Here is a 42,756-nt window from a genome sequence, read left to right on the forward strand (position 1 = left end):
TTCGGCCATTGCAGATCCAGCCGCAAGCACTGTTGCTGCCAGAATAGTTGTTGAAAGCTTCATGTTTCCTCCCATGGCTACCATGTTTTTTGCTGCGATAGCTCTGTATACAGTAGGCTACCAGCCATGTCTTTCGCAACAACAAATTCAGGTTTGTGAATTATTTCCAGACAAGCCCCTGATTTTTACTGATCTTGCCGGGCGCGCCATTCTTGAATGCGGCGCGCGTGATCACGTTGAAACGCCTCGGCGGCTTGTTGCGCCGTTTTCCCGTTTGGCACCTATTTGGCCAAGACTATCACGGACGGGGGAAACAAAACCTCCCATTTCCGCAGGACATCCTTTTCCGGCATAGTTACGCCATCGCATCCGATGGTTTTAACGATCATCATCCAGGGTCCGTTATGCGACACAAAAGGTCTCTGAGATGTAGCCGGCGGTTTTGGGCTGCGGATAGACCGGCTCATGCATTTGCTGACAGTCACCCCTCCCCCCTGCGCAATCACCAGCGCCACCGGCTTGCCTGTCGCACCGTTCTTGGTCCGATTCTCAGGAAGGTCCACAAACGTGTCACGCATACACCCCCGTAATATGCAGGCCGCCCTCGCCCAGCTCTGCGACCATCGCGGGCGCGAACAGGTCGATCAATCCAAAGCCGACGTCACCCGATAGACTGGAACGACGGGAACCACCGCAGCATCATATTCGCGATCAGGTTCACCGCATCCGTTGCGATCAGAACGGCGAAGACGATCAACATAGCGCCCATCGCCTTTTCCACGTAGCCCAAGTAGCGCCGCTTGGATTGAATCCAGTTCAAAAACGGGCGCGCGAACAAGGCCGCCACGATGAACGGCGCAGTCATTGCCAGCCCATACACCATCAAAAGCAAAGCCCCTTCGGCGACGCTGCCCATGCCACTGGCCACCATCAAAATCGCCGCCAGCGCCGGGCCGACACAGGGCGTCCAGCCAAATCCAAAGGCAAGCCCCATGACATAAGCGCCGATGATCGTCGTCGGCGCGGCGGTGCTTTCCACCCGCGCTTCGCGATACAACAGCGGTATACGGATCATCCCAAGAAAATGCAGGCCAAACAGCAATAGCACCCCGGCCGCCACATAGCTGAGTGGTTGCCGCCACTGCGCAAACGCCTGTCCCAGCGCCGTGGCCCCCATACCCAGCAATACGAAGATCGTCGTGACCCCCAAGGCAAAGAAAGCCGCCGAAATCACAAGCCGCTTTTGCGCCCCGGGTGCAATTGCGCCATCGCCGCGCAACTGGTTCATCGACAGGCCCGCCATGTAGCACAGATAAAACGGCACCATCGGAAGAATACATGGCGTAAAAAACGACAAAAGCCCCGCAAGCGCAGCCCCGGCATAGGAAATGTCCAGCATTCGCGAAGCTCCTTGTTAAATCAACATATTCAAATTAGGTTGTATGATCATCAAAGGTCAAACGGTTCCACCATGCCCCTACGCGCACTTACTGCATTATCCGCACTACTCTGGCTGACAGTCGCCCCCGCTGTTCACGCCGTCGAATTGATCATGGTAGAGCAGAAGGGCTGCCACTATTGCATTGAGTGGAAAACCGATCTTGGTCCGATATACCCCAAAACTTCGGAAGGGCAATATGCGCCCCTGCGCACGGTCCAGATCAAGGATGCGCCACCCGAAGGCGTCGATTTTGCCCGCCCCGTGACCTTTACACCGACATTCGTTTTGGTTGACAACGGCCAAGAATTGGGCCGTGTAGAAGGCTACCCCGGCGAGGATTTCTTTTGGGGGCTTCTGACCATGCTGCTTGAAACACACACTGACTATCCGAACCAACCGCAAACCAATTAGATCAATCGATCCTGAACGCGCCCGTATCAGGAGCCCATAAAACGGAACCAACCGATGGCACTGCCAGTATTTGACAGCTCCCTCAGCGACGCTGAAATGGACAGCATGCTGGAGAACGCGACCAATGCATCAAACTTCCTGAAGGCCATCAGCCACGAAGGCCGTCTGATGATTCTGTGTCATCTCGTCTCGGGCGAAAAATCAGTTACGGAACTGGAAGACCTGCTGTCGGCGCGGCAGGCCGCCGTGTCGCAGCAGCTTTCTCGTCTGCGGCTGGAAGGTCTGGTCATCCCTAGACGCGACGGCAAAACGATTTACTATCGCCTAGCAGATGAACGTCCGCGCCGTGTGCTTGAACTGATCTATGAGCTATTCTGCGCCGACGACTCCGAAGGTTTGCCAGCCTAGCGGCCCAAACCTCCGAGGAGCGGGGGACACGCGCCATGCTTGATTATATCAACGACAACACACTTGTGGCCCTGATCGGGCTTGTCTCGGGAATTATGCTGGGGCTCGCCGCACGTCTGGGGCGGTTCTGCACCATGGGCGCGATCGAAGACATGCTATATGGCGGGTCTCTGACACGCATGCGCATGTGGGGTCTGGCCATCGGTATCGCGGTGATGGGCACATTCGCCCTGACCGGCGCAGGCCTAATGGCGCCCGAACAATCTTTCTACCTGTCAATCCGCTGGATGCCGCTGGCCTCGATCCTAGGAGGGCTGATGTTCGGTTACGGCATGGCGCTGGCTGGCAACTGCGGCTACGGCTGCATCGCCCGACTGGGTGGCGGCGATTTCCGGGCCTTCGTGATCGTGATCGTCATGGGTGTGTCTGCCTATGTGATGCTGCATGGCCCACTGTCCTACCTGCGCAACTGGGCCTTTTTTCAGGAAGAGGTGACAACTGGCTTGCCGCCGGGTCTGGTCCATCTGGTTGTCCAACAAACAGGCTGGTCTTTGGCCGCAACCGGGATCGTTGCGGGTGCGTTGATCACGCTGGCCGCGCTATGGTCGCGGGCCTTTGTCAAAGACGTGAAATCCATGTTCTGGGCCGCGATCGTGGGGCTTGCCATCGTCGCCGGATGGGCGGGCAGCTATTGGGTGGCCACCACAGGTTTTACCGCAATGCCGGTGGTGTCGCACAGCTTTGCCGCGCCGGTGGGTGAATCGCTGCAATATCTGATGACGGCCTCGGCCAGACCGGTGACGTTCGCGGTCGGATCGGTCACTGGCGTGGCCGTTGGTGCCTTCATCGGATCGCTGATCAAGGGCCATTTCCGCTGGGAGGCCTGCGAAGATCCGCGCGAATTGCGCCGCCAGATCACCGGGGCCGTCCTGATGGGCGGGGGGGCCGTGATGGCCATGGGCTGCACGGTCGGCCAAGGCCTGTCTGCCTTTTCGGTGCTTAGCTTTTCGGCCCCGGTCACGTTCTTGGCGATCATCGCCGGCGCTGCCCTTGGGCTGCGCCAACTGATCGAAGGCTTTCAGCCCGCCGAGTGACCCCGGTTATTCGGTCGCAAAGGCGTGTCAAACCCGCTGCTGCGTATACTGCCTCAGCTCAGCCCGCGCCACTTGTCGGCGATGCACGGCGTCCGGGCCGTCGGCCAATCGCAAGGTGCGTAGATGCGTCCACATCCCGGCCAAGGCAACGTCTTGGCTGATGCCTTGCGCGCCAAACATCTGCACCGCCTCATCGACGACTTTCAACGCCATGCGCGGGGCGACCACCTTGATCTGGTGAATCCACGGCGCAGCGGCGCGCGCATCGCCTTGGTCCATCATCCAAGCGGCCTTGAGGCATAGCAAACGCGCCTGCTCAATCTCCATCCGGCAGTCGGCGATGATGTCATAGTTGGCCCCAAGCTGCGCCAAAGGTTTGCCGAACGCGTCGCGGTCCAGCGCGCGGCGGCACATCATCTCCAACGCGGCTTCGGCCTGTCCGATGGCGCGCATGCAGTGGTGAATACGCCCCGGCCCCAGCCGCCCTTGGGCGATCTCGAACCCACGCCCCACGCCCAGCAACAGGTTTTCCGCGGGCACCCGCACATCGGTAAAGCGGATATGCATATGCCCGTGCGGCGCGTCGTCGTGGCCATAAACCTGCATCGGGCGCAGCTTTTCGATACCCGGCGCATCAGCAGGCACCACGATCATCGAATGGCGCTGATGCTTGGGCAGGTCATCGCCGCCGGTGCGCACCATGACAATATAAACCGCACAGCGCGGATCACCGGCCCCGGTCGCCCACCATTTTTCACCGTTCAACACATAGCTGTCACCGTCGCGCACGCAAGACATCGCGATATTGGTCGCGTCCGAGCTGGCCACATCCGGCTCGGTCATCAAATAGGCGCTGCGAATCTCGCCCTCCAGAAGCGGCGTCAGCCAGCGGTCTTTCATGTCCTGCGTTCCATAACGCTCGAACACTTCCATGTTGCCGGTGTCTGGTGCGTTGCAGTTGAACACCTCGGCGCCCATCGGCGTGCGGCCCATTTCCTCGGCCAGATAGGCATAGTCCACCGTGCTCAGCCCATGGCCCTTGTCGCTATCGGTCAGCCAGAAGTTCCACAATCCCGCCGCCTTGGCGCGCGCCTTCAACCCTTCAAGGATTTCGGCCTGACGGGTCGTATACTGCCAGCGGTCCCCCTTCGGGATTTCGGCGGCATAGTCAGCCTCTAGCGGCATGATCTCGTCCCGGATCATGGCACGCACGCGATCACGCAAGGCACTGGTTTCTCGACTCATTCCAAGATTCATTTGTAGTTCACCCTTTTCTGCCCGGCCTGCTGACCGCCCTATCGACCTGTGCTTGCATTCGCGACGCTCAAAACCCTATTGGGGCCTGAACACGACCAAAATCGCGAAATCGTCTTAACCATTCCCGGAAATTTCCGCACGGCTGCCTCAAACGAACGAGACATTTGCCACGGCGTCAAGATGAACCCGCCGAAAGGTGTGGTTTTTAAACTGTTTCGCGCCACCCCACCTGTACCAGTAAACGAGAGTTGTATTTTCAATGTCGATACAGACACGAACCAACCACCCAGACAGCGGGCCACAAGTGGCCAAAGCCGTCACCTGCTTTACACCCGGCACCCTAATCACCACCAAAGGAGGCCGCCGTGCTGTGGAGTCGCTGCGCCCCGGTGATCGCGCCTTGACCCGCGACAACGGATTTCAACCGGTGATTTGGACGGGGCAACATGTTTGCAACAACCTAAATCAAAACTGCGGAAGGCTGGCGACACCGGTGTTGATCCGCGCGGATGCACTTGCCCCCGGCCTGCCCGAGCGTGACATGCTCGTGTCACCCCAGCATCGCTTCTTGACGACTGATCCCGCCCGCCTGTCGGGCACCGGCGAGTCCGAGGCATTGATCGAGGCAATCGCCCTGATTGGCGCGCCTGGCATTGAACGGGCGACCTGTGAGAGCGTCACCTATATTCACATCCTGTTCGAGCAGCACGAAATCATCCTGTCTGAAAACGCGTGGTCCGAAAGTTTTCAACTGACCCAAGCAAACGCGCGGGCGCTGGCGCAAGACTGCCAAATCAAGGCCTCACCCTGCTTTTCCGACGCGGATCATACCGGCGTGACTCTGCAATGTCCTGCGCGCACCTGCCTGCCCAATACCGCAAGCGCGGCCTGATTGCGCGGCATTGTCCTTTCCGGCCCGGCGCAGCGCGCTAGACTACGAGCCATGGATAGGCCCATTTTCATCGGTTCCGAAATATATCGCGGCTCAAGCTATGGGCCGCGACACCCGCTGGCCATTCCGCGTGTCCCTACGGTGATTGATCTGTCGCGCGCCATCGGCTGGCTACCGCGCGACAGCTATCGCACCAGCCCCCGCGCGCGCCCTGCCGCGCTGACGGCCTTTCACACCCCGCGTTACGTGGCAGCCCTGCAACAGGCCGAAGCCACGGGCCAAGTCTGCGAGGGCACACGCGCCGACCATGGCCTTGGCACGCTGTCCAACCCGGTATTCTCCGAGATGTTTCGCCGCCCGGCCACCGCTGCGGGCGGTTCGCTTTTGGCTACGGAACTGCTGGCCAATGGTGGCGCTGTCTATAACCCCGGCGGTGGCACGCATCATGGGCAGGCCGATCGCGCCAGCGGGTTTTGCTACCTCAACGATCCGGTGCTGGCCCTCAAGGCGCTGTTTGCCCAAGGGCTGACGCGGGTGGCCTATGTCGATATCGACGCCCATCACAGCGACGGGGTGGAACAAGCAATGGCAGGCACGGACGGTCTGTTGATGATCTCCACCCACGAGGAAAACCGCTGGCCCTTTACCGGCGGGCTGGACGATCATGCACAGGGCACCGCACTGAACCTGCCGCTGCCGCTTGGCGCGCAGGACGATGATTTTGCCTTGGCCCTGCACGAGATGATCTTGCCCACCGTGGCCGCGCACCGGCCACAGGCCATCGTTTTCCAATGCGGGGCCGATGCCGTGCTGGAAGACCCGCTGTCGCGGCTGGCCTTTTCAAACACCGCGCATATCGCCGCACTGCGCCATCTGCGCCCCCTTAGCCCACGGTTCCTGATGCTGGGCGGCGGCGGTTATAACCCGTGGAGCGTGGGCCGCCTGTGGACGGCGCTTTGGGCCACGCTGAGCGGCTATGACATCCCCGATCATCTGCCCACCCCGGCCCGACAGGTGCTGGAAGGGCTGAGTTGGACCCGCAAAGCCCACCTGCCCCGACCCGACCATTGGACCACCACGATTCTTGATGCGCCGCGCAATGGCCCGATCTTGGCCGAGGTAAGGCAGCGCGTGCGCCACCTTCAGGCGCGGCAAGTTGCGTGGGTCTGACCCCTTGCAATTCCCTGCGCAACCGGCAAAGCCTTGCGCAAAGCAAGGACCACACGCATGACCGATCAGCCAAACCAACCCGATCCTTTCGCCATTCCGCCCGACACATTGGGCATGAGCGCCGACGATATGCGCCGCCTTGGGCATCGGGTGGTCGATATGGTGGTCGACCGGTTTGAACGCCGCAATACCGAGGCGGTGATCACCACCGGCGATGCCTCTGATCTGACCACGCAGCTTGGCGGACCTTTGCCCGACGCACCGATTGACCCCGACACAACATTGGACCTGATGGCACAGGTGGCCCTGCAAAACATGCAACACGGCGATCATCCGCGCTATTTTGCACGTGTGCCCGGCCCGGCGTCTTTCGCGGCGATTCTGGGCGAGTGGATGGGCACCGGATTTAACACGATCTGCGCCAGTTGGGGCGGCGGATCGGGCCCGGCGGTGGTGGAAACCACTGTCTGCACATGGGTGGCGGAAATGTTGGGCCTGCCTGCCCAAACCGAGGGCGTGTTGTTGTCGGGCGGATCGCTGGCCAATCTCACCGGCTTTTGCGTGGCGCGGTCGGAAATCGGGTCGGGCGTGGCCTATCTAACCGACCAAACCCACGCGTCCCTGCCGCGCAACCTGCGCCAAATGGGCCTGCCCGAGGATCACATTCACATTCTCCCCTCGGATGACGCGCTGCGCCTGTCGGCCGACACCCTGCAAAGCGCCATTGCCGAGGATATCGCCGCAAGCCGTCGCCCGATGATGGTGATCGCCACCGCCGGCAGCACCAATACCGGCGCGACCGACCCGCTGGACGCCATCGCCGATATTTGCGCCCGGCACGATATCTGGCTGCATGTCGATGGGGCCTATGGCGCGCCCGCCGCCATCACCGATCAGGGCCGCGCCACGCTGCGCGGGCTAGAGCGCGCGGATTCGGTCGTGCTGGACCCGCATAAATGGTTCTTTCAGCCCTATGATCTGGGCATGTGCCTTGTCACCCGGCCCGGTGCGCTGGACCGGTGCTTTTCGATGAACCCCGAATATCTGCGCGATGTGCAGGCCACTGACGGGGCCGTAAACTATGGCAACCGGTCGCTGGAATTGTCGCGCCGATCACGCGCGCTGAAACTTTGGATGTCCCTGCGAAGCTACGGCGCACAGGCCTTCCGCGGTGCGGTGGCCGACGGGATCGCCTTGGCCGAGTTCACAGAAAGCCATCTGCGCAGTCAGCCTGAAACGTGGGAGGTGATCACCCCCGCACAGCTGGGAATCGTGTGCTTTGCCCATCGAGAATCGGACGCGGCCGATCATGCGGCGCGGGCTGCGCGTTTGGCGGCGTCGGGCTTTGCCACCCTGTCCACCACAACGCTCAAAGACCGCTCGGCGCTTAGGTTGTGTACCATCAACCCGCTGACCACCAAGGCCGACATCATCGAAACGCTAGACCGGTTGGCCGCTCCGCTTTAGGGCTTTGGCTGGTGTTGCGTTCCGCCCACACCAGCCTGAAACCCGACAAAAAGTGTCATAAAAACAATTGCGAGACGCTCGCAGCACCCTAAATCCCTGCAAAACGCACGAAAATGCTTGTTTCACCCCCAAGATGTCGGGTTTAACGGCGCGTGGTGACAAACGGAACGGGACAGACATGAGCGACGGCAGCACCCTATTACCCCTGATCGCAAGCCTTCCATTTCTTGGCGCTTTGGTGCCCGGCATCATGATACGGGCGGGGCGCAATGCCTGTGCCACGTTCACCGCCGTGCCGACCATTCTGGCCCTTGTTCTGTTGGGCCTTATGGCGCCGGCGGTGCTGCGCGGCGAAACGCTACAGGCCGAAATCATGTGGCTGCCGCAACTGGGGCTGTCGGTGTCGTTCTTCCTTGACGGTCTGGGCCTACTGTTTGCGGGCATGATCCTTGGTGTCGGGCTGCTGATCACGCTGTATGCTCGGTTCTACCTGTCCGGCGACGACCCGATGGGCCAGTTCTATACCTATCTGCTGCTGTTCCAAGGCGCGATGCTGGGTATCGTCATTTCAGACAACATCCTGCTTTTGCTCATTTTCTGGGAGCTGACCAGCCTATCCTCCTTCCTGTTGATCGGCTATTGGAAACACCTGCCCGAAGGTCGGCAAGGCGCGCGTATGGCGCTGGCTGTCACCGGGGCGGGCGGTCTGGCGATGATCGGCGGGATGCTGATTCTGGGCAATATCGTGGGCAGCTACAACCTGACCGATATTCTGGCGCAGGGCGACGCGATCCGCGCGTCGGAGTGGTATATGCCCGCGCTGATCTTGATCCTGCTGGGCGCGTTTACCAAATCGGCGCAATTCCCGTTCCATTTCTGGTTGCCGCACGCGATGGCCGCGCCGACGCCGGTATCGGCCTATCTGCATTCGGCCACCATGGTGAAGGCCGGGGTGTTCCTGCTGGCGCGCATGTGGCCTGTGCTTTCAGGCACGCCGGAATGGTTTTACATCGTGGCCACGGTCGGTCTGATCACGATGGTGCTTGGCGCGGTGATCGCCCTGTTCAAGGATGACCTGAAGGCGCTCTTGGCGTTTTCTACCGTGTCGCATCTGGGCCTTTTGACCATGCTGCTGGGGTTTGGCACCGAAAAGGCCGCCATTGCGGCGGTGTTTCACATCATCAACCACCTGACCTTCAAGGCGGCGCTGTTCATGACGGCGGGGATTGTTGATCATGAAACCCACACCCGCGACATCAAACGCCTTGGCGGGTTGGCCAAGCTGATGCCGATCACCGCAGTGATCGGGACCATCACCGCATTGTCGATGGCGGGCATTGCGCCCTTCAACGGCTTTATTTCCAAGGAAAAAATGCTGGAAGAGGCCGTGCATACCGTCTGGTGGGAAAACCCGTGGCTGGTTCCGGCAGTGGCGACTTTGGGCGCAGTGTTCTCGGTGGCCTATTCCTTGCGCTTCATTTTCCACGTGTTCGGCGGCCCGGTCCGGGATGATTACCCATCCAAACCGCATGACCCGCCGTTTGGCCTATGGGCAGCCCCGGCGCTGCTGACGGTTCTGGTTGTCGGTATCGGCGTCATGCCATTTCTGGCCGAGCCGATCGTCAACATCGCCGCAACGGCCGTGACGGGTCAGGAAACAAACGCCTACCTCAAGCTGTGGCACGGGCTGACACCGGCGCTGTACCTGTCGATTGTGGCAGTTGTCGGCGGCATCGTGCTGCTGTTGTTGCACCGCCCGCTGGACCGGGCATGGCTGGCCGCCCCCCGCCCCGAGGCCAAGGCCATTTTTGATGCGCTTTATGCGGCACTGGCGCGGCTATCGCATGGCCTCACCGATGGTCTGCACAACGGCGCGATCAGCCGCTATCTGGCGATCTTCGTAACCGCGACCGTTGTGATGGGATATTTCGCCTTCACCTCTGGCACGCTTAGCCCGCCGTCGCGTGACTTGCTGCCGATCCCGGCTGTGGCCGCTGTCGGCTGGCTGTTGCTGATCGTCGCGACGGGGCTGGTTGTCATCAACCACCGCAACCGGTTCCGCGCTTTGATCCTGATCGGGATCATCGGGCTGATGGTGTCAGGCGGGTTTGTCTACCTGTCGGCCCCCGATCTGGCGCTGACCCAGATCTCGGTGGAAACCGTCACCATCATGCTGTTGCTGCTGGCGCTATATTTCCTGCCCAAGGACACGCCCAAAGAAAGCAGCACCGGCTTGCGCCTGCGCGACGGGGCGATTGCGGTGACGGCGGGTGCCGGTGTGGCCGGGCTGGCGATGACGTTCCTGATGCGTGATTTCAGCTCGATCTCGGACTTCCACCTTGCCAACTCCTACACCGGCGGCGGCGGCACCAACGTGGTTAACGTGATCCTTGTCGATTTCCGGGGCTATGACACCTACGGCGAGATCATCGTTCTGGGCATCGCCGGCCTGACCATATTCGCACTGATGGAATCGCTGTTGCGCGGCCCGGCTGGTGCGCGTCTTAAGGCGCAGCCGGTTCCGCCGGATCGTTCGCGCGACCGGCACCCGTTGATGATGGTGGTCGCCACGCGGGCCATGCTGCCGATTGCCGTGATGGTAGGTATCTACATCTTCTTGCGCGGTCATAATCAACCCGGCGGCGGTTTTGTGGCGGGGCTGGTGATTTCAATCGCGCTGTTGATGCAATACATGGCCTCAGGCTTTGCTTGGACGCAAAGCCGCCAACGCATCGAATATCACTCGATGATCGGCTGGGGCGCCTTGATTGCCGGTTTGACCGGGGTTGGCGCATGGCTGGGCGGTGCGCCGTTCCTGACCAGCATCTACGGCTACATCAAGCTACCGATGATCGAAAAATTCGGCCTCGGCTCGGCCTTTGCCTTTGATCTGGGCGTGTTCCTGACGGTGCTGGGCGCGGTAATGCTGATGCTGTACAGCCTGTCGCGGATTGCCCGCTATGCCGGGGAAACCGTCAATGTCGAACCGATGGATTACGACCCCTCGCTGCGGGTCACGGACAGCAAGCAGGAGGAGACGTAACATGGAAATCGTCGTTGCAAGCTCGGTCGGTGTGCTGACTGCGGGCGGGGTCTACCTGATCCTGCGTCTGCGCGCCTTTCCGGTCATCCTTGGCCTTGCGCTGCTGTCTTACGCGGTGAACGTGTTCCTATTTGCCACCGGGCGGCTGGCCATCAACGCGCCGCCTGTCTTACAGCTCTATAGCGAGGCCACCTACTCAGACCCACTGCCACAGGCGCTGGTGCTGACCGCGATTGTCATTTCCTTCGGGATGACCGCCGTTCTGGTGATGGTCGCGCTTGGGGCCTACTTGGAAGCGGACCATGACGAGATCAACATGGACAGCCCAAACACGGATGAGGACATGAGCAACAAGGAAACCGGAGCATGAGTCATTGGATCATCGCGCCGGTTATCCTTCCGGCCCTGCTTGCCCCGATCATCGCCTTTGTCATGCGCCACGACATTTCTTTGGCGCGCGCGGCCTCGTTCGCGGGCACCATCGCACTGGCGGCCATTACTGTTGGGCTGGTGATCATGTCTGCCGATGGCAGCACGCATGTTTACACTCTAGGCAACTGGCCCGCGCCCTTTGGTATCGTTCTGGTGCTGGATCGGCTTTCGGCCGTTATGCTGCTGCTGACCGCCGCCTTGGCGCTGATCGTGCTGCTGCATGCCACCGCCACCGGCTGGGACAATCGCGGGCGCCATTTTCATGCGCTGTTTCAATTCCAGTTGATGGGCATCTGCGGCGCCTTCCTGACCGGCGACGCCTTCAACCTGTTCGTGTTCTTCGAGGTTCTGCTGATCGCATCCTACGGGCTGATGATCCATGGCGGCGGGCGTGTGCGCCTGCAAGCCGGGTTGCAATACGTGGTGATGAACCTTGCCGGCTCCACCCTGTTCCTGTTCGCCCTTGGCACGCTTTATGCCTCAACCGGCACGCTCAATATCGCCGATCTGGCGCTGAAAGTGCGCGAATTGCCGGTCGAGGATGCCGCCCTGATCCGCGTTGCCGCGATCCTGCTGATGGTCGTGTTCGCCATTAAGGCTGCGCTTTTCCCGGTGCAGTTCTGGCTGCCCGCCACCTACTCGAACGCGCCTGCGCCGGTGGCCGCGCTGTTTGCCATCATGACCAAGGTGGGCGCATATGCCATCATCCGCATTCACGCAGCTGTTTTTGGCCCCGACGTGGCTGTGCTAGACGGGCTGATCGGAGATTGGCTGATGCCTGCCGCGCTGGTCACGCTGGCGATTGGCGCGATTGGGGTGCTGGGGTCACAGCGCCTGATGCCGCTTTTGTCCTTTTCGGTGGTGGCGTCCATGGGCACGATGATGATCGCCGTTGCCGCCTTTACGCCACAAGCCACCACAGCCGCGCTATACTACCTGCTGCATTCCACCTTTTCCGCCGCCGCGCTGTTCTTGCTGGCTGATCTGGTGGTCAGCCGCCGCCCCGGCGGCGACGCCCTGCGCGCCGAGCCGCCCATTGTGCAAAACGGCCTGTTTGCCGCGTTGTTTTTCGCCGGGGCGATCGGCATGGCCGGGATGCCCCCGCTCAGCGGGTTTCTGGGCAAGTTGCTGATCCTTGATGCCATGGCCGACACGCCGCATATGGTGCTGTCTTGGGTGGCGATCCTGCTGGGCTCGCTGTTGATCATCCTTGGCTTTGCACGGGCGGGCAGCCTTTTGTTCTGGAAATCCACCGCCATGGCCCCCAACCTACAGGCCACCCCCGAAGCGACGCCGCTAACACCCGACAGCCCGGCCCCTGCGCGCGCGCTGGAGGTCGCTCCGACCATGGCGGCGCTGGCCGCGCTGGCGCTGTTGTCGGTCTTTGCCGGGCCGGTCACCGAGTATCTGTCGGCGGCCTCCCATCAACTGTTTGACGGCAGCGATTACGTCAACGCCGTGCTGAACCTGGGCGAGGAGGGATAAGCCAATGTTCAAACGCCTTTTCCCTCACCCCTTGCTTAGCATCGTTTTGGCACTGGTCTGGCTGGCGCTGGTCAACAAGGTCACCACCGGCAATGTCGTGCTCGGTGCGATCCTTGGTGTCGTCGTGCCTATGCTGACCGGCCCCTATTGGCCCCGTCGGGCCAAAATGAGCAACCCACTTAGGGTCATTGAATATGTCCTTGTGGTGCTGTGGGATATCGTCGTGGCCAATGTTCAGGTGGCAATGATCATCATGTTCAAACGCAATGAAAACATCCGCTCTCACTGGATCACAGTTCCGCTTGAGCTGACCTCTCCCGAGGCGATCACCGTGCTGGCCGGCACCATCACCATGACGCCGGGCACGGTTTCGACGATGCTGGCAGCCGACGGCGGCAGCATCCTTGTGCATTGCCTGCATACCGACGACCCCGAAGAGGTGCGCGACACGATCAAAAGCCGCTACGAGTGGCGCCTGAAGGAGATTTTCCAATGATCACCACTGCCCTGATCTTTGCCTTCGGCTGTTTCGGGCTGGGGCTTTTGTTCAACCTCTGGCGCATCGCGATCGGACCGGACAGCGCCGACCGCATTCTTGCGCTGGACACCATGGTGATCAATATCATCGCCCTGCTGATCCTTTATGGCATCTGGCAAGGCACGGCTGTGTATTATGAGGCGTCGATGCTGGTGGCGATGGTCGGCTTTGTCTCAACCGTCGCCTATTGCCGCTTCGTGCTGCGCGGCGATATCATCGAATAACGAAAGGACAGGACATGGAATTTGCAATCGAGGCCCTGATTTCCTTTTTCTTGGTCGTCGCGGGCGTGTTCGGGCTGGTCGGCTCGTTCGGGATGATCAAGCTGACAGACACGTTGCAACGCCTACATGCCCCAACCAAGGCCACCACGCTTGGCGTTGGTGGTGTGCTGATTGCCTCGATGCTGTATTTCCTGCTGATCAAGGGCGGCCTGTCGTTTCACGAGTTGATGATCACGCTGTTCTTGTTCCTGACTGCGCCCATCACCGCGAATTTCATCGCCAAGACGTTCATTCAGGGCAACCTGCGCGCGCGGGATCTGCCCGACAGCCAAGGCGCCTACGGCTGGTCGGTCTATGACGACCCCCCCAAACGCACCGACGACAACGAGGACTGAATACTGCAAGGGCCGGGCAACCGGCCTTTTTTTCATGGCCCGTCACGTTGCTTCGCGCATATCATTCAGAAAAATCCTGCCTTCCCCAGTGCAAAACTCGGGGACCGATCTGGTGCGGTCGGCGAGACTCGAACTCGCACGGGTGTTACCCCACAGCGACCTCAACGCTGCGCGTCTACCAATTCCGCCACGACCGCACGTGATCAGGTAGGTGCAGGGCGTATACGCAATCGTTGCGCCGATGTGAAGAGGCAAAAATCAGGCTTTTGACAATTCCCATCCAGCCTGCCATGAGACACCGTAACCCCAGCAGAAAACGGCCCTTCGCATGGTTGAATGGATCACCTCTTCCGGTCTGACGGATTACGCCACCGCCGTGCGCGAGATGGAAACGCGCGCCGAGGCAATTGCCAGCGGCACCGCGGATGAGGCGATCTGGCTGCTGGAGCATCCTGCGCTTTATACCGCTGGCACCTCGGCCAATCCCAAAGATCTGACCGACCCTGACCGGTTTCCCGTCTACCCCACGAAACGCGGCGGGCAGTATACCTATCACGGCCCCGGCCAGCGGGTGATCTATGTGATGCTTAACCTCAACAAACGCGGCCGCGACGTGCGCGCCTTTGTCAAACAGCTTGAGACATGGGTGATCGCAACGCTGGACGAGTTCAACGTCACCGGGGAAATCCGTGACGGGCGCGTCGGGGTCTGGGTGGTGCGCGACGACAAACCGCTGACCGCCACAGGCGCCAAACCCGAAGACAAGATCGCCGCCATCGGCATCCGCCTGCGCAAATGGGTCAGCTTTCATGGCATTTCCATCAACGTCGAACCCGATCTGGATCATTTTACCGGCATCGTACCCTGCGGCATCGCCGACCACGGGGTGACCAGCCTTGTCGATCTGGGCTTGCCGGTCACCATGGATGATCTTGATGTCGCGCTAAAGCGGCGCTTTGCAGAGGTGTTTGGAACAGGCGGCTAACGTCGTCCACTTATCAAGCGGTGAAACCACCGCCACATCGCTCAAAGCACGTTTAGGATGCGCCCGGTTCAACAACGCCGGCCTCGGTCACGATCATGTCCAACGGCTGATCGGTGGGTTCCAACGGCAGCGCCTCGGCCTCCTGCGCGGCATAGGCGAAGCCGATGGCAAGCGTCGGGCGCTTGGCGCGCAGCACCTCCAGCGTGCGGTCATAAAAACCGCCACCATAGCCCAACCGCCCACCACGCTGATCAAACGCCACCAGCGGCACGATCAAAATCTCGGGTTCGATGAAATCGTCCACTTCGGGAATCATCGCGCCGAACGGCCCCTCCTTCAACGCGCAGCCCGGCGTCCAGCGCGAGAACTTCAACGGCAGCCCAAGCCGCTGGATCACCGGCACACAGACCGGGCCATGCGCGGCGGCCTCTTCCATCGCGGGCAGCGGGTCGATCTCGGTTCGGATCGCCATGTAGCCCGACAGCGGCACGCCCCGGTGCCCTGCCAGAACCTGCGAAAGATGCGCCGCCTCTGCCGGTCCTGCTGTGGCATGCGCGGCTTTGCGCCGGGCAAAGGCCGCCTTGCGCGCCTCGGCCTTCACCTGTGTCAAATCCGTCATAGCAAAACCGCCGCAGCCAGCCCCAGAAACGCGAAAAAGCCCACAACATCGGTCACGGTGGTCACAAACGCCCCCGAGGCCAAGGCCGGGTCAATCCCGATCCTATCCAATATGACCGGGATTACCGTTCCGGCCAGCCCCGCGACGACCAGATTGATCACCATAGCGGCACCAATCACATAGCCCAGTTCCGGCCCGCCGAACCACATCACGCCCACAAGGCCCATCACCACGGCAAAGATCACGCCATTCACCAGCCCCACCAAAACCTCGCGCCGGATAAACCGCCACACGTTCGATCCGGTCAGGTCTTTGGTGGCAATCGCGCGCACCGCCACGGTTAGGCTTTGGGTGCCGGCGTTGCCGCCCATCGACGCCACGATCGGCATCAGCACGGCCAGCGCCACCAACTGCGTGATCGCAGCTTCGAACTGCGCAATCACCAAGGAGGCCAGAATCGCCGTGACAAGGTTAACCGCTAGCCACGGAAGCCGCTGCCGCGTGGTGTCGATCACCCGGTCGCTCAGACTGCCTTCACCCACACCGGCAAGGCGCAGAATGTCTTCCTCGTGTTCTTCATCCAGAACGGCCATGGCGTCATCAATCGTGATCACCCCCACAAGCCGCTCGTTTTCGTCCACCACCGGGGCGGAAATCAAGTGATACTGGTTGAACGCATAGGCCACATCCTCTTCGTCCTGCGCGACGGGAAAGACATGAAACGTCTCTTCTACCAGATCGCTCAGCAACACCTCGCGGCGTGCGGCCATCAACTTGCCCAAGGTGATATTGCCCACCGGGCGCAGCTTGGGATCGACCAGAATGATGTGATAGAATTGCTCGGGCAGATCCTCTTGGTTGCGCAGGAAATCAATTGCCTCGCCCACGTTCCAATGCTCGGGCGCCATCACCACTTCGCGCTGCATCAGGCGGCCGGCAGAATACTCGGGATAGGTCAGCGATTGCTGAACGGCAATCCGATCCCCGGCCTCCAGCGCACTCAGAATCGCCTCTTGCTCGTGGTCCTCCAGATCCTCGACCAGATCGACCACGTCGTCCGAATCCAGATCGCGCACCGCACCGGCCAGCACATCGGGCGGCAACAGCCCAATCACCTCTTGCCGCAAGGCCTCATCCAGCTCGGACAGGATGTCCCCGTCGAATTCGCTGCTATACAGCTCGATCAACCGGCGCCGATCAAAAGCGTTGATCTGCTCCAGCAGGTCGGCAATGTCGGCGACGTGCAACTCGGACAGCTCGCGCAGCAATTGCGCCTGATCCGCGACATCAACGGCATAGATGATCCGCGCCACCGCCTGACGGTTCAGCGCATAGACATCTTCCTCGCGCTCAAGCTCGGGCTCTGCCTGATCGTTTTCTTCAGCCATGGACCCCTCCGCCGTTTACCTGCCACCCGACAGGAGTAATCAAGCCTGCCTTGCTTGACAATCTATTTGCCCGATTTACCCCACGCTGCATGCCGTCTATCGTCGGCTGTCCGATAACCGCCCTCGCAGCAATCCTCGCACCCATTCGCAGGCCCGCCATGAGACATGACGATACAATCCTGACCGGCACGGTTCTGGCCTTCACCGGGTCGCCATTCAACGACACGCCCGACGCCGCAGCACAAGTGCACGAGGCCGTCTTGATCCGCGCCGGTCGCATTCACGCCATCGGCCCGCTCGACAGCCTGACCGCGCAGACCCCGAATGCCGCGATCACACGCCATGACGGCTGCCTGATCTCGGCAGGCTTCATCGACGCACATGCGCATTACCCGCAAACCGCCATCATCGCCAGCTGGGGCAAACGCCTGATTGATTGGTTGAACGGATATACCTTCCCCGAGGAAATGCGCTTTGACAATCCCGCCTATGCATCCGACATCGCCAACCGCTACCTTGACCTGACCCTGTCCAACGGCACCACAACGGTCGCCAGTTTCTGCACCTCGCATCCACAAAGCGTCACGGCATTCTTCGACGCCGCACAGGCCCGGGGCCTAAGGGCCTGCGCGGGCAAAACCTGCATGGATCGCAACGCACCACCAGCCCTGTGCGACACGGCGCAAAGCGCCTATGACGACAGCGCCGCATTGATCGCCCGCTGGCACGGCGTGGATCGGCTGCACTATGTGATCACACCGCGCTTCGCGCCCACCTCAACGCCCGAGCAGCTCATCGCGCTTGGCGCACTTTGGGCAGAACACCCCACCTGCCTGATGCAAACCCATCTCAGCGAACAGATCGAGGAAATGGCTTGGGTTCAACAGCTTTTCCCCAAGGCGCGGGACTATCTGGACGTCTACGAGGCCCACGGCCTTCTGGGCGCGCGCGGCCTTTACGGCCACGCCATCCATCTCACCCCACGCGAAACCGCCCGCCTAGCAGATATCGGCGCCGCGCTGATCCATTGCCCAACCTCGAACACGTTCATCGGCTCGGGCCTGTTCGACATGGGCCAACACGTCGCTAAAAACCAGACTGTCGGTCTGGCCACCGATACCGGCGGCGGTTCAAGTTTTTCGATGTTGCGCAGCATGGCCGCGGCCTATGAAATCGGCCAGTTGACCGGCACCGCGTTACATCCGGCACAGCTGATCTGGCTGGCCACTGCCGGGTCGGCGCAGGCGCTCCATTTGCAAGACCACATCGGCACCATCGCCCCGGGCAAAGAGGCCGATCTGGTGGTGCTCGACCTTACCTCGACCCCCGCGATCTCGCAACGCCACGCCCGCGCCAATGACGTCTGGGAGGCGCTATTTCCCACGATCATGATGGGCGATGATCGGGCGGTGCGACAGGTTTATATCGCAGGCCAGCCAACCTTCTGATCACCCACCGCTTCATTGTTCCAAAAATACTCAAAACACGCGGACAGCCCTAGGCACCATTCCCAGTCGGTCTCGCAGGTCAGCAGCCAGATGCACCCAAAACCATCACCCACAGATCACCGGGGCCACGCACCAAACCAAAATCGCGTGCCTGTTTGGCCAGCATGTTGCGCCGATGGCCCTCGGAGGTCATCCACCCCTTCAGAACCGCGTCCAAGCTGCCCTGCCCTTTGGCGATGTTCTAGGCAACAAAACAAAACCCGTAGCCCTGCCGACGCACTCTTTGACCCACGCTGCTGCCATTCGATCCAACATGGCTGAACCGTCCAGTCTGTGCCAAATCGCGGGCATGCGCCACTGCCGCATCGGTCAGCGCAGGCGACAGGGCCAAGTCCACGCGACCGGCCTGCGCACGCGCATCATTTACCCAAGTCCGCGCCTCTGTGCTGACATCCTGTATGTTTTGGGCGTGCAATGGGCCGGACACCGTCAAACAGACCAGCGGTATCAGCAAAAATCGGGTCACATGTCGCTGGCCATTGCGAGGCCGTCCATAAGGACGGACGAGCGCGCGGCACATCCGCTTAAACATCGGCCAACAGCTTCAGTGCAGCGGCATGTTGCACACGGTCCGCCGCCGCCAGAACGCGGCCCCCCTCATCGGCCGGGCCACCTTGCCAATTCGTCACAATGCCGCCCGCCGCCTCGATCACCGCGATCGGGGCCTGAATATCATAGGCCTGCAACCCGGCTTCGATCACCAGGTCGATCTGCCCTGCCGCCAAAAGTGCATAGGCATAGCAATCCATACCATAGCGCACCAATTGCACAGCTTGGGCCACACGGCGGAATGCTGCGGCTTCCTCAGACGAGCCAATTTCAGGAAAGGTGCTGAACAGGATCGCATCCGCCAACAGTCGCGGCCCACGCACGGCCAAAGGACGTGCGCCCTGCGGCCCGGTCATCTGCGACAAGCCGAACCCGCCTTCGAAGCGTTCACCGATATAAGGCTGGTCAATCAGCCCAAAAAGCGGCCCGGACTGATCCCGCACAGACACAAGAACGCCCCAAGTTGGCGTGCCCGACAAAAACGCGCGCGTGCCATCCACCGGGTCAATCACCCAAGTCAGGCCGCTTGTGCCCGCAACTTCGCCGAATTCCTCGCCCAAAACGGCGTCGTCGGGGCGGTGCGCCCGCAGCACCTCGATCATCGCGCGTTCGGCGGCCTTGTCCGCCGCCGTCACCGGGTCGAACCCACTGACAGATTTGTTCTCAGCGCTCAGATCCAGTGTGCGAAAATACGGAAGTACCACGGCCCGCGCGGCGTCTGCCATGGCGTGAGCCGTTGCTATGATCGCGTCATTGTGCATCCACCGACCTGCCTTCCCATGTCACTTGTTGTGCCATGGGTAGACCGGCCTTGCGGCAATCTCAAGCCACGTCGCTTAGAACGCGGGCCAGATCAAACAGGCGACGGCGCTGGTTTTCGGGAATCGCATAATACGACCGCACCAGATCGAGGGCTTCCTTGTCGCCCAGCAGATCGGAAGGCAGGCCCTCGGACGCGCTGCTTGTCGCGCTGTCGTTGTCGAGCCCTTCAAAGAAAAAGCTAACCTCAACCGAAAGCGCATCCGCGATATCCCAAAGGCGCGACGCGCTGACGCGGTTGGCGCCGGTTTCGTATTTCTGGATTTGCTGGAACTTGATTCCGACACGCTCAGCCAATTGTTGTTGCGTCATTCCAACCAACCAGCGGCGATGACGGATACGTTTCCCAACATGCACATCAACGGGGTGCGACATGATTTTTCCTTTTCTGCAATTGTCGGACCGCAGCAACGTCATGCTGCCTGACAGAATGCTTGATGTTATCTTGCAACCGCCACGCATCCCAGTAGCAGACGCGTCAGCTTAGCAACTTAGCGTTGAAACACAAGAAGTTTTACTCACGCGTGCAAAACACAAACGAGCCACTCGCGCGTTTGAAACACAAGCGGGTTACACGTTAAAATATGATGCATCATCTATCCTTCAACAATTTTAACGGGAACCTATCCTTTCGTATCGGTTTAGCGAAGACGTCCAACGAATTGACAAGCCATAGACATTTCGAATATCCCTAGTGCTGCTTTGATCGCAGAATACCTGCTCAGCCGAACTGTTATCAGGTGGTTGCATGCGCGCCTATCACGTCCAATCCGCCGGGGCAGACCCCGTTCTTGGCGACCGTCCCGTACCACAGCCCGGCGCGGGGGAGCTGCGCCTGCGCATCGGGGCGTGTGGGCTGAACTTTGCCGATCTTTTGATGACCACAGGCGACTATCAGGACACGCCCGAGGCGCCTTTCACCCTCGGGATGGAGGTGGCAGGCACTGTTGACGCACTTGGCCCCGGCGTCGATGGCCCCGCCATCGGCACCCGCGTCGCCGTGTTCGGCGGGCAAGGCGGGCTGGCCGAGATGGGCTGCTTTCCGGCTCAACGCGCCGTGCGCTTGCCCGACAGCATGAGCGATGTCGACGCCGCCGCCTTTCAAATCGCCTATGGCACCAGCCATGTCGCCCTGTCGCATACGGCGCGGCTGCAACCGGGTGAAACCCTGCTGGTTCTAGGGGCTGCCGGTGGTGTGGGTCTGACCGCCGTGGAAATTGGCAAGCTGATGGGCGCGCGCGTCATCGCCTGCGCCCGTGGCTCGGACAAGCTGGCCGTGGCAAAACAGGCCGGGGCCGATCACGTGATCGACGCCAGAACCGAAGATATCCGCGGCGTCTGCAAATCGCTTGGCGGGGTTGATGTAGTGTATGACCCCGTTGGCGGTGAACAGTTTGATGCCGCCTTTCGCGCCACCAACCCCGAGGGTCGCCTGCTGACCATCGGCTTTGCCAGCGGCACCGTTCCACAGATCAAGGCCAACCACCTTCTGGTCAAAAACCTCAGCGTGATGGGTCTGTATTGGGGAGGGCTGCTCAAAGTCCGCCCCTCGGTCGTGACCGACAGCCTTGCCACGTTGATGGACTGGTATGTCGCGGGCAAGATCAAACCGCATGTCAGCCACGTGCTGCCGCTGGATCAGGCCGCCGATGCGCTGGATCTTCTGCGCAACCGGAAATCCACCGGCAAGGTCGTGGTCACCCCGTGAAGCAGCGCGCGGCCCGACTCAGAGCGCCGCAAAGCCCTGCCGCAACATACCGGCCAAATCGGCCATGACTTCGCGTTCGCCGCCCGGTGCGCAATACATGTTGATCTTTTGCGTGCCCAGTTCCGGTAGCGCGCCGCCCGGCTCGATCTCTTCCAGATAGGGGGGCGCGTGGCCTTCCAACATCGATGTCACCGCCAGATCGGCACTGACCGTCGCCTCGACCGTGCGGTCCGATTCGGTATCCACCACCATTTCCCAATCCAGCCCCATCGCCTCCAGCCGGGCCTGATCGCCCTTGCGAAACGCGCAAGACCGGCAATAGGCCAAACGCAAAGGCCGCTGTCGCCACGCGTTGCCGCCCGGTGCCCCGATCCAACGCAGCGGCACCTCGGTCAGGGTTTCACCACCAGCGCCCACGCCGCTTTCAGTGGTCAGCATCATATCCAACTCACCCTTGGCGAACCCGTCCTGCAATCGCGCAGTGAAGGACGAAATCAACTGTATCTGCATACGCGGAAAGGCCGTGTGAAATTGCTGCATGATCTTGGGAATCACCGGGTATACAATATCCACCGGCACACCCAAGGTCACCGCCCCTTCGAACACGTCTTCGGTCAGGCGGCCGACAGCTTCATCGTTCAATTCCAGCATTCGGCGGGCATAGCCCAACAACTGCTCGCCCGAGGCCGTCAGAGTGACCCTCCGGTTGCTGCGATCAAACAGCGACAGGCCCAGCATGTCTTCAAGCCGTTTGATCTGCATCGACACCGCCGATTGCGTCAGGTGAAGCATACCTGCCGCACGCGTTACCCCACCAGTATCGGCCACGGCCACAAATGATCGCAGCGTCGTTGTATCGAGATTCCGCATACATCACCTATATTGATACTTACCCCAACAAACATTCACTTTTCGAATGCACATTGTTCCGGCATATGTATCACCGTTGAAAATATTAGTTACTCGATTCATCACAACTGCGAAAGGTCAAACGATGACCCACTTGTCCGATAGCACACATATCATAAGCGCACGCCGCACCGCGCCCCTGTTGATCCTGCGCAGGATGCTCGAGCTACAGCGTCAACGTCGCGCATTATCGCGCCTGAATGACCGCGCTTTGCAGGATATCGGCCTGACCCGCAGCATGGCAGACGCCGAAGCCCGCCGCCCTTTGTGGGACATTCCTGCCGCAAGCCTTGGCGCGCGGTCGTAAAAGGTGCGCTCAAGCCGCATGTTTTAGGTCGGTAGTGCTTGAAAACAGGCCAAACCTGACCGATATTGTTTAGCAAAGCCCATGGTGGGTTTGGTCTGACACTTTATCGGAGGCTTTAATGGCTCAGTTTGATACAATCCGGACGGCGGCCGGCGCCCGTTCCGCCCAGATTGATGCGGGTCTGCGCGCCCACATGAACAAAGTCTATGGCACCATGTCGATCGGCATGCTGCTGACCTTTGCAGCGGCATGGGCCGTTGGGAACAATGCAACCATGATGAATGCGCTGTTCACCGGCTTTACCCGCTACATCGTCATGTTCGCCCCGCTTCTCATGGTCTTTGCTTTTGGCGCGGTGATCAACAAATTGTCGGCCGCAGCGGCGCAACTGTTTTTCTATGCCTTCGCCGCCGTGATGGGGGTGTCGATCAGCTATATCTTCGTGGTCTTCACCGATTTCTCCATCGCGCAGGTCTTTTTGACCACGGCAATTGCCTTTGCGGGCCTGTCTCTGTGGGGTTACACCACCAAGAAAGACATCTCGGGCTGGGGTAGCTTCCTGATCATGGGTGTGATCGGCCTAATCGTGGCGTCGATCATCAACATCTTCTTGGGGTCGCCCGCGATCATGTTCGCGATTTCGATCATCGGCGTGCTGATCTTTGCCGGTCTGACCGCCTATGACACGCAGGACATCAAGAACGAATATCTGGCCCACGCGCATCACGGCGACAGCGAGTGGATGGGCAAGTCGGCGATCATGGGCGCGCTGCGCCTGTATCTGGACTTCATCAACATGTTCATGATGCTTTTGAACCTGCTGGGCCAGCGCGAGTAAGCCCTGCGTCATATCCAACGCCAAAGGGCCGGTCATTGCGACCGGCCCTTTTCTTTTGGCCCTTGGTCCGGCTGTATCGTGCTTTGTAGCGCCTCTGCATCGGCAACGGGCCCCTTCCGCCCAGATCAGGCGGGGAAGCCCACAGCGCCTGCTCTGCTGCGCAGCAGCAAGCGATCATGGCCCGCACAACAACCCGCGTATCGGTCAAATACTTTGGGAGTTTATCGCGGGCCGCAGGCCGTGACGGACATGTCCCGCCGCCCGTTTGCCCTACCCCGAGAATCAAGAAAGCCGCGCATCGTCTGCACGGCTTTCACATTGTCAGTCATGAAGGCGATCTTACTTGATCTTGCCTTCTTTGTACTCGACATGCTTGCGCACCACCGGGTCGTATTTACGTACGACCATCTTTTCGGTCATGGTGCGTGCATTTTTCTTGGTCACGTAGAAATGGCCCGTGCCCGCGGTCGAGTTCAGACGGATCTTGATGGTCGTCGGCTTCGCCATTTTATTGTCTCCTGCACCGGACGCGCAGCGCGCCCGTGAAATTCGTATGAAGCCCGCCTTGTAACGGCGCGGGCGGTCAAGTCAACCGGTTTTTGCGCTGCTTGAGGCGCTGACGGCCTTAGTTTGACGAAACGCGGGTCGGCATCTTGTAGAAATGGTGCACGCCAATGCTGGTTGTCCGTGGAAAGACGCGCGCCCAACGCGGGTTTACCGCGCGGGTGTGGTAATGCGTGGCACCCGCTGTCAGATTGCGCGGCGCGCCGTCGACCATCAGCTTGGCGACCTTGCCCACCTGCTCGAATGCGCGGGGTTCATTGACCACCTCGGGATGTCCATCACAGGTATACGTGAATTGGCAGGCGTATTTACGGCCCGTGCCTTGGTTGATCACACCACAAACAGAATCGGGAAACTCGGCGCTTTCCACACGGTTCATGATCACCTCGGCCACCGCAAACTGACCCTTCACGCCTTCGCCGCGGGCCTCGAAATACAGCGCCTCGGCCAGACACTGCCATTGCGCACCGCCTTTTTCAAATGCAAGACCTTGCAGCCAGTCGCGCGAATAGCGCAAATCCGCCTCGGGACGCGCGGTGTAACCGGCCAAGCGCGTCTGCGACATTTGCTTCAGCGCGCGCGCCTCTTGATCGAACAGCCGCTTCACGGGCGTATCCGCCGCCGCCATTCCCCCAAAGAACATCATCGCAATGACAGTCAGTCTCAACATTGGATCTCTCCTTTCACGGGCCGAAGGGGCCCCGGATTGATCCCGGTCACATAGTCAAAAGAACGCCATGCGTCCAGTCCGCGACATGGCCGGCCTAAATACGACGGAATTTTCGACCACCTACGGCTCGATCGCTTGCCCGATGTTGCGCAAGTGGTGCGGCAATCTACTCGATTTTGTCTTTCACCGCCAACTGTGCGGCAGCAAGTCGCGCCACCGGAACCCGGAACGGAGAGCAGGAAACGTAATCAAACCCGGCATCGCGGCAGAACGCAATTGATTCGGGGTTGCCGCCATGCTCGCCACAAATCGACAAAACCAGATCGGGCGACGCGTCGCGGCCCCGCTCGGCGCCGATGCGCAGCAACTCTCCGACGCCATCCACATCCAGCGTGTGAAACGGATCTTCTGGGTAGACGCCCTGCTGCACATAGGCCGACATGAACCGCCCCGCGTCATCCCGGCTCAGACCATAGGTCATTTGCGTCAGGTCGTTTGTGCCGAAACTCAAAAACGCCACATGCGGCGCGATCTCGTTGGCGCGCAGCGCCGCGCGCGGCGTTTCCACCATCACCCCCAGACGATAGGTGAAATCCTGCCCCGTTTCATTGCGCACAGCCGCAGCCACCGCATCAACGCGGGTCTTGACCAGCTCAACCTCGCGGCAGGCCGAGACCAGCGGGATCATGATCTCGGGCACCACCGGCGCACCTTCGCGGCTGGCTTCGATCGTGGCCTCGAAGATCGCCCGCGCCTGCATTTCGTAGATTTCCGGCACGGTGATGCCCAACCGCACACCGCGCATGCCCAGCATCGGGTTGTATTCGCCCAAGGCCTCCACGCGCCGCGTCACATCCGACAGTGGCAGATCCAACGCCTCGGCCAGCTCGCGCATCCCCGACCGGTCCGAAGGCAGGAATTCGTGTAACGGCGGATCGAACAAGCGGATGCACACCGGCTGACCCTGCATGATACGGAACAGATCAATGAAATCGGCCCGCTGCATCGGCAACAACCGCTCAAGAACGGCGGCACGGTCTTCGCTGGAATCGGCAAAGATCATTTCGCGCATCACGGTCAGGCGGTCGGCCTCAAAAAACATATGCTCGGTCCGGCACAGGCCAATGCCCTGTGCACGGAAATTGCGCGCCACCTCGGCGTCGGCAGGCGTATCGGCATTTGCGCGCACTGCGATATCGCGCACATCGTCGGCCCACGCCATCAATGTCTGGAACGATTCGTCGCGCGCCGCTTCAAGCAACGGGGCGTCGCCCGCCAACACTTCGCCATTGCTGCCGTCGATGGTGATCACGTCGCCTTTTTTCAGAACCCGGCCATCTGGCATCGTCAACTGCTTGCGCACCGCATCAAACGCGATGTCCGAGGCCCCGACGACGCAGGGCAGACCAATGCCGCGCCCGATCACGGCGGCATGGCTGGTCATGCCGCCACGTTCCGTCAGCACTGCCACCGCCGCATGCATGCCACGAATATCTTCGGGGCTGGTTTCACGACGGACCAGAACACAAGCCTCGTCGCGGGCGGCGCTCGCTTGCGCCGCTTCGGCGGTAAACACGATTTTGCCGCTGGCCGCACCGGGGCTGGCGGCCACACCACGCGCCAGCACATCGCGCGGCGCCTCTGGGTCAACTTGCCGGTGGAGCAATTCATTCAAGGCGCGCGGTTCGATCCGCATCAAGGCCTCTTCGCGCGCGATGATGCCATCCTCGGCCAAGGCCACGGCAATCGCGACCGCCGCCCGTGCGTTGCGCGCCACGCGCACCCCGTCCAGCACGTAAACCGCGCCATCCTCGATGGTGAACTCAACCTGCATTTCCTCGCGCAGCTTGCAGCGCATTAACGCCGTGTACTCTTTCAGCGCCTTGAAGGCCTCGGGCGCCAATTCTTCCAAGGACGGGCCGCGCGGATCACGCTCCAGATACAGCGCATCCGATCCACCGTGCAGCGCCTCGCGGCCTTGGCTTTGGCTTAGGTAGCGGCCAGTGATTTGGCGCGCGCCGGTCACACTGTCGACCAGTTGGATCACACCCGACCCGCTTTCGCCCTGCCCCAACCCAAAGGCCATTTCCTGCACCACAAGGCCCAAACCGGCATCCGCAGGTGCACCCTTGGCCTGTCGCAGCAGCCGCGCCGTCGTGCCTTCCCATGCCCGCGCCATCGAACGCAGCACCTCGGCCAATTGCACAGCCGTGTCTTGCGGGAAATCCTCTTCGGTTTCGGCCTCATACGCGCGCAGCGCCTGCCCCAACCCTTCAACCGGATCATTCGACACATCGTCAAACATATCCGGATCCAGACGTTGGACATGGGTGGCGTAGGCCTGAACAAAGCGCAGATACAATTCCGACGCGGCGTCTTTGCCCAAACGGTCGCTTAGCTCGATAAACTTGGCATCGTTCATCCCGATATTCAGAACAGCCCCCGGCCCCCCCCAATCGGGGTCTTCCGACGAGGGGCGAACACAGAGTAGCGCATCCTCGGCAAACGGTGCTGTCAATTCGGCCATATCGGGCGCGTCGCCGGACGCGATGGCATGGACCGCATCGAACGACAGCGCCAACGTGCGCGGCACGGGCAAATCGAGCCGCACCAAGCGTTGCAAGCACTTGGCGCGCCCGCCATGGGTTTGCGCGGCCATGGGGGCGGTCGCTGTGATCAGGGTGATATCGGAATCGTTATGCTGCACTGCGGCACCTTCTTGCTGCGTGGCCGAAGAATACGCGTCGTTTGGACTATGGCAAGGAAAAGCCGGTCATCGCTGTTCCTGTGCCACGCGAAAGGCTTGGCTAGATGCGCCCATGATGGACACATCCGCGTGCCACGCAGTGCGATTTGCGGCGCCTTATCCTTCCAATTTGGTCAAATCCGCCGCCTGAAGGCAGATGTCACGTATTTTACCAAGAAGGTTCAACCGGTTTCGGCGCACCACCTGATTGTCGGTGTTGACCTGAACCGCCTCGAAAAACGCATCAACCGCCGGCCGCATCGCAGCCATCGCCGCCATCGCCCCGGTGAAATCTTCCGCCGCATTGGCCTTGGCGATGTCGGCTTCGGCCTTGTCTAGGGCTGTGAACAGGGCTTTTTCTTCCGGGCCTTCGGCAAATTTCGGATCGGGCCCGAACGAATATTCAACGCCGTCGCGCTCTTCCGCTTGGGTCAGGATATTATTGGCCCGTTTGAAGCCTTGCACAAGGTTTTCGCCATTCTCAGTCGCCAAAATCCCGCTTAGGGCTTTGGCGCGTGCGACGATCAAGGCTAGATCGTCACCGCCATCCAAGGTCAGGCAGGCGTCGATCACGTCATACCGAAGCCCTTGATCCCGCAAGTAAACTTTCAGCCTGTCATGCAGGAAGGCCAGCAAATCCGTGCTGAGATCGGGCACCAGATTACCTACCGTTCGCAGCACACTGCCATCGCCGGTGTCTGGCGCGCCGCCTTTGTGCTGCAAGCGATCCATAACCGCGTGAAACGCAGCACCAAACACGCCATGCTCGGCAATTTCGTCTAGGATCTCTTCCAAAGTGTCAATTTCGCCTTCGGTGGCACGCGCATGATTGAGGCTGATTTTGTGGCGCAACAATTGCGCATCAATGAACCTGTCCAACTTCACGCGATATCCGCCGTCCAGAATGATACGGATCACGCCCAAAGCCGCCCGGCGCAGGGCGAACGGGTCTTTCGAGCCGGTGGGCTTTTCATCAATCGCCCAAAAGCCGGTCAACGTATCCAGCTTGTCCGCCAAGGCCACCGCCACCGAAACTGGCGCGGTCGGCACATCGTCAGACGGGCCAAGCGGCGCGTAATGCTGTTCGCAGGCGGCGGCCACTTCGGCCGGAAGGCCCGCAGCCTCGGCATAATAGCGGCCCATAAGCCCCTGCAATTCCGGGAATTCATAGACCATTTCGGAACTAAGATCGGCCTTGGCCACGCGCGCCGCCTGCTGCGCCAGATCGGGTTGGGCACCCACGTCTGGCGCGATGTCGTTCGCAAGCGCCGAGATGCGTGCAATGCGTGCCGCCTGCGTGCCCAACTGGCGCTCGAAGGTGACGTTTTTCAACTGGTCGATCCAGTCGCCCATACCGTCACGCGCGACCCGCAAATCATTGTTCCAGAAAAACTTTGCATCGGCCAACCGCGCCGAAAGCACCTTTTGGTTGCCCGCCAGAATGGTCGCCCCGTCATCGGCGGTTTCGATATTGGCCACGGTGACAAAAGATTCGATCCGCCCAGTCTTGGGATTGCGAACCGAAAAGAACTTCTGGTGTTCTTTCATCGAAGTTTGCAGCACCTCGGGCGGCAGCTCAAGAAACTCTTGGTCGATCTGGCCCATCAGCACCACGGGCCATTCCACCAGACCGGCGACTTCGGCCAAAAGGCCCTGATCTTCGACAACCTCAAGACCGGCGGCAAAGGCCTGATTGGTGGCGTCCTGCCAGATGTGGTCGGCGCGTTCCTTGGCATCAAGGATCACCTTGGCGCGTTTCAGCTTGGCCTCGTAATCCTCAAACGAGCTCACGGCAAACCACCCCGCGCCCATGAACCGATGGCCTTGGGTGCTGTCGCCTGCCTTGATCCCATCGACATCCATATCGACAACGCGCGCCTCGCCCGCATCGTCGGTCAGGATGCACAGGATCGAATGCAAGGGCCGCACCCAACGCAGGCTGCCGGTGCCCCACCGCATGGATTTGGGCCAAGGGAAGTTGCGGATCGCGCTCTCCAGCACCTCGGCCACGATCACATCTGCCGGGCGGCCCGGCTTGGTGATGGTCGCGAAATAGACCTGACCCTTCTTGTCGTCGCGCGCCTCAAGCGCGTCGCGGCTGACACCGGCCCCGCACAAGAACCCTTCGATCGCCTTTTCGGGCGCATCGACGCGGGGGCCTTTGCGGTCTTCGGTCACAGTGGGGCTTTCGGCCAACAGGCCGTCGATGGCCAATGTCAAACGCCGCGGCGTCGAAAACGCCTGTGCGCCCGCATAGGTCAATCCGGCCTCGACCAGACCATCCGTGACGCGTTTTCGCAGGTCATCGGCGGCACGCGCCTGCATGCGGGCGGGGATTTCCTCGGAAAACAATTCGATCAGAAGATCAGGCATATCGGTCAGTTCCCATTCGGGGGTTTGGGGCAATCATCGGGGGCGTGCTGGCCGTCAAACGCGACCTCGCCACAGCGGTTGATCTGGTGCCAGACATAGCCGCGCCCGTCTTCGGTGATGGCAACGATCCGGTCGATGCCGTATTCGATGTCTTTCTGGCCCAGAAAGGCCAAGGCAGTGCCATCTTGCAGGGCAGCGCCAAGCGCATCGGCATCGAAACAGTCAAACCAGCTGGGCGCAACCAAAGGCTCGGCCCGGTCATACATCTCGTAGGTTTCGGTTAGCATGGCATGGCTCATCGAGGTGGTGAAGCACGCGCGATACCGGATCGGCGAGCTATCGGAATCAATCGCGCGGAACTCATCGTACAGCACCGGTTCGGGCTGGCCCGACACAAGCGATGTCATTTGCACATCATCGGTGCCGTTGCCCGACACCTCGTCATAAAAGGCATAAACCTGAAGATAATAAAGCGCCGCACCCGCAACCAATGCCGTAACCAAGATCAAACCCGCCAAAAACTTTCCCATTATGCCGCTTGCCCCCCGGCTTCTGTCTGCACGAAGGCATCGGCGCATTGCTTGGCCAGCGCCCGCACACGCCCGATATAGGCCTGCCGTTCGGTCACCGAGATCACGCCGCGCGCATCAAGAAGGTTAAAAATATGGCTGGCCTTGATGCATTGGTCATAGGCCGGATGCGCCATGATGATCCGCTTGCCTGTTTTCGGATCGTCGTGATGTTGCGACAGGATCGCCTCGCACTCGGCCTCGGCCTCTTCGAAATGGCGCAGCAAAACGTCGGTGTCGGCCACGTCGAAATTCCAGCGGCTGTATTCCTGCTCGGTCTGGCGGAACACATCGCCATAAGACAGGGCAATCGGTGCGTCGGGGTCGTTGAACGGCATATCCATGACGTGATCTATGCCCAGCACATACATCGCCAGCCGCTCCAGCCCATAGGTCAGTTCGCCCGACACGGGGTGGCAATCATGGCCGCCAACCTGTTGGAAATAGGTGAACTGGCTGACTTCCATGCCGTCGCACCAGACTTCCCAGCCCAGACCCCATGCGCCCAAGGTCGGGCTTTCCCAGTCATCCTCGACAAAGCGGATATCATGCAGCGCCATGTCGATGCCAATGGCCTCAAGACTGCCCAGATACAGCTCTTGCAGGTTGGGCGGGCTGGGTTTGATCAGCACCTGATACTGGTAGTAATGCTGCAAGCGGTTGGGGTTCTCGCCATAGCGGCCATCTGTCGGGCGGCGCGACGGCTGCACATAGGCCGCAGCCCATGGTTTTGATCCAAGCGAACGCAGCGTCGTAGCCGGGTGAAACGTGCCGGCGCCCACTTCCATATCGTAGGGCTGCATGATGGCGCAGCCCTGCCCGGCCCAATAGGTCTGGAGCCGCAGGATAATCTCCTGAAAACTGCGTGGCTTGCTGGTGCTGTCCGCCATGGTTGCCTCCGAGGTGCGGGCCGTCGAAATCACCGTTCTTACCTACGGCCCCGATCCGGCAGGGTCAATTGCACGGGCGGGCATATTTTGGATGCATAGAGGCCCAGATTTGCTAAAACGAATGTCAAGCGTCATCACCGACGCACAGAAACGCGATCGGGCAAGGGATCAGGACCAATATGATACGGATTTTTGCGGCAGTTTTGTTTTCAATCGCGTTCACCGTCGCCGCGCAGGCGCAACAGCGAACCGGCGCCGCATGGGTGCAGATCGAAGCGCAACCCAGTCTGTCGCAAGCGCGCGAAAGCATCCGTGATTACGCGACCCGATTGCAAGATGTGAATGGTTTTTCGCTTGGTGCGGGGTGGTATGCCATCGCGCTTGGCCCCTACGCCCCGCAGGACGCCGAACGTGTCTTGCAGGTGTATCGGGCCGAGGGCGTCATCCCACGAGACAGCTACATCGCCGCCAGCAGCGATTACCAACAACAGTTCTGGCCAATCGGCGCAAATGACCTGTCCGGCCCGGCCTTAATGCCCGCCGCCCCGGCCCCTGACAGCGCCCTTGACGATACACCGGGAACGGCAGCACTGCCCGACCCTGATCCGATTGACGAAACCCCAGCCCAAGCCCGCGCCAGCGAACGCGAGCTAAACCGGGACGAGCGCGCCGCGCTGCAAGAGGCGTTGAAATGGGCCGGATTTTATGGCGGCGCAATTGATGCAGCCTTTGGCCGCGGCACACGCGGCGCGATGTCCCGCTGGCAAGATGCGCGAGGCTATCAACCCACCGGAATTCTGACAACCCGCCAGCGCGCTGAATTGCTGACAGCCTATAATGCCGTGTTGGCCGATTTGGAGCTAAAGACGGTGCAGGAGACTGAAGCCGGCATCGAAATCAAACTGCCAACCGCGGTTGTGGCCTTCGACAAATATGAGCCCCCCTTTGTGCATTACACGCCGTCCGGCGACATCGACGCGCGCGTCTTTTTGATCAGCCAACGCGGCGACAGCAACACGTTGGGGGGCCTTTATGACATCATGCAGACCCTTGAAATCGTGCCCGAGACCGGGCCGCGCACGCTGACCGACGGCGCCTTTACCCTGATTGGGGAAAGCGCGCTGATGATCTCGCACACGCAAGCGTGGCTGAAAGACGGTGAGATCAAAGGCTTTACCCTGATCTGGCCCGCCGGGGACGAAGAACGCCGCACCCGGCTTTTGGGCGAGATGCAAGAAAGCTTTACCCGGCTTGACGGCGTTCTGGACGCCACCGCAAGCAGCACAGAGGTGCAAAGCATCGACTTGGTATCAGGTCTGGAAGTGCGCAAGCCGAGATTGACGCGCTCGGGCTTTTACGTGGATCGCAGCGGTTCGGTCATCACCACCAGAGATGTGGTGCAGGGATGTGGCCGCATCACCATAGATCAAGATCACGAGGCCAACATCACCAGCCAAAACGCCGATCTGGGTCTGGCCATCCTAAGCCCGCGCGAAACATTGGCACCCTTGGCGGTGGCCGCGTTGCAAAACACGGTGCCGCGCCTGCAATCCGACGTGGCTGTGGCGGGGTATTCCTATGGCGGCATTCTGGGCGCCCCCACGGTGTCTTTTGGCCAATTGGCCGAACTGCAAGGCCTGAACGGCGAAGAGCAGTTGAACCGCCTTGCGCTGACCGCGCTTGAGGGCGATGTCGGCGGCCCGGTGATGGATGCGGCGGGCAGCGTTTTTGGCATGCTGCTGCCGGGCACGCAACCGGGGCGCACTCTGCCAGAAGGTGTCAGCTTTGCCCTGACCGCCGACGCGCTGCGCGGTGCGCTAGAGCAAGCGGGCATCACGCCCGCCGCGCCGACCGATACCGGTGCGCTTGACCCCGAAGCCCTTGCCAACAAAGCCAAGGGCATAACCGTTCTGGTCAGTTGTTGGGAGTGACCGCTACGTCACATCTGTGACAGCGCAGACGGATCAATCGCGCCAGAACACCGGCATCACCAACACGACAACGGCCACCACTTCAAGCCGGCCCATCAGCATGGCCAGGATCATGATCCACTTGGCCTCGGTCGGATAGGCGGTCAATGCGCCTGTCGGCCCGATCAACTCACCAAAGGCCGGGCCAATGTTGAAAATCGCAGTCCAGGCCCCGGTCAACGCGTCGGACATGGTCAGACCGGTCAGGGCAAGCGCCACCGAAAACAGACCGAAGAACAGGATATACATGGTGAACAGCAAGATGACGGACTGCAAAACGTCATCGCCCACGGCCCGCCCATCATGGCGCAGCACGGCCACCTTATGCGGGCTGAAGATGCGCGAGGCCTGCATCCGAATTGCGCTGATCAACAATTGATAGCGGAAAATCTTGATCGAGCAGCCGGTTGAGCCGGTGCAGCCACCAATTGCGCCGACGATGATCAACACCACAAATGGCATAGCCCCCCACGCGGTGACATCGCCATCACCATACCCCGTGCCTGAAAAGATCGAAACGACGTTGAACAAACGCTCGCGCACCTTTTCCTCGCTTAGGGTTTCCGAAACCAAAAACTCGTAGGCAATCACCGCCAGGCAGGCGTAGATGACCCAACGGACATATGCCCGCATCTGCGAGTCTTTCATTAACGGCTTAAAGTCGCCCCGCATCCCCTGCATCAGACGCACAAACGGCATGCTGCCCAAGAGCATGAAGACCACACAGGCATATTGCGGCGCGCCCGGAAACGCGGCAAACGACTGATCACTTGTTGAAAACCCGCCTGTTGAAACGGTCGTCAGCGCGTGTACGGTCGCGTCGAATGCGTCCATGCCCAGCAGCATATAACTGACCGCGCATAGCAAGGTCAGTGCCAGATAGACATTCAGTATCCCTTTCGAGATATCAACCGTCCGCGGCAACACCTTGCCAAATGTATCAAACCCTTCGGACCGGAAAAACTGCATCCCGCCGACGCGCATCACCGGCAAGAAGGCCAAGGCGACAATCACGATGCCCAACCCACCCAACCATTGCAGGATACCCCGCCAAAGCAGCAATCCCTTGGGCATCGCATCAAGGCCGCTGAACACGGTCGAACCGGTGGTGGTAACGCCTGACATGGCCTCGAACATCGCATCGCTAAAGCTGGCCTGCGTGGCCCCCAGCATAAACGGCAGGGTTCCAAAGGTCGGCAAAACCACCCAAACCCCAACCGTCAGCAAAAACGCCTGTTGAATGTTCAGGCCTTCGGCCACGCGGTTTTGACAGGCCAACGCCATCAAACCACCCACAAGGATCGTCAAGATCGCGCTTTCTGCGAAAACAGGCCAATGGTCACGCCCTTCGGCGATGTCCACAAGCATGGGGAACAGCATGGTCGCACCAAGTGTGGCAACCAGCAATCCTACCACATATCCAACCGGGCGCAGATCCAACATGACGGGCAGAATTGGCCTTGGCGCGGCGAAGTGTCAAGCACCTGCAGTGCCGCATGAAATCCGTGCGCAGCAGACGCACCAATGCGCAACAGGGCAACATCAAGGATGCCCGGTGAGCAACCAGCGCAGAAAAGGGGCGCGGCACTTCCTGCGCGCCCAAAATTCAATTTGGACCGGGATCAGGAGTAGTAGAGATCACGATAAACATGGTGGACGATTTGATCACGCCGCAGCCCCATACGGGCCAACTCGGCGTCGCTTTTGGTCTCAAGCGCGTCAACTTGATCACGGCGTGACGCTTTGTAAGCGTGCGCCTCGAACTTGGTTAACAGCGCCGCACCCAGAGTTGCCAGCCATACGCGGAATCTGGTCGGAGCGCGGGTGATATTTGTCGTCAGCGTTACCATTGGAAACCTCTCTTTCGTCTCTCAGGTTTCCTCCCTATCCCAAGGGTAGGTCAGTATAGCTGACTTTACCATCGCGTTTTGATCATGCCTGCCTTGTGAATGCTGCAACGCAGCACGGACCGAGGCCTCACGGTCATGTCGGCACGAACAACAGTCGTGCTGCCGGGGCACTTTGGCTGGGCATAAAGGTCAGTTTTGCTCCCTTAAGGCGTCGTGCCGCAAGCATAGGGGGCGCGGCACGTTGGGATGCCGCGCCATCCAGAGGTCAGCCGACGTGGAACAGCGTCGCGAACAGTTTCGGATCGATGCTATCTGCCGCGAAGGTATCGCCTTCGGTCACGATACTGACGGCATCATGGCTGTGCAGGCTTTCCTGATGGCTTGCGACAACACGAAAGTCCCCAATACGTTGATCGGCCAGAAACTGTTCGCAGAACAAGCGCGCGGCGTCTTCCACGAATACCGGGTTGGAGGCGTTCAATTCTGCAAAGGCCTGCTCGTCCTCGCGCTTGACCATCACCTGCGTTTCTGTCGGCACTGCGGCGCGGGCCATGTCGATCAGATCTTCGAACCAAACCAGTTTGCCGCCTTCGACCTCGACCGATAGCCTTGCCACCGAGCGCTGCGAATGCGGGGTCGCCAATTGGCCGCGCGTCTGGCGGGCATGTTCGCTCAGTTCCAAAGAACAGGGGCATGTCGACGAATAGACGTAATCCAGATGCATGAACTTGCGCCGGATACCATCACGCTCGACCAACTCCATCGCGATATTGTAGTATTGGTAACCTTCCAGCTCTGACCGCAGCGACCGCACCTTCATCGGGTAGGAAAACCGCATTTGCAATCGAGCGTCGATTGAGTCCAAGTCGGTGATGTAATCATCAAGCGCAGCTTCCATCACCTCGAAACTAAAGGTTTTTTCAGCATGGCGGTAAAAACTGCGCATGATGCGCGACATGTTGATGCCTTTTTTGCCCGCCTCAAGGCTGACCGTGCCCGTCACGCTGGTTTCCAGCGTCAGATCGCCATTGTCCCGAGTGTGAAAGCGGATCGGCAGGCGAAAGTTTGAAATGCCGACATGCTGTAGCTGCTGTTTTGCCCCACGGATCAGCGAGGATGGCCCGTTTTGCAGATCGGGCAAGCCAGACTTGTAAGCAGCATCCACTTTGAAATCGGCATCATAGTCACGCGCCAGATCGGGATAGTTCGACGGCGCGTGGGTCGGCAAAAGCCGGGCAATGGCAGGGTCCAGATCGGCCACCTCTTCTGGCGTGGCGCGTTCGGCCCACGCTTTGAGGCGTTCAAGTGCCGCCTTGGCATCTTCACGATCCGGCATATCCGAAAGTTCCCGCGTGTGAATATTCATGTCTGGCCCCCTGATGCGTGGTACCCGCTATATCTAATAAAGCGATGCACGTATTTCCAATCTCGAAAAGAAATACGTCGTTACCGACACCTTGGATCATTCTATTCACCCGAGGTTTGCAATGCCTGTGACAGATCGGCAATCAAATCGCCAGTATCTTCCAGCCCAACCGACAAGCGCACAAGCCCCGGCGTGATCCCAAGCGCGGCCTTCTGATCGTCTGGCAAACGCTGGTGCGTGGTGGTCGCCGGGTGCGTCGCAATAGATTTCGCATCGCCCAGATTGTTCGAGATCACCACGATTTTCAGTTCATTCAGGAACCGAAACGCCGCCGCCTGCCCCCCGGCCAGTTCAAGCGCGATCACCGTGCCGCCCTTGCCCATCTGCCGGTCGACCAAGGCGTTCTGCGCGTGCGACGGGTGGCCGGGATAAATGATCCGGCTCAGCCCCGGCTTGCCTTGCAACGCATCAACAATCGCCAAAGCACTGTCGGCTTGCGCATGAACCCGCAGCGATATCGTTTCCAACCCTTTCAGCATGATCCACGCCGTGAAAGGCGACATCGACCCGCCGGTGTGCTTCATGTAAGGTTCGACCGTGCCTCGGATAAAATCGCGCGATCCAAGGATCACCCCGCCAAGCGCCCGGCCTTGGCCGTCGATATGCTTGGTCGCCGAATAAATCACAACATCGGCGCCTTGTGACATGGCCCGCGAAAACACCGGGGTGGCAAAAACATTGTCGACAACCACCGTCGCCCCGACCGCATGCGCCAAATCGGCGACGGCTTGCAAATCCACCACCTCAAGCGTGGGGTTTGCGATCGTTTCAAAAAACACGGCGGTCGTGTCAGGGCGAATGGCCGCGCGCCACTGGTCCAGATCGGTGCCATCGACAAAGGTCACCTCAACGCCGTAGCGCGTCAGTATATTTTCCAGAATATACAGGCACGACCCGAACAAGGCGCGCGCCGAAACAACATGATCGCCCGCCTTCAGCATCGACATCAACGCACCGCTGACAGCCGCCATGCCACTGGCGGTTGCAAATGCGTCTTCGGCCCCTTCAAGCCCTGCAATCCGGTCTTCGAACATCGCAACGGTGGGATTTCCGTAACGCGCATAGATGTATTCATCCGGACCGGCGTTCAAAAAACGCGCTTCGGCCTGTTCGGCCGTATCGTAAACAAAGCCTTGGGTCAGGAAAATCGCCTCGCTGACCTCGTTCCACTGGCTGCGACGCGTGCCATCATGCACCAGCTTGGTGCGTGTTTTCCATTCGTTGTCCATATCCGACCTCCTAGGGCAGCGGCCCCAAAGAAAAAACCCCCGACGCGGTCAAGCGAAAGGGGGCTTTCATCCTGACCTCTTTAGCGGTGTTGTTTAACGTGGCCCGCAATCCGGTAACAAATCGCCACGCGAACCGATTAGCCGCACAGGTGTGGCAGGTCAACACCGTCACGGTGGTTTAACCAAGCCGTCAAGAAAGTTTCGTACGCATTGCCTATCGAGACCCCACAACATGTAGTGGAAAACTCTGACAATGCCATTTCTACAGGTCAATGCCGGGAAAGATGGACCATGTCTGCACAGCAGCACACAGCCTTTGCAGCCCCGCCTTGAAGCTGCACTGCGCGCGCCGGGGCCCGTGATCATAATGACCCATGGCTTCAAATTTGCACCGGGTGACGGTCTGGATTGTCCACATCAGCATATCTTGTCCCCAGCACCGCGCAATCCAAGCTGGAAAGCGGTCAGTTGGCCACAAGGCCTTGGGCTCAATATCCCGCAGGAGTGCCATCGCGGCCTTGGCATCGCCTTTGGGTGGGCCGGACGCGGCACGATATGGCAAGCCTACAAGCAGGCAGGCAACGCGGGACGGGCACTGGCCAGCCTGATCGGCATGATCCACGACATTGCACCCGGCAAGCCGATTCACCTGATCGCACATTCGCTTGGTGCGCGGGTGGTTCTTAGCGCGTTGCATGAATTGTCCACTCACAGCATCAGCCGCGCGATCCTGCTCTGCGGTGCCGAATATGTCGACACGGCGGTCAGCGCCTTGAACGCGCCAGCAGGGCGTACCGCCGACATCATAAACGTAACCACCCGTGAAAATGATCTTTTTGATTTCCTGATGGAATGCCTGATCCCGTCCCCGCCCGACGGCAACAATCGGTGCCTTGGACGGGGCCTGCCAGATCGGCCCAACACCTTGAATCTGCAATTGGATCAGCCCGCTACGCTGGCGCGGCTGTCACAGGCCGGATACCGGATTGCCCCTGCAAAAACACGCATCTGCCACTGGTCGTCTTATTTGCGGCCCGGGGTTTTCCAGTTCTATCGCGATCTGTTGTTCGGGTCGCACTTTTGGCCCATGCAGGAGTTGCAGGCCACCCTGCCCTATCGACCCGACCCGCATTGGACACGCTTACGCAGCCTTGTTCCCCACGGCTCAACCCTCCTCCAAGGGGATACGCCGGCGCTATCTTAGGCAATGCCTGTATCGGCCCTGTCACCCTCAGGGTCTGCCGTCAGACCCATGACCCAATAAATCGCGCAAAACCGCCACGCAGATGGCGTGTCATCCCTGCTAGAGTTTCTCAAAACCTGTCAACACTGCAAGGGTCAGTGCAAGGTCACACATCATCGTCGGTCTGGGTGCTGTGATCGCGAAACAACCGGCCTTGCGCCATGAAAAACAGGAAAATCGCCGCCGTCAGACCGAATGTCTTGAAATAGACCCAAGACTCCTCGCTCATCAGGCGCCAGACCAATTCGTTCAAGACCGCCAGCCCAAAGAAAAACGCCGCCAGACGCCGTGTCAGGATGATCCAGCCTTCATTGGTCAGCGGCATGACCCCATCCATCACATATTGCAGCCAAGATTGGCCACGCAAAAGCCCAGCCACCAAGACGCCCGCAAACAGCAGGTAAATGATCGTCGGCTTCATCTTGAAAAACTTCGGATCGTTGAACCAAACGCTCAAGCCCCCAAAGACAACGATCAAAACCGCCGTAACCACCTGCATTCTGGACAAATGGCCAGTCAGGAACCACAGCAACCCCATGGCCAGCAAGAACACTGGGATAAACCCCGCCGTGACCACGATAAATCCATCGTATTCCATGCCGCCGATTGTGAAAATCCGGTCTTTCAGCCACAGGTACGCGGCAAAAAAACCAAGAATCGGGCCCAGTTCCAGCCCGGTTTTCAACATCGGATTGATCTTGCGTTCGGTCATGTCCTGCCTTTCGGTCATCCGCCCACCTCAACTATCACAGCGCCCACCGCGATCAATGCCATAAGGGCAATCCGGCGTGGACCCACGGTTTCCTTCAGCACGAGCCAGCCGATCAGCGCGGCAAACACGGTAGAGGTTTCCCGCAGAACCGCCGCCTCGCCCACCTTGTCCAGCCGGGTGGCCAGCATGATCGAGCCAAAGGAGAAAAACGCCACTAGCCCTCCTGCGACCCCACGCACCATCAGCGGCCCCAGTGTGGGCGGCGCGGGCATCGCCCGCCACCGCACATATGCATAGAATGGCAGCACGACACCGTCGATCATGAAAAACCACGCCAAAAACGTGAAAGGATCAGCCGCAGCGCGAATGCCATAGGCGTCATAGGTGGTATACAGCGCCACGAACATCCCCGTAAACACCGCCAGAACCAAGGCAATGGGCAGGTTTTCGCGGTTCACATCCAGATACCGCAGGTTATAGAGCGCCAGCCCAAAGATCCCCGACAGCAAAACCGCAACCCCCAGCCATTGCACGATGGTAAAGGTCTCGGCGAACAGGAGATAGGCCGCGATGACGGTGAACAAAGGGGCCGCACCGCGCACAACCGGATAAACCACCGTGTAAGCGCCCTTGGTGTAGGCCTGCGCCTGCAAGATCTTGTAGGCCAAGTGAATCAAGAACACCCAGCCAAAGATCGGCCACATATGCGGCTCGGGCCATGGCACAACGAACAGCGCAAAAGGTGCCGCCATCAGCGCGTAACTGCCATCAATCGCGCCACGGCTCAGCCACGGATCGTGACGCCCTTTTTGCAAAGCGCCAAAAACCGCATGCAAAAAAGCGGCCAGCACCGCCAGCACCATCGCCAGATGATGCCCCTGTGCCGTGCCCTCAAGCGAAATCAGCCACGCGCTCACAGGCGGGCCAACCCTGATGGGTGGCCACTGGCCTCAAGAAAGGTCAATGTCATTGCCGGTCCAGACCTGTCAGGGCCGCAGCAAAATCTTCGGGGTCGAACGGGGCCAGATCGTCGATCTGCTCGCCCACGCCGATGGCATGGATCGGCAAGCCGAACTTGTCGGCCAAGGCCACCAGCACCCCGCCCTTGGCCGTGCCATCCAGCTTGGTCATGACCAAGCCACTGACATCGGCCAGCTTTTGAAACGTCTCAACTTGGCTTAGCGCGTTTTGGCCGGTCGTGGCATCCAGCACAAGCAAGGTGTTGTGCGGCGCGGTTTCATCCTTCTTGCGGATGACGCGCACGATCTTGGCCAACTCTTCCATCAGGTCCGCGCGATTCTGCAACCGGCCCGCCGTGTCAATCATCAGCAGATCGGCACCATCGGCCTGCGCTTTCTCCATCGCGTCATAGGCCAAACTGGCCGGGTCCGACCCTTCGGGCGCGGTCAGCACAGGCACGCCCGCACGATCGCCCCAGACCTGCAACTGTTCCACCGCCGCGGCGCGAAACGTGTCACCGGCGGCAATGACAACCGATTTGCCCGCCGCCTTGAACTGGCTGGCCAGCTTGCCGATGGTCGTGGTCTTGCCCGATCCATTGACGCCCACCACCAACACCACCTGCGGGGTTTTGGAATAAAGCGGCATGGGCCGCGCGACCGGGTCCATGACGCGGGTAATTTCGCGGGCCAAAAGCTCTTTGATCTCTTGCGTGGACAGTTTTTTGCCCATGCGGCCCTCGGCCATATTCGCCGTGACGCGCAGCGCGGTATCCACCCCCATGTCGGCGGTGATCAACAGCTCTTCGAGTTGCTCCAGCATGTCGTCATCCAACACGCGGCGTATGACGGTTTTAGGCTCTTTCCGGCCCAAAAGACGGCCCAGAAGACCGGGCTTTTCCAGACCTGCGTCAGACCCACCCTCACCCGGCCCACCTTCACCCGGCGTGGTGATGGGAATTTCCAGCGGTGCCGGGGTTGGCCCCGGCTCGGGCGATCTGACCGGGGCTTCCTGCGGTGTCGCATCGGGGATTTCCTGCGGGGGCGCAGGTGGGGTCTCAGACGGCGGCGGCGGCACCTCTTGGGGGCCGGGCGACGGGGCCGGATCAGGATCGGGTGCCGGCGTGGGGTCAGGCTTTGGCTCTGGTGTCGGCTCTGGCTCAGGCTGTGGCTCAGGCACCGGGGATGGTTCCGGGTCTGGCTCGGGCGTTGGCACTGGTTCGGGTGTGGGCTCCGGCGCTGGTTCAGGCTCCGGCGTTGGTTCGGGCTCCGCCGGCGCCTCTGCACTGGCCGCGACCAAGTGCTCTTCCTCGCCGCCCTCTTCCACAATTGCATCCAAACCGTCTTCGAGCTTCGAAGACGATTTGAACAGCTTGTCTTTGAGTTTCTTGAAAAACGCCATGCGCCCTCCGATCACCAGTTCCCTTTCACCTAATCTGGATCGGGCCGATATGGAAGATGCAGGCGCGTTTCTTAAACTTCGTCGGGGAAATGTTTGATGGTGAGGCGGATTGGGTTTGGGGCGGCTTGGCCGAGGCCGCAGATCGAGGCGTCGCCCATGGCTTGGCACAGCTCTTCCAGCAGCGGCTGGTCCCAGTGGTCGGCCTGCATCAGCTTGACCGCCTTTTCACAGCCCACCCGGCACGGCGTGCACTGGCCGCAGCTTTC

Annotated in this window: 40 protein-coding genes, 1 tRNA gene, 2 pseudogenes and 1 riboswitch (1 of these 44 running past the window's edge); of the genes and pseudogenes, 19 read left to right on the forward strand and 24 right to left on the reverse strand. The window is 60.2% G+C overall.

Annotation, left to right across the window (positions count from 1 at the left end; genetic code table 11):
* Positions 1-63, reverse strand: partial view of a sulfur oxidation c-type cytochrome SoxX gene (gene soxX, locus HAT86_RS07160; protein WP_167195060.1) — the beginning only. The gene continues 417 nt to the left of window position 1, outside the view; only the first 63 of its 480 coding nucleotides appear in the window; the start codon lies at positions 61-63; its stop codon lies off the left edge, out of view.
* A gap of 598 nt (positions 64-661) precedes the next feature.
* Entirely contained in the window at positions 662-1,399 is a 738-nt protein-coding gene (locus HAT86_RS07165; RefSeq protein ID WP_167195064.1) for a cytochrome c biogenesis CcdA family protein, read from the reverse strand.
* 153 nt (positions 1,400-1,552) lie between these two features.
* On the opposite strand from HAT86_RS07165, the gene HAT86_RS07170 reads away from it, so the two are divergent.
* Genes HAT86_RS07170 through HAT86_RS07180 form a run of 3 tightly spaced genes read left to right on the forward strand, consistent with a single transcriptional unit; the run spans position 1,553 to position 3,354 of the window.
* Positions 1,553-1,852, forward strand: a complete 300-nt coding sequence (locus HAT86_RS07170; protein WP_331272513.1) for a thioredoxin family protein — start codon at positions 1,553-1,555, stop codon at positions 1,850-1,852.
* Positions 1,853-1,906: 54 nt separating this feature from the next.
* On the forward strand, positions 1,907-2,260 hold the full coding sequence (locus HAT86_RS07175; protein ID WP_167195070.1) for an ArsR/SmtB family transcription factor: 354 nt from the start codon (positions 1,907-1,909) through the stop codon (positions 2,258-2,260).
* A gap of 35 nt (positions 2,261-2,295) precedes the next feature.
* On the forward strand, positions 2,296-3,354 hold the full coding sequence (locus HAT86_RS07180) for a YeeE/YedE family protein (protein ID WP_167195073.1): 1,059 nt from the start codon (positions 2,296-2,298) through the stop codon (positions 3,352-3,354).
* A gap of 27 nt (positions 3,355-3,381) precedes the next feature.
* Here the strand turns inward: HAT86_RS07180 and HAT86_RS07185 are convergent, their stop codons facing one another.
* Entirely contained in the window at positions 3,382-4,599 is a 1,218-nt protein-coding gene (locus HAT86_RS07185; RefSeq protein WP_231125850.1) for an acyl-CoA dehydrogenase family protein, read from the reverse strand.
* Between the two features lie 271 nt (positions 4,600-4,870).
* On the opposite strand from HAT86_RS07185, the gene HAT86_RS07190 reads away from it, so the two are divergent.
* From HAT86_RS07190 to HAT86_RS07230, 9 genes are all read left to right on the forward strand, one after another.
* Positions 4,871-5,503, forward strand: coding sequence for a Hint domain-containing protein (locus HAT86_RS07190; RefSeq protein ID WP_167195079.1), 633 nt, complete (start codon positions 4,871-4,873; stop codon positions 5,501-5,503).
* A gap of 51 nt (positions 5,504-5,554) precedes the next feature.
* A complete protein-coding gene (locus HAT86_RS07195; RefSeq protein ID WP_167195083.1) occupies positions 5,555-6,673 on the forward strand; it encodes an acetoin utilization protein AcuC in 1,119 nt (372 codons plus the stop codon).
* A gap of 57 nt (positions 6,674-6,730) precedes the next feature.
* Positions 6,731-8,140, forward strand: coding sequence for a pyridoxal phosphate-dependent decarboxylase family protein (locus HAT86_RS07200; protein ID WP_196780544.1), 1,410 nt, complete (start codon positions 6,731-6,733; stop codon positions 8,138-8,140).
* A 178-nt stretch (positions 8,141-8,318) separates the two neighbouring features.
* Positions 8,319-11,183 carry a monovalent cation/H+ antiporter subunit A gene (locus HAT86_RS07205; protein WP_167195086.1) on the forward strand — a complete coding sequence of 955 codons (2,865 nt, stop codon included), beginning with the start codon at positions 8,319-8,321 and terminating at the stop codon, positions 11,181-11,183.
* Position 11,184: 1 nt separating this feature from the next.
* Positions 11,185-11,553: a Na+/H+ antiporter subunit C gene (locus HAT86_RS07210; protein WP_167195089.1), complete on the forward strand. Its 369-nt coding sequence runs from the start codon at positions 11,185-11,187 to the stop codon at positions 11,551-11,553.
* Positions 11,550-13,100, forward strand: coding sequence for a monovalent cation/H+ antiporter subunit D (locus HAT86_RS07215; protein WP_167195092.1), 1,551 nt, complete (start codon positions 11,550-11,552; stop codon positions 13,098-13,100). The genes HAT86_RS07210 and HAT86_RS07215 overlap by 4 nt, the downstream gene beginning before the upstream one ends.
* A gap of 4 nt (positions 13,101-13,104) precedes the next feature.
* Positions 13,105-13,596 carry a Na+/H+ antiporter subunit E gene (locus HAT86_RS07220; RefSeq protein ID WP_167195095.1) on the forward strand — a complete coding sequence of 164 codons (492 nt, stop codon included), beginning with the start codon at positions 13,105-13,107 and terminating at the stop codon, positions 13,594-13,596.
* Positions 13,593-13,862, forward strand: coding sequence for a K+/H+ antiporter subunit F (locus HAT86_RS07225; protein WP_167195098.1), 270 nt, complete (start codon positions 13,593-13,595; stop codon positions 13,860-13,862). Before HAT86_RS07220 ends, HAT86_RS07225 begins: the two co-directional genes overlap by 4 nt.
* Before the next feature lie 14 nt (positions 13,863-13,876).
* Positions 13,877-14,257, forward strand: a complete 381-nt coding sequence (locus tag HAT86_RS07230; RefSeq protein WP_167195101.1) for a Na+/H+ antiporter subunit G — start codon at positions 13,877-13,879, stop codon at positions 14,255-14,257.
* 110 nt (positions 14,258-14,367) lie between these two features.
* On the opposite strand, the gene HAT86_RS07235 is transcribed toward HAT86_RS07230, so the two are convergent.
* A tRNA-Leu gene (locus HAT86_RS07235) sits at positions 14,368-14,454 on the reverse strand.
* A 125-nt stretch (positions 14,455-14,579) separates the two neighbouring features.
* Here HAT86_RS07235 and lipB point away from each other — a divergent pair.
* Positions 14,580-15,242, forward strand: a pseudogene (gene lipB, locus HAT86_RS07240) (lipoyl(octanoyl) transferase LipB); the annotation flags it as partial.
* 52 nt (positions 15,243-15,294) lie between these two features.
* Here lipB and HAT86_RS07245 read toward each other — a convergent pair.
* Together HAT86_RS07245 and mgtE are read right to left on the reverse strand one after the other, a co-directional pair.
* Complete coding sequence (locus HAT86_RS07245; RefSeq protein ID WP_167195107.1) at positions 15,295-15,861, reverse strand: 5-formyltetrahydrofolate cyclo-ligase; 567 nt, start codon at positions 15,859-15,861, stop codon at positions 15,295-15,297.
* Entirely contained in the window at positions 15,858-17,249 is a 1,392-nt protein-coding gene (gene mgtE / locus HAT86_RS07250; protein ID WP_167195110.1) for a magnesium transporter, read from the reverse strand. Before mgtE ends, HAT86_RS07245 begins: the two co-directional genes overlap by 4 nt.
* A gap of 158 nt (positions 17,250-17,407) precedes the next feature.
* Here mgtE and guaD point away from each other — a divergent pair, with 158 nt between their 5' ends.
* Positions 17,408-18,697: a guanine deaminase gene (guaD, locus tag HAT86_RS07255; protein ID WP_167195113.1), complete on the forward strand. Its 1,290-nt coding sequence runs from the start codon at positions 17,408-17,410 to the stop codon at positions 18,695-18,697.
* A gap of 79 nt (positions 18,698-18,776) precedes the next feature.
* On the opposite strand, the pseudogene HAT86_RS07260 reads toward guaD, so the two are convergent.
* From HAT86_RS07260 to HAT86_RS07270, 3 genes and pseudogenes are all read right to left on the reverse strand, one after another.
* Positions 18,777-19,289 (reverse strand): annotated as a pseudogene (locus HAT86_RS07260) (CAP domain-containing protein).
* Positions 19,282-20,067, reverse strand: coding sequence for an inositol monophosphatase family protein (locus HAT86_RS07265; protein ID WP_167195116.1), 786 nt, complete (start codon positions 20,065-20,067; stop codon positions 19,282-19,284). Before HAT86_RS07265 ends, HAT86_RS07260 begins: the two are co-directional and overlap by 8 nt.
* 61 nt (positions 20,068-20,128) lie before the next feature.
* Positions 20,129-20,500, reverse strand: coding sequence for a helix-turn-helix domain-containing protein (locus HAT86_RS07270; RefSeq protein WP_167195119.1), 372 nt, complete (start codon positions 20,498-20,500; stop codon positions 20,129-20,131).
* 373 nt (positions 20,501-20,873) lie between these two features.
* Between HAT86_RS07270 and HAT86_RS07275 the strand changes: the two genes are divergently transcribed.
* Positions 20,874-21,833: an NADPH:quinone oxidoreductase family protein gene (locus tag HAT86_RS07275; protein WP_167195122.1), complete on the forward strand. Its 960-nt coding sequence runs from the start codon at positions 20,874-20,876 to the stop codon at positions 21,831-21,833.
* 18 nt (positions 21,834-21,851) lie between these two features.
* Here HAT86_RS07275 and HAT86_RS07280 read toward each other — a convergent pair whose 3' ends face one another.
* On the reverse strand, positions 21,852-22,703 hold the full coding sequence (locus tag HAT86_RS07280) for a LysR family transcriptional regulator (protein WP_167195125.1): 852 nt from the start codon (positions 22,701-22,703) through the stop codon (positions 21,852-21,854).
* 124 nt (positions 22,704-22,827) lie between these two features.
* Between HAT86_RS07280 and HAT86_RS07285 the strand changes: the two genes are divergently transcribed.
* Both HAT86_RS07285 and HAT86_RS07290 read left to right on the forward strand, forming a co-directional pair.
* Complete coding sequence (locus HAT86_RS07285; RefSeq protein ID WP_167195129.1) at positions 22,828-23,049, forward strand: DUF1127 domain-containing protein; 222 nt, start codon at positions 22,828-22,830, stop codon at positions 23,047-23,049.
* A 118-nt stretch (positions 23,050-23,167) separates the two neighbouring features.
* Positions 23,168-23,887, forward strand: a complete 720-nt coding sequence (locus tag HAT86_RS07290; protein WP_167195132.1) for a Bax inhibitor-1/YccA family protein — start codon at positions 23,168-23,170, stop codon at positions 23,885-23,887.
* Positions 23,888-24,226: 339 nt separating this feature from the next.
* On the opposite strand, the gene rpmG is transcribed toward HAT86_RS07290, so the two are convergent.
* The 6 genes from rpmG to HAT86_RS07320 form a co-directional block, all read right to left on the reverse strand.
* The gene (gene rpmG, locus HAT86_RS07295; protein WP_007814563.1) at positions 24,227-24,394 is read right to left on the reverse strand and encodes a 50S ribosomal protein L33; all 168 of its coding nucleotides are present in this window, start codon (positions 24,392-24,394) and stop codon (positions 24,227-24,229) included.
* A gap of 118 nt (positions 24,395-24,512) precedes the next feature.
* Positions 24,513-25,121 (reverse strand): cell wall hydrolase, encoded by a 609-nt coding sequence (locus HAT86_RS07300; RefSeq protein ID WP_167195136.1) that lies wholly within the window; start codon positions 25,119-25,121, stop codon positions 24,513-24,515.
* A 166-nt stretch (positions 25,122-25,287) separates the two neighbouring features.
* Positions 25,288-27,828 carry a pyruvate, phosphate dikinase gene (ppdK, locus tag HAT86_RS07305; RefSeq protein WP_167195138.1) on the reverse strand — a complete coding sequence of 847 codons (2,541 nt, stop codon included), beginning with the start codon at positions 27,826-27,828 and terminating at the stop codon, positions 25,288-25,290.
* Positions 27,829-27,984: 156 nt separating this feature from the next.
* The gene (gene glyS / locus HAT86_RS07310; protein WP_167195141.1) at positions 27,985-30,240 is read right to left on the reverse strand and encodes a glycine--tRNA ligase subunit beta; all 2,256 of its coding nucleotides are present in this window, start codon (positions 30,238-30,240) and stop codon (positions 27,985-27,987) included.
* 5 nt (positions 30,241-30,245) lie between these two features.
* Complete coding sequence (locus tag HAT86_RS07315) at positions 30,246-30,770, reverse strand: DUF6446 family protein (protein WP_167195144.1); 525 nt, start codon at positions 30,768-30,770, stop codon at positions 30,246-30,248.
* Positions 30,770-31,699, reverse strand: a complete 930-nt coding sequence (locus HAT86_RS07320; protein ID WP_167195147.1) for a glycine--tRNA ligase subunit alpha — start codon at positions 31,697-31,699, stop codon at positions 30,770-30,772. Before HAT86_RS07320 ends, HAT86_RS07315 begins: the two co-directional genes overlap by 1 nt.
* A 179-nt stretch (positions 31,700-31,878) precedes the next feature.
* On the opposite strand from HAT86_RS07320, the gene HAT86_RS07325 reads away from it, so the two are divergent.
* Complete coding sequence (locus HAT86_RS07325; protein WP_167195150.1) at positions 31,879-33,630, forward strand: serine protease; 1,752 nt, start codon at positions 31,879-31,881, stop codon at positions 33,628-33,630.
* A gap of 33 nt (positions 33,631-33,663) precedes the next feature.
* Here HAT86_RS07325 and HAT86_RS07330 read toward each other — a convergent pair whose 3' ends face one another.
* From HAT86_RS07330 to metZ, 4 genes are all read right to left on the reverse strand, one after another.
* Positions 33,664-35,112 carry a TrkH family potassium uptake protein gene (locus tag HAT86_RS07330; RefSeq protein ID WP_167195152.1) on the reverse strand — a complete coding sequence of 483 codons (1,449 nt, stop codon included), beginning with the start codon at positions 35,110-35,112 and terminating at the stop codon, positions 33,664-33,666.
* Positions 35,113-35,291: 179 nt separating this feature from the next.
* Positions 35,292-35,519, reverse strand: coding sequence for a hypothetical protein (locus HAT86_RS07335; RefSeq protein WP_167195155.1), 228 nt, complete (start codon positions 35,517-35,519; stop codon positions 35,292-35,294).
* 265 nt (positions 35,520-35,784) lie between these two features.
* Entirely contained in the window at positions 35,785-36,885 is a 1,101-nt protein-coding gene (gene folE2 / locus HAT86_RS07340; RefSeq protein ID WP_167195158.1) for a GTP cyclohydrolase FolE2, read from the reverse strand.
* Between the two features lie 101 nt (positions 36,886-36,986).
* Positions 36,987-38,174, reverse strand: a complete 1,188-nt coding sequence (metZ, locus tag HAT86_RS07345) for an O-succinylhomoserine sulfhydrylase (RefSeq protein ID WP_167195163.1) — start codon at positions 38,172-38,174, stop codon at positions 36,987-36,989.
* Positions 38,175-38,233: 59 nt separating this feature from the next.
* Positions 38,234-38,312, reverse strand: a riboswitch (SAM riboswitch).
* Between the two features lie 229 nt (positions 38,313-38,541).
* Here metZ and HAT86_RS07350 point away from each other — a divergent pair.
* On the forward strand, positions 38,542-39,378 hold the full coding sequence (locus HAT86_RS07350) for an alpha/beta hydrolase (RefSeq protein ID WP_231125852.1): 837 nt from the start codon (positions 38,542-38,544) through the stop codon (positions 39,376-39,378).
* A gap of 145 nt (positions 39,379-39,523) precedes the next feature.
* Here HAT86_RS07350 and HAT86_RS07355 read toward each other — a convergent pair whose 3' ends face one another.
* The 4 genes from HAT86_RS07355 to HAT86_RS07370 all read right to left on the reverse strand — a co-directional run.
* Positions 39,524-40,129: an inner membrane-spanning protein YciB gene (locus HAT86_RS07355; protein ID WP_167195188.1), complete on the reverse strand. Its 606-nt coding sequence runs from the start codon at positions 40,127-40,129 to the stop codon at positions 39,524-39,526.
* Positions 40,130-40,143: 14 nt separating this feature from the next.
* The gene (locus HAT86_RS07360; RefSeq protein ID WP_167195170.1) at positions 40,144-41,046 is read right to left on the reverse strand and encodes an EamA family transporter; all 903 of its coding nucleotides are present in this window, start codon (positions 41,044-41,046) and stop codon (positions 40,144-40,146) included.
* Positions 41,047-41,095: 49 nt separating this feature from the next.
* Positions 41,096-42,490 carry a signal recognition particle-docking protein FtsY gene (gene ftsY / locus HAT86_RS07365; RefSeq protein WP_167195173.1) on the reverse strand — a complete coding sequence of 465 codons (1,395 nt, stop codon included), beginning with the start codon at positions 42,488-42,490 and terminating at the stop codon, positions 41,096-41,098.
* Positions 42,491-42,561: 71 nt separating this feature from the next.
* A partial coding sequence (locus HAT86_RS07370; protein ID WP_331272514.1) for an NADH-ubiquinone oxidoreductase-F iron-sulfur binding region domain-containing protein occupies positions 42,562-42,756 on the reverse strand: 195 nt, incomplete at its 5' end.

This window comes from Roseovarius gahaiensis, from assembly GCF_011601345.1.
Classification (GTDB): domain Bacteria; phylum Pseudomonadota; class Alphaproteobacteria; order Rhodobacterales; family Rhodobacteraceae; genus Roseovarius; species Roseovarius gahaiensis.

Excerpts from the sequence above, each read along its gene's own strand:
- HAT86_RS07205 (WP_167195086.1), top strand. The coding sequence starts at position 8,319 with ATGAGCGACGGCAGCACCCTATTACCCCTGATCGCAAGCCTTCCATTT.
- HAT86_RS07315 (WP_167195144.1), bottom strand. The coding sequence starts at position 30,770 with ATGGGAAAGTTTTTGGCGGGTTTGATCTTGGTTACGGCATTGGTTGCG.
- HAT86_RS07245 (WP_167195107.1), bottom strand. The coding sequence starts at position 15,861 with ATGACGGATTTGACACAGGTGAAGGCCGAGGCGCGCAAGGCGGCCTTT.
- metZ (WP_167195163.1), bottom strand. The coding sequence starts at position 38,174 with ATGGACAACGAATGGAAAACACGCACCAAGCTGGTGCATGATGGCACG.
- HAT86_RS07220 (WP_167195095.1), top strand. The coding sequence starts at position 13,105 with ATGTTCAAACGCCTTTTCCCTCACCCCTTGCTTAGCATCGTTTTGGCA.
- HAT86_RS07170 (WP_331272513.1), top strand. The coding sequence starts at position 1,553 with ATGGTAGAGCAGAAGGGCTGCCACTATTGCATTGAGTGGAAAACCGAT.
- HAT86_RS07330 (WP_167195152.1), bottom strand. The coding sequence starts at position 35,112 with ATGTTGGATCTGCGCCCGGTTGGATATGTGGTAGGATTGCTGGTTGCC.
- HAT86_RS07300 (WP_167195136.1), bottom strand. The coding sequence starts at position 25,121 with ATGTTGAGACTGACTGTCATTGCGATGATGTTCTTTGGGGGAATGGCG.
- ftsY (WP_167195173.1), bottom strand. The coding sequence starts at position 42,490 with ATGGCGTTTTTCAAGAAACTCAAAGACAAGCTGTTCAAATCGTCTTCG.
- HAT86_RS07215 (WP_167195092.1), top strand. The coding sequence starts at position 11,550 with ATGAGTCATTGGATCATCGCGCCGGTTATCCTTCCGGCCCTGCTTGCC.
- HAT86_RS07355 (WP_167195188.1), bottom strand. The coding sequence starts at position 40,129 with ATGACCGAACGCAAGATCAATCCGATGTTGAAAACCGGGCTGGAACTG.
- HAT86_RS07335 (WP_167195155.1), bottom strand. The coding sequence starts at position 35,519 with ATGGTAACGCTGACGACAAATATCACCCGCGCTCCGACCAGATTCCGC.
- HAT86_RS07190 (WP_167195079.1), top strand. The coding sequence starts at position 4,871 with ATGTCGATACAGACACGAACCAACCACCCAGACAGCGGGCCACAAGTG.
- HAT86_RS07270 (WP_167195119.1), bottom strand. The coding sequence starts at position 20,500 with ATGTCGCACCCCGTTGATGTGCATGTTGGGAAACGTATCCGTCATCGC.
- HAT86_RS07325 (WP_167195150.1), top strand. The coding sequence starts at position 31,879 with ATGATACGGATTTTTGCGGCAGTTTTGTTTTCAATCGCGTTCACCGTC.
- HAT86_RS07195 (WP_167195083.1), top strand. The coding sequence starts at position 5,555 with ATGGATAGGCCCATTTTCATCGGTTCCGAAATATATCGCGGCTCAAGC.
- mgtE (WP_167195110.1), bottom strand. The coding sequence starts at position 17,249 with ATGGCTGAAGAAAACGATCAGGCAGAGCCCGAGCTTGAGCGCGAGGAA.
- HAT86_RS07175 (WP_167195070.1), top strand. The coding sequence starts at position 1,907 with ATGGCACTGCCAGTATTTGACAGCTCCCTCAGCGACGCTGAAATGGAC.
- HAT86_RS07165 (WP_167195064.1), bottom strand. The coding sequence starts at position 1,399 with ATGCTGGACATTTCCTATGCCGGGGCTGCGCTTGCGGGGCTTTTGTCG.
- HAT86_RS07180 (WP_167195073.1), top strand. The coding sequence starts at position 2,296 with ATGCTTGATTATATCAACGACAACACACTTGTGGCCCTGATCGGGCTT.
- HAT86_RS07200 (WP_196780544.1), top strand. The coding sequence starts at position 6,731 with ATGACCGATCAGCCAAACCAACCCGATCCTTTCGCCATTCCGCCCGAC.
- folE2 (WP_167195158.1), bottom strand. The coding sequence starts at position 36,885 with ATGAATATTCACACGCGGGAACTTTCGGATATGCCGGATCGTGAAGAT.
- glyS (WP_167195141.1), bottom strand. The coding sequence starts at position 30,240 with ATGCCTGATCTTCTGATCGAATTGTTTTCCGAGGAAATCCCCGCCCGC.
- HAT86_RS07275 (WP_167195122.1), top strand. The coding sequence starts at position 20,874 with ATGCGCGCCTATCACGTCCAATCCGCCGGGGCAGACCCCGTTCTTGGC.
- HAT86_RS07280 (WP_167195125.1), bottom strand. The coding sequence starts at position 22,703 with ATGCGGAATCTCGATACAACGACGCTGCGATCATTTGTGGCCGTGGCC.
- HAT86_RS07285 (WP_167195129.1), top strand. The coding sequence starts at position 22,828 with ATGACCCACTTGTCCGATAGCACACATATCATAAGCGCACGCCGCACC.
- HAT86_RS07350 (WP_231125852.1), top strand. The coding sequence starts at position 38,542 with ATGACCCATGGCTTCAAATTTGCACCGGGTGACGGTCTGGATTGTCCA.
- HAT86_RS07290 (WP_167195132.1), top strand. The coding sequence starts at position 23,168 with ATGGCTCAGTTTGATACAATCCGGACGGCGGCCGGCGCCCGTTCCGCC.
- guaD (WP_167195113.1), top strand. The coding sequence starts at position 17,408 with ATGAGACATGACGATACAATCCTGACCGGCACGGTTCTGGCCTTCACC.
- HAT86_RS07210 (WP_167195089.1), top strand. The coding sequence starts at position 11,185 with ATGGAAATCGTCGTTGCAAGCTCGGTCGGTGTGCTGACTGCGGGCGGG.
- HAT86_RS07265 (WP_167195116.1), bottom strand. The coding sequence starts at position 20,067 with ATGCACAATGACGCGATCATAGCAACGGCTCACGCCATGGCAGACGCC.
- rpmG (WP_007814563.1), bottom strand. The coding sequence starts at position 24,394 with ATGGCGAAGCCGACGACCATCAAGATCCGTCTGAACTCGACCGCGGGC.
- HAT86_RS07185 (WP_231125850.1), bottom strand. The coding sequence starts at position 4,599 with ATGAGTCGAGAAACCAGTGCCTTGCGTGATCGCGTGCGTGCCATGATC.
- HAT86_RS07320 (WP_167195147.1), bottom strand. The coding sequence starts at position 31,699 with ATGGCGGACAGCACCAGCAAGCCACGCAGTTTTCAGGAGATTATCCTG.
- HAT86_RS07230 (WP_167195101.1), top strand. The coding sequence starts at position 13,877 with ATGGAATTTGCAATCGAGGCCCTGATTTCCTTTTTCTTGGTCGTCGCG.
- HAT86_RS07225 (WP_167195098.1), top strand. The coding sequence starts at position 13,593 with ATGATCACCACTGCCCTGATCTTTGCCTTCGGCTGTTTCGGGCTGGGG.